This is a genomic window from Marivivens donghaensis, from assembly GCF_011806565.1.
GTDB lineage: Bacteria > Pseudomonadota > Alphaproteobacteria > Rhodobacterales > Rhodobacteraceae > Marivivens > Marivivens donghaensis_A.
Map to the genome: position 1 here is coordinate 222,061 of NZ_JAATOP010000004.1, position 54,420 is coordinate 276,480.

A 54,420-nucleotide genomic window follows, 5' to 3' on the forward strand; every position below is an offset into this window, starting at 1 on the left:
AAAATTTGGGTCAATGCGACGGAAGTCGTAGGCACCCCCGTTCTAAGGGCACCTTGGGAGTTGAGGCCCGGGGTTCAGACAACCTCGAAAGGGAACAAAATGAAGAACAAGATCGTATTCGCATCCGTCGTTGCCGCTCTGCTTGGAACTGCTGCTTTCGCTGCTGGCCCGAACGGTATGCGTGGTCACGCGCCGATGGACTTTGCGACCCTCGATGTGAACGGCGATGGTTCGGTGACACTCGAAGAGCTAGAATCGATCCCCGGCACCAAGTTCGCCGAAGCCGACACCGATGGAGACGGTGTGCTGTCGCAAGCTGAACTCGAAGCCATGGTTTCGGCGCAGATGGCCGAAATGGCCACCAACCGCGCCGCCATGATGCTGGAGCGCATGGACACTGACGGCGACGGCGCCCTGTCGGCTGACGAAATGCAGCCCGCAGATGGTCGCGGTCCGGCTGCCATGTTCGACCGTGTCGACGCGGATGGCGACGGCGTTCTGACCGAAGAAGAATTCGCAGCGGCTGCCGAGCGTATGGGCGGTCACGGCGGTGAGCGCGGCAAGGGCCACGGCCCGCGCGGCGGTGATCACGCTGAGCGCGGCGAAGGTCATGGCCCCCGCGGTCAGGCCGACACTGACACTGAAACCACTGAGTAACACCAATAGACAATCGGCGGTGCTTGCGCCGCCGATTGCGCCGGAGCGTGAAGACGTTTAGCTCTGACGGACGATGGATATGGCCTTTGACCACTTTGCCGGTGCGCCCGATGAGGCACTTCTGGTCGCCTTTGCAAACGGCGATCAGGCCGCTGCCCGTTTGCTGGCGACACGGCTCGCGCCGCGCGCGATCGGCCAGGCGTTCCGTTTGCTCCACGACAGGGCCGAAGCCGAAGACGTCGTTCAGGAAGCGATGCTGCGCCTTTGGCGGGTCGCACCCGAATGGCGGCAGGGCGAAGCGCAGGTGTCGACGTGGCTCTACCGCGTTGTCGGCAACCTTTGCATCGACCGCCTGCGCAAACGCAAACGCTCGGTGGGCATAGACGAGATAGCGGAACCGGCTGACGATACGCCGTCGGTTTCGGACCGGATGCAGGACAATGCTCGGCTTCAGGCGCTCTCTGACGCGCTGGCCGAGATGCCGGACAGGCAGGCGCAGGCCGTGTCGCTCAGGCATCTGGAAGGTCTCGGCAATCCCGAGATTGCCGAGATTATGGAAATCAGCGTCGAGGCTGTAGAAAGCCTTACGGCGCGAGGAAAACGGACGCTCGCCAAGATACTGGCGGGCCGTAAGGCGGAACTGGGGTTTGGCAATGACTGACAAACACGACCACTTAGATGATTTCGAACTGGACGCCCTTTTTGCGAGTGCGCGAAAGGCCGACCCCGAACCGTCGCCGGATTTCATGGCGCGGCTCTTCGGCGACATCGACATGGTGTCTGCCGAAGTCCCACCTGCCGACGCGGTGCGTGGAGGTCTTTTCGCGTCGATCTGGGATGCCGTTGGCGGCTGGATCGGGGCGAGCGGGCTGGCTGCCGCAACTGCGGCGGGGGTCTGGGTCGGTGTTGTTTCTCCGTCCTCGCTTGATAATGTGACGAACGCGTTTTTTGGCGATAGCGTGTCTGTCTCGCTCTTTGCGAGCGAGGATGTCTTGGGAGTCGATGGCTGAAAATGACCGAGAAACCTAAATCCCGTATGCGTCTGGGACTGCGTATCCTGCTGATCGCATCGCTCGCGCTGAACATGATGATTATCGGTCTGGTTGTCGGCGGGATCGCGAAGGGCAAGCCCCCGCGTTCGTTCAGTGGCGGCTACGGTTTCAGCCTTGGCGCTGTCGGTGCCGCGCTGGATGAAGACGACCGCCGCGCGCTGCGCGATGACCTGCGCGGCCGTGAAGACCTGCGTCCCCCGCGCCGCGAAGACCTCAACGCTATGCGCGATGCCTTCACTGCCGCCATTATTTCCGAACCCTTTGATCGTTCGGTGCTTGAGGCGCTCTTTACCGAGCAGCGTGACCGCCAGTTCGAGGTCATGCAAGCAGGGCAGGAGGCGATGCTTGATCGTTTGGACCAGATGTCCGCCGACGAGCGCAAAGCCTTCGTCGAGCGCTTGAACCGCCGCGACTGGGGGCGTGGTGGCCCCGATCGGGACGATCACTAAACTTACGCGGCCGTGACGAGGGTGACCTTGTTGCGGCCCATTGATTTGGAACGATAGAGCGCGTCATCGGCACGCGACATCACGGTGGTAAAGTCCTTGTCCGCTGTTGTTCCCATCGCCACCCCGATCGACATGGTAACCCGTGCTTCACGTCCGCAAGGCAGCATGATCGGGGTGTCCTCGATATGATTGCGGACCCGCTCTGCAGTGCGCTGGGCGTTGTGGATGGATGTTTCCGGCATAGCGACGAGGAATTCTTCGCCCCCGATCCGCGCCACGAGGTCGAACGCGCGGACGTTGCTGCGGATACAGTCGGCCACAGTGCGCAGAACCTCATCCCCGCCGACATGCCCGAAGGTGTCATTCACCGTTTTGAAATGGTCAATGTCCAGCATCATCAGCGCAAAGTCCTGATCTTTCTGGTTCGCCCGTTCGGTCAGAGCGGTGAGGTAAGGCTGCGCATAGCGACGATTATAGAGGCCGGTGAGTTCGTCGGTGACAGCCGCCTCAAGCCCGGTGCGCACGGTATCGCGTAGCTTCTTCATGCGCGCGACGCGCTTCAGGAGCGCCTTGGTCCTGATCGCCAGCTCCGCCATCAGCGAATCTCGCATCGCGACATCATCGGCACCTAGATCAAGCACCATAGCGGCGAGGTTGCTGGCATCGTGCGGCAAAATAACGAGCTGCGCAGCGTGGCGGCTTTCGGGGCGGCTTCGAAGGTCGGCAATCAGTTGGAAAAGCTGTCCGTCGTTGCTCATCCCGTCGGCGTGGCGGCTGTCGATGATGAAAAGATCGGGACGCTCGGTGTCTGAGCCTGCCTGATGCACCTGCTCGGGTGACAGCAGTTTCACCTGCGTTCCCAAGGCTTGCGACATCGCGCGGGACAGTCCTATCGTCGTCGGAGACGCAACGCCGACGACCGCGACCTTGTTCGGCAGGATCAGGGGCTCGGACACCTCGGCGAAACCGAACGCCTGACTGGTTTCATTGCGCAGGCGCAGCTCCGCGTCGGCTTCGCTGGCTCTGAGCAGACTGCGGATGCGCGCATGAAGGAGCATGTCGGAGAGCGGGCGAGGGAGGACTTCGTCGACGCCGAGTTCCAGCGCCTTCAGTCGCAATTCAGGGGAGGAAATATTGCCGATGCCGATGATCGGCACCTTCACGTTGCCATCTCGGCCAATCCGCGAATTGCAGAGCGCCTTCAGACCGTTACAGTCGCTCACATCGGCCAGCACGAGGTCAATCGGCACCTCATCCATGACGCGCCGCGCCTCGTTGATCGACGCGCAGGGATAAACGCTGTAGTGGGCACAGCAGAGTTTGACCTTGAGAACGATGCGGTTCGTCGCCACGCTGTCGAGAATGAGAATCCGACCTGACATAAAGGTCTCCTAAGGTGCGTTTGAAGCACTCTCGGGCAAAAGAGTTAAGAAACAGTTTCCCGCAGACGGAGAATGGGAATGAAACGTGAACAGGGCGAAACGATTGCCTTGCAGGCGCTGGCTTGGCTGGCGAGCAACGAAGAGCTGATGCCGATCTTTATGGGATCGACCGGCGTGTCGGTCGATGACGTTAAAAATCAGGCGGGTCAGCCCGAATTTCTACTGTCGGTGCTGGAGTTCATCACGATGGACGACAAGTGGATCGTGGACTGCTGCGACGCGCTGAACGTGCCCTACACGACCTTAATGGAAGCCCGCGCCGCACTGCCCGGCGGCCAACACATGCACTGGACCTAAACTATGCCGATCCACGGAATCATCTTCGACAAAGACGGAACGCTCTACGATTTCAACGCAACGTGGGGCGCTTGGACCAAAAGCCTACTGGAGCAGGAGGCCGAGGATGCGGCGCACGGCGCGACGCTTGCTGATGTGCTCGGCTTCGATCTGGAGAACGAGACGTTCCGCAAGGACAGCATCGTCATCGCGTCGACAGCGGACGAGGTTTCGCAGGTCCTATTACCGCTCATTCCCGAAGAAAAGCGCGACAACTTTATGGACCGCCTGAATGCGCTGGCCGCGGTCGCGCCGCAGGTGGAGTCCGTGCCTTTGTCGGACTTCTTGAGCGAACTCAAAGGCATGGGGCTCAAGGTCGGGGTCGCGACGAATGACGGCGAAAGCTCTGCGCTTGCTCATCTGGGCCGGTCGGGCGTCGCGTCTGGTTTCGATTTCATTGCGGGCTATGACAGCGGGTTCGGCGGCAAGCCCGAGACAGGACAACTGCTTGCCTTCTGCGATCAGGTCGGTGTCGCGCCGGAACATTGCGTGATGGTGGGCGACAGCACGCATGACCTTGAAGCGGGGCGCAAGGCGGGGATGAAGGTCGTGGCGGTATTGACGGGCATCGCAGAAGAGCCCGAGCTGGCGCCTCACGCCGATGCAGTTCTGCCGTCGATTGGCGATCTGGCGGAGTGGGTGCGTGCTCAGCCCTGACCGATCAGGCGCAGGGTGAGGTCAGCAGCGCGTCGCGAGCGGCTGTTGATTTCCTCATCTTTGAGCAACGGTACCGAGCCAATGACGCGGCGGATTTGCAGGTCGCCGATCAGAAGGTCGTAGTAAATCTCTGCCGCTTCTTCGGGCGTGCCGTCTTCGATGAAACGGCCGAAAATCTGGGTGAGGAGGGGGATGATCGACGCGCGGCCCGCGTCGGCCAACGTGCGCCCCAGCATCCCCGTATCATGCACGTCACCGGCTGCCGCGCGGTTCAGAACCACGGCGCGTTGGCCGGTGAGGGTGTTCAGAAGCTCAGGTCCGAAAGCCAGCAGAATGTCCGGTAGCGAGGCGTCATCAGTCAGCGCGGATTGCAGCTGTTCGAGCGAAGTTTCGGCGTTCCGCTCGACCATCGACAGGAACAGGCCCTGCTTGTTCCCGTACCATTTATAGAGCGTCTCGTTTGACGCTTTGGCCCGTTTCGCCACTTCAAGCATCGAGGTCGCCTTGTATCCCTTGAGCGCCAGCAAGCCATAGGCTGCCGTCTCGATCTGGATACGTCGTTCGGCCTGTTTTTCTTGGTGCATCATGTGCTCCTGCCCGCATTGCTCGAAGTGTAACGAGGTATACGGTTCACCATCAAGAAAACGGCGGGCAGGTCATACGAATGCCCCGTGACTAGCCTTTCAGACAGGCGGAAAGGGCATTCGCCGTGTCCAGAATTATGGCAGTTGCCTGATGTCCGTCAGCGGGCAGCGCCGCGCCGAGCGGATCTACCACGGCAAAGCTGACATCCTGTCCTTCGCCCACCAGTTCGGCCCACCCGAGGTTGGTCTGGGTGTCGGTCAGAATGCACGTCACGCCTTCCTCCGCCACGCGGTCCTTAAGGGCGGCAAGGTGCGCAGCGCCGGGGTTCGAGGCATCGGACAACGCAATCATGCCGGTCGAGGGCATGTCGAAAGCGGCCTCGAAATACTGGAACCCGTCGTGGGACACGACGTATTTGCCGTCCTTCAAGTCTGCCAGCAATGCGGCGGCTTCTGCGTTGGCGGCATCGACCTCGGTCACAAAGGCGGCGGCGTTGTCGCGATAGGTCTCTGCGTTGTCCGGATCGGTCGCGGAAAGGGTGTCGGCGACGATGCCGGCCCAAGCAATCAGGGTGTCCGGCGACAGCCACGCGTGCGGGTCGAGGTCGCCGTGATCATGGTGGTCGTGGCCTTCTTCCTCGTCATGGAAATCGCGCATTGGAAGCGGTTCCCACCCTTCCGCGTGCAGGAATTCGACGCTTGTTGCATCGGCTGCCAGCGACTCGACGGGCGCTTCGAGGAACGGCGTTAGCCCTTCGCCGACCCAGAACACGATGTCCGCGTTGGTCAGCATCCGCGCCTCGGACGGGCGCATGGCATAGTCGTGCGGGCTGGCACCGGGCGGGAGCAGAACGCCGACCTCCGCACTGGTGCCCGCAACGGCCTCGACCAGCGAACGCACGGGCGCGATATCGGTCACAATCGTCAGCGGATCAGCACTGGCAGTGGTGGCGAGCAGGGCGAAAACAGCGGACATACGAATCATCTTGGGCCTCTTGTGTTGCGGACAAGCGGTGGGTATAAAGGCAGTGTTATAGTATAACAAGTGCGCAAATGACAGAACAGATCAGCGGCTTCGTTCCGCACGACCATCACCATTGCATCACCTCGGCGCTGGATACGGCTGCCGACCAATGCCGCGAGCGCGGTGTTCAATTCACCCCCGTCCGCAAGCGTGTGCTGGAGATTTTACTCGAAGCGCATACAGCGATGGGTGCGTACGATGTGCTCGCGCGTCTGGACGCCGAAGGGCTGGGCTCCAAGCCGCCCGTGGCCTATCGTGCGCTGTCTTTTCTGGTGGAGCAGGGCTTTGCCCACCGGATCGAAAAGCTGAACGCCTTTGTCGCTTGCTCGCACCCCGCCGCCACGCACAGTCCCGCTTTCATGATCTGCCGCTCGTGCAACACAGTGGCCGAGGCCGACATGCCCGAGACGTTCGGCGCGCCTGCGGAGCAGGCGGGCTTTACTATCGAAAAGACCGTGATCGAGGCCGAGGGCATCTGCCAGAACTGCAAGGACTCCGAATGAGCCTGATTTCCGCTCGCGGTCTGACGGTGCGCCACGGCGCGCAAACCGTTCTGCAAAACGTAGATTTCGATATCGACAGCGGTGAGATCGTCACCATCGTTGGCCCCAACGGGTCAGGTAAGTCGACGCTACTCCGTGCACTGATCAATGCGGCGAAACCCTCCGCAGGGTCGGTCAAACACAAGCACGGGCTGCGAATCGGCTATGTGCCGCAAAAGCTCCACGTCGATGCAACGCTGCCGATGACCGTGCGCCGTTTCCTCGACCTGCCGCGCCGTGTGAGCGATGTGGAAGCAGAGGCCGCGCTGGAGCGCACCGGCGTGCCGGAGCTGATCAAACGTCAGCTCGACGGTCTGTCGGGCGGGCAGTTGCAACGTGTCCTGCTGGCCCGCGCTCTGCTGGGTGCGCCCGATATTCTGTTGCTCGACGAAGCCACGCAGGGCCTCGACCAACCTGGCGAGGCGGCGTTCTACCGACTGATCGAGGACGTCCGGAACCAGATGGGCTGCGCTATTTTGATGGTCAGCCACGAGTTGCACGTCGTCATGAGCGCCTCCGACCGCGTCATTTGCCTGAACGGTCACGTCTGCTGCGAAGGCACGCCCGAGGTCGTCTCTGCCGCGCCTGCGTATCGCCAGTTGTTCGGCACGGGGACGGGCGGCGCGCTGGCGCTCTACCGTCACGACCACGACCATTCGCACGACTGCGCGCATGATCACGACCACCACGAAGGGCACCACCACTGATGCTGGACGATTTTCTCATCCGCGCCATTCTGGCGGGCGTCGGTGCCTCGGTCGCGGCGAGCCTTCTGGGCTGTTTCGTCGTCTGGCGCCGCATGGCGTACTTCGGGGACGCGACCGCGCACGCGGCGATCCTCGGCGTGGCGCTGTCGCTCGCGTTCGGCTTCTCCACCCTGATCGGCGTGAGCGCTGTGGCGCTGCTGATGGCATTGTCGATCTTTGCGCTGACCAACCGCCAGATCGCGGTCGACACGATCCTTGGCGTTCTGGCGCATGGAGCGTTGGCGACCGGCCTTGTGGCGATTTCCTTGGTGCCGAGCGCACGCATCAACCTTGAAAGCTACCTGTTCGGGGACGTGCTGATCGTCGGCAAAACCGACCTCGCCGTCATCTGGATCGGCGCTGCACTAGTGGCTCTTGTTATATGGAGGCAGTGGTCGCGAATGCTGACCGCGACGCTCTCGCCAGAACTGGCCTATGCTGCGGGCATCGATCCGAAGCGCCAACAAATCATCCTGACGCTACTCCTTGCTGCCGTGGTCGCCGTGGCCATCAAGGTGATCGGAGCGCTACTCATCACCGCGCTGCTGATCGTTCCCGCCGCGACCGCCCGCAACCTGTCGCGCACGCCCGAAGCGATGGCTTTTGCCTCTATCGGCTTCGGTGCGGCCAGTGCGGTCGGCGGGATCGGCCTGTCGTTTCAAGCCGACACGCCCGCCGGTCCATCTATCGTCGTGGTCTCGGTCGTGTTCTTTGCGGCGGCGCTGTTCGTGCGCCGCCTGCGGGGGCTTTAAGCGGCCTGCGACGTGACCTGTTGGGCCAGCAGGTTCTCGGCAATCTGAACCGCGTTGAGCGCCGCGCCCTTCAGCAGTTGGTCGCCCGAAATGAACATCGCGATGGTCTGGCCCGTGGGGTCGATCAGATCGGTGCGGATGCGGCCGACAAGGACATCTTCAATGCCGCTTGCCTCGCAAGGCATCGGAAAGTGGTTGTTCTCGATGTCATCGACGACCCGCACACCCGGCGCATTCGACAGCTTGTCACGCACGGATTCCGGCGACACGAAGCCGTCGAAACGGACCGACAGCGCGATGGAGTGCGCGCGCAGCACAGGCACGCGAACGCAGGTGATGCCGACAGGAAGACGGGGCAGGCCGAGGATGCGGCGCGTCTCGGCAATCACCTTGGTTTCTTCGCCATTGTAGCCCGTTTCGGGGTCGATCTCGGCGTTGTGGCTGAAGAGGTTGAAGGCCATCGGGTGCGGCATGATCTGCTGCTCGAACGGCTCTTCGTTGACGGCGGCGGCGGTCGCTTGTCGCAGCTCGTCCATCGCGGCAGCACCTGCGCCGGATGCGCTCTGATAGGTGACCATGTTCAGGCGCGTGATCGCCCAGCAGCGTTGCAGCGGTGCGAGCGCGGTCGTGGCGATTGCGGCGACACAGTTGGGGTTGGCGATTATGCCGGCGTGAGGCGCGATGGTGCCGCCGTTGGCTTCGGGCACGATCAGCGGAACGTTCGGGTCCATGCGGAACGCGGACGAGTTGTCGACCACGACTGCACCCGCAGCGACAGCCAGAGGAGCGTACTTGCGAGACACCGAAGCACCTGCGGAGAAGAACACGATGTTGCAGCCATCGAAGCTGCGCTCGGTCAGTTCCTGAACCAGCACATCGCTGCCACGGAAGGGCAGGTGCTGACCGGCAGAGCGGGCCGAGGCGAGCAGACGCAGTTCGCCCACCGGAACATCGCGGCTTTCAAGGCAGTTGATAATTTCGATACCCACAGCGCCGGTTGCGCCGACAACGGCGATCACTGGCAAGGGTGGAATGGATTGCTGTACGTTCATGGGTCTCTCCGGCAGGCTGGCGGGAGGAGGACGGGGAACGCTGTGATTATCTTGCTTTCAACCCCGTCCGGCTCCGGCGGGGTTGGTTTCGCTTAGATCGTGACATCCGACCACGCGAAACGCACCCCCGCCGAAGCGGTGGTCATTTTGGTGGTCATGGTTTTGTTCATCAGGATCGTCATGGCGTTTGGTTAGCCGAAGAGCGGCGCGCAATGCAAATATTATTTTCGCATTGCGCGCGGCTGCGCTCAGACCTCGGTCCAGATGGTGACGGGGCCATCGTTGATCAGGGACACCTGCATGTCGGCGCCGAAGCGGCCGCAGGCGGCCTGGATGCCGAGTTTAGCAACCTCGTCCTTGAACATCTCGTAAAGGCGCTCGCCCTCGGCGGGGCGGGCGGCAGTGGAAAATCCGGGGCGGTTGCCGCGCGAGGTATCTGCGGACAGGGTGAACTGGCTGACGATGAGGGCGCTGCCGCCCACGTCGACGAGCGACTTGTTCATCTTGCCTGCTTCATCCTGAAAGATACGCATTTTCGAGAGCTTAGCAGCCAGTTTGGCGGGAAGCTCGTCGGTGTCGCCTTCCATGGCGCAGACCAGAACGAGCATGCCATGGCCGATCTCGCCGACCACTGCGCCGTCGATTGTTACGGATGCTTCGGAAACGCGCTGGACAAGTGCTCTCACAGTTCGTTGCTCCACGGCGGGTTCGCACCCGCGCGGCTGACGGTGATCGCGGCAGAGCGGTTGCCGAGGCTCAATGCGGCCTTGATCGTGTCTTCATCCAGCGACGCGATGTCGTCCTTCGACAGCTTGCCAGCCGACTGGAGCGAGGCCAGAACACCTGCGTTGAACGTGTCACCGGCGCCGACGGTATCAATGACTTCGACCTTGTTGGCAGGCACGAAGACGACGTTATCGGCGGTGATTCCGTAGGAGCCGTTCGCGCCTTCGGTGATGCAAACCAGCTTCGGACCCTTGGCGATGATCTTGCGGGCGTTCTCAATCAGGTCGCCTTCGCCGACGAGCCAGTTCAGGTCCTCGTCGGACAGCTTGATGATGTCGCAAGCTGCGGTCATGCGCTCGATACGGGCGCGGTAGGCCGCTTCGTCGCGAATGAATCCGGGGCGGATGTTGGGGTCCATCATGATGACGCGCTTGGGGGCTTCGCGCAGGCAAAGCGCCTCGTAAGTCGCACCGCAGGGCTCGACGGGCAGGGAGATGCCGCCGAAGAACATCGCATCAGCGGTGACTTCGTTCGGCAGGTCCTCGATGGCGAGCAGACGTCCAGCGGTGCCTTCGTCATAGAACGCGTAGGTCGCTTGACCGTTGACCAGTTTGACGAACGCGACTGTCGACGGACGATCAGCCAGAACGACGTTCGAGATGTCGACCTTGGACGCCTTCAGCGTGTCGGTCAGAACCTCGCCCATCATGTCTTGGGCAATGCCTGAAAAGAAGCCGACCTGCGCGCCGAGACGGCCAAGCGCAATCGCGGTGTTGAAGACGGCGCCGCCTGCGTAGGGGGCGTAACATGCCTCGCCTTCGGTCGAAGTGCGGGGCAGCATGTCGATAAGGGCTTCACCACAGCACAGGATCATTTTGGCCTCTTTCTGGTAGCGATAACGGTTTCGCCGTGGGTGCCGTGAAACGACCTGCCAGTCAAGCGTTACTGCATGTATTCGGCGTAGTAGGCGACTCCACCGACGGCCAGTGCGACAACGAGCACCGCAAAGGCGATCTTGATCGCCGAATAGGGCCGCTCGCCTTTTACCTTGCCGGTCTGTCCGTTGACGACAAAGCGGTAAGATTTGCCTTTGTAGCGATAGGCCGCGAGCCAGATCGGCAGCAGGACGTGCTTGAAGGTGATGTCGCTGTGCACCGTATCCATCGAGCTAATGCGCTGGTGGTCGCCGCCGATGTCGCGTTCGATATCGCGGCGGATCTGGTGTTCCATGACCTTCTTGGCGTTCTGGAAACCCTCATCCAGTTGGATCTGGTAGCCCTCGGCGTTGAAGCCGGCGAGGAAGTTCGGGTCGTAGGGCTTGAGCGACTTCAACTCCCACGGCTCCAGCGCGTCGGTGTGTTTGCGCGGCAGGGAGTTCGACGCAAGGATCAGAACGTCATCGAAGAAGCGCTTTACGCGGCCCGAGGCATGGCTCCAGCGGGTGTGGCGTTGCTGGTAGGTTTCGGTCTTGCCGTTCACCGTGCGTGTTTCTGTGGTGTAGTAGTCATCGCCGCGCTGGCCCGTGTATTTGGTGCGTGTGTCGGCATCGTAGGTCCAGAACGGCACATAGACGCCGTTCATCTTGCGGCCCTTGCGGGCGTATTCGGTCAGACCGCTCGGCGCGAACCAGAGACGGCCCATCCATTTGTTCATAGCGGCGTGCGCTTGCGGCTCGTCCAGTAAGAACGGCAGCAGGCCTTGCGGTTTGATCTGACGATGCAAGCCTGTGTCGGTCACAACGGGGGTGGCGCAGAACGGGCAGGTGGTTGCGTGATCCTTTTCGTGAATTTCGATCTGCGCACCGCAATTGGGGCAGGGGCTGATCCGCACCTCCTCGATCTCGTGAGGCAGGAGCTGTTCGCTCATGGCCGCATTGAAATCGAGCTCTCGGATCGGTTCGGCGTATTTCTCGAGGCCCTTTTCGACGACCTCGGTATGACCGCAGAAATCGCAGATCAGACGGTTCTGGCCCGGATCGAAACGCATGTCTGCGCCGCAGCTCGGGCAAGGGAAGCGGTGTTGTTCTTCGACCATCTGATCGCTCCGTTATGCGCGGACGTTCGGCTCGTTTCAGACTGCGGGCGGCGGAGGCGGAGGGGGCGGTGCCACAGTGAACAGCTGAGCGAGTTCCGCGATGTCGCCTGCTTTGGTCCAGCCGGACATGCCCGCCGACCACACGAGCGTTTCGCGGGTCAACTGTCCACCGCCAGCCATACGGCCAAGGTCGGCGCGGCTGAACGGGCCGGTGGTCGCGCCGTTTTCCGCGATGTGCCAGACGGTTTCAACCGGCGGAGGCGGCGGAGCGGCGGGGGCGGCGGCTTGCGGCTGCTGCTGGCCGCCCATCGGACCCCACGGTCCCATGTTCATGCCCATCGCCATACCCATGCCGGCGCCCATACCCTGACCCATCGCGTTACCTGCGGCGGAGTTCGGGTTGTTCATGGCCTCGGCGGCGCGCCACTTCATATGGTCGTCGAGGTTACCAGCGATGCCGCGCGATGTGCGGGCGTCGAGCGCTTTTTCCACGTCCTCGGGGAGGCTGATGTTTTCAATATAGAATTCGGGGATCGACAGGCCGTATTGCGCAATCGTCGGCGCGATGGCGTTCGCGACCAGATCGCCGACATCCTTGGTGTTAGCGGCCATGTCCAGTACGGGAATTTCGCTCGACGCGATGGCGCGGCTGAATTCCTGAACGATCACGTTGCGGATCTGGAAGCTGATCTCGTCCGAGGTAAACTCGCCGTCCGTGCCAACGATTTCGCGCAGGAACAGGCCCGGATCGGCGACTTTGATGGCATAGGTGCCGAAGGCGCGGATGCGGACGGGGCCGAACTCCGGATCGCGCATCATGATGGGGTTTTTGGTGCCCCACTTCTGGTCGCCGAAGCGGGTGGTGTTGACGAAGTAGATCTCGCTCTTGAACGGCGACTTGAACCCGTGGTCCCAGTGCTGGAGCGAAGTCATCACCGGCATGTTGTTCGTCTCTAGCTGGTAGAGACCCGGCTGGAAGATATCGGCAAGCTGCCCTTCGTGCACGAAAATCGCGGCCTGACCTTCGCGGACCGTGAGCTTGGCACCGTACTTGATTTCGTGGCCGTAGCGCTCGAAGCGGTAGACCATCGTGTCGCGGGTGTCGTCGGTCCACTCGATGACGTCAATAAATTGACCGGACAGAAAATCCAGAATGCCCATACCAAAGGCTCCTCTTGCTCAGGTCGCGTTACCAGTAAGCTCACTCGCTATCCGGCGGACGATCGGGCCTGCCTCGTCGGCGGTCATGCCGACCCTCAAGCGTGAATCGTACAGTATCCGAAGTAGCATTTCATCGTATCCTGTTAGTAACGCGAACTCTTCATCGTCGTTAAAAATAGACGGACGGGCACGCGGACTATCATTCGTGAGCCCCATACCCTGCGCAAGTTCTTCGTGAACACAAGCCTGCTTCATCAGCGTCGGGTGTTCGGCGCGGATGATGGCGAGGGCCTTGTTGTAAGTGACGCCGTCCGGTTTGAACGTGCTGATCACGAGGCAAAGCTGTTCGCGGGGCAGGTTCAGCGCATAGTCGAGCGAGGAATGTTCGATGCCGGGTATCAGTTCGCGGATGCGCGCGGCGGCACCTTTGCGGTCGTCCTCGTCAAGGAACAGCACGTGGAAATTCGGGCGGCTGTTCGTCATGGTGATCGGCACGCCCGACAGGCTCGACAGGCGGCGGGTGTAGTCGTTCACCATCGCGTAGTCGGTGAACTGGTCTTCGCTAGCGACATTCGCGCCGAATTCGACCGCCATGCGGATCGGGTTTTCCCAGCGGCGTAGCGCGGTTGCGGTCGCTTGGGCCCGCAGGGTGGTGCCGTCGCTGGTGTATTCGTCGTGCAGAGCCACGTCGATGAACCCGGTCGCCAACTGCGTATCGGTGAACGGCGTATCCACGCTGCCGCCGTCCGTGCGCATCAGATGCTGGTTCACCAGATCGTTTTGCAGACGGCGGTAGTAGGTCGCAAGCTGGGTGCTGGCGGTCGATGCAGGGCGGGTGCTGATCGATACCGTTTGCGGCTGGGTGGTGGCGACCTCCGGACTCCGTGCCACGGCGGCACGCGGTACGGCCACGCTGTCGGGGGACAGGTTCGTACAGCTCGATAGCAGTGTGGTGACAAGTACTGCCGCGAGTCCGGTGGTTCTATTCATCAGGCGCCCGTCGAAGTTCCTTCGTTTGCCCTGCTACCATCGGCTTTCGACTTCGCGGATGCTAGTGCCGATTTCAGTTCGAGTTCCATCTTTTGCAAATCTGCCTCAGCGGCGGCACGTTTCCGCTTGCCTTCGTCGGCAATGCTGAGGCTCTCGTCGATGGTCGCGATGAGCGTGGCATTGGCGAGTTTGACAGCTTCGATGTCGAAGACGCCGCGCTCCATTTCGGTGCGGATAGTGGCGTTCGCCTGTTGGAGGTTCTTGGCGTTCGAGGTCAGCAATTCGTTCGTCAGATCGGTCGCCTCGCGCACGGCGCTGGCGGCTTCGGCGGATCGCTGGATGGTCACGGCCTGCGCCAGTTGGGTTTCCCACAGCGGCACAGTGTTGACGAGCGTCGAGTTGATCTTGGTCACGAGAGACTTGTCGTTCTCTTGCACCAGACGGATCGACGGCAGCGACTGCATTGTCACCTGACGGGTCAGTTTCAGGTCGTGCACACGGCGTTCGAGGTCATCGCGGGCGGCACGCAGATCGCGAAGCTCCTGCGCAACCATGACACCGTTTTCTTCTGATGCGGCCTGCACTTCGGCATCCTTTGTAGGGATAATGGTGCTGTCGAGCTCGGCCAGCTTTGCCTCGCCCGCCGCGATGTAGAGCGCCAGTTCGTCGTAGAATTCCAGCGTCTTGATATAGAGCTGGTCGAGGCTCTCGATGTCCTTGATCAGCTCGTGCTCGTGGCGGAGCAGGTCGCTGGTGATACGGTCGATCTGGCCCTGCACTTCCTCGTATTTGGCGACGAACTTGGCCATCGGCTTGGCCTTGCCCATCAGACGCTCCCAGAAGGACGGCTTGCGGTTGGGGTCCAGTTCGCTGACGGAAAATCCGCGGATGGTGGACACGATTTCGCGCAGGGAATTGCCCGCGGGGCCGACCTCTTGGTTCTTGACGCCGCTCAGCATGGCTTGCGAAATCTGCTGAAGCTCGGCCTGCGCGCGGCTGCCGAACCGCACAATGGAGTTGGTGTCCGTGATGTCGATTTCGGCCATGCGGCGCGAGATTTCGTCGGTCGTCGGCTGGTCCGCCTGATCGAGCGATACGGTGACGGCATTGGGCTCAGGCAGGACGGCGGCTGTCACTTTTTGCACTTCGGCCAAGGTGGCTTCGGCCTTTGCGCGGACGTTCTCGGACATCGTATTCTCCTGTTAATCGGGCCTGACGCCCTCGCGTTGTAAACGGTCACGCAAAACCTTGATCTCGATATCCATATCGAGGCGGTTGTTCTCGCGCAGTTTGCCGGTCATGGCAGAAAAATTGGTTTGCAGGTCCGAGAGTAGCGCCTCGTATTCGGCGCGTGAATTCCCGTCATGGCTTTTGCTATAATGCTCCGCGAATTTCAGCGACGCATCGCGTGCACCCATCAGATAAACGCCAAGGTACTTGCGGGCGCCAGTCAGATCGCGCGGATCGCTTTGCACGGTGTCTATCATCCGCTGCGCTTCAAACTGGAACGCAGCCACCCGCCCGTCGAGGCGGCGGTCGTTCAGCGTTTCGATCGTCCTGCGCATATCGGCGAGGTAAACCTCGGCCTCATCAACGACACGGTTCACGCGGCTGGCTTGAAAATCATCCACGCCTTCGGTGCGCTTGTCCTTCAACGGATCAACGCCGAACGCGGCGAGGTGCAGGGCAGTCCCTGCAATGCCAAAGATCGCCGCAGCCACAGAAGGGGAGCCATGGCTGAGCGCGGCCCCTGCAATGCCGAGGCCTGTCAGAACTCCGGCGAGGATCTTGCGAGGAAGGGCGGGGCGCTTGGCAATAGAGCGGGCGTTATAGGCCGCTTCGGCGCGCAGGCCGTCTCGCAGCAGCCACGCGCCGAGCGCCAGCACCGCCGCAGAAGGCAGCCCGAATGCCAGCGCAGTTGCACCGCCTTTGACCGAAAAGAACGCGAGCAAGCCCGCAGGCACGAACATCACATTGGAGCGTGCGCCGGCAGGATCGACCTTGCGGTTTTCAAACGGGCTGACATTGTCGCGGGACTGCGGATCGGGGCTGTATTTGCCGCCATAGCGCTGCGCCATCACATGCCTCCGACGAAACCGACAACGGTGCCGAAGAGCAGAAAAATAAGCAGGCCGTAAGCAATATGGCGAACGGGATCAGGCATCCGGTCCCTCGTTATAAAGTGTCAGATCGCATTTAAGCGCTCGGCACTCCCAAACAAGGTAAAGGCATGGAAATGCTGCCCCTGCGCGCCCACCGCTGGGTTCAGGATGGGCCGCACGGGGGCGTCTGGCAAGCCTTAGCGCGGCTTTTTCGGCGTGAACTTGCGCGGGCCCTTTGCGGGGCCTGCGTCATCGCGCGACCCGAAGGGCTTGCGGCCCGGTGCCTTGCTGCCGAAGGTTTTGCCACCTGCGGGGCGACCGTCGGTTGGTTTGCTGCCGAAGGTCTTGCCGCCTGCGGGGCGCCCGTCAGTCGGTTTGCTGCTGAAAGTCTTGCCGCCAGCGGGCTTACTGCCAGACTTCGCCGCCGATTTGCCGCCGACGGTCCGGCCGCCAGCGATCCGGCCCTTGGGGTGGGCGTCTTCGTTGCGGCGGGTGCGGACGGGCTTTTTCTTCGGCTCTTCGAGCGGCTGCATGTCACCGTCGAGGCCAAGCTGGTCGCGCAGGACGCGGCGCTTGATCTCTTCGACTTCGCCAGCCTTGAGGTTGCCGATTTGGAACGGACCGTAGGAGACGCGGATCAGGCGGTTCACGACCGCGCCGATGGCTTCCATCGCGCGGCGGATTTCGCGGTTCTTGCCTTCGCGGATCGAAATGGTGAGCCACGCATTCGCGCCCTGCTGGCGGTCGAACTGCACCTGCATTGGCTGGTACTTGACGCCTTCGACGTCGATACCAGCACGCAAACGGTCGAGGTCCAGCTTGCTCGCCTCGCCCTTGACGCGGACGCGGTAGCGGCGGAGCCAACCTGTCGACGGCAGTTCCAGACGGCGCTTCAACTCGCCATCGTTGGTCAGCAGCAGCAGACCCTCGGAATTGAGGTCGAGGCGGCCAATGCTCATCACGCGCGGCATGTCTTCGGGAAGGGCAGAGAAGACCGTCGGGCGGTCTTTCTCGTCGCGTTCGGTGGTCACGAGACCGGAGGGCTTGTGATACAGCCAAAGGCGCGCGGGTTCCGCAGCAGCCATCGGCGCGTCATCAATCATCACGCGGTCTTTGTCGGTCACGTTGAGAGCGGGGCTCTCGATGACCTTGCCATTCACCTTCACGCGGCCTTCCGCAATCATGCGTTCGGCTTCGCGGCGCGAGGCGACGCCTACGCGGGACAGAACTTTGGCGATGCGGTCGCCTTCCGGGGTCTCGTTGCTCATGTCGCCCATTAGACCACTCCGGCGTCGCAGTTCAATGTCCCGCGCAGGTTTTGCGCAATTTACCTCACCGTCAGGCCAAGCTGGGCAGCCAGAGCACAATCGACGGGAAGGCGACGAGCAGGGCGATGGTAATGCCGTCCGCGACGAAGAACGGGGTCACGCCGCGGAACACGTCCTGCACGGTCAGGTCATCGCGCACACCGGCCACCACGAAGCAGTTCAGTCCGATGGGCGGTGTGATCAGGCAGAACTCCGCCATTTTCACCACGAGGATGCCGAACCAGATCGCGCACATCGGGCCCGACATGCCGAAGGTGCTGTCTGCTGCCGACACCATCTCTCCGCCGTTGAGCGCCATGACAGCGGGATAAACGACGGGGAGGGTCAGGAGCATCATGCCGATGGCGTCCATGAACATGCCGAGCACAGCATAGGCCAACAGGATGCACACAAGGATCAGCATCGGCGACATCTCCAGCGAGGTCAGCCAGTCCGAAAACGCACCCGGCAGGTCGGCGAAGCCGAGGAAGCGGACGTAGATCAGCACGCCCCAGATGATAGTGAAGATCATCACCGCGAGCTTTGCGGTTTCCAGCAGCGCGCCTTTGAACTCGCCCCAACGCATTCCGTTGTAGAGCGCCATGAGGAACACCACGAACGCACCGATCGCGCCGCCTTCGGTCGGGGTGCCCCAAGCCTCTCCGCCGAACGGGTTGTAGACGAAGAGCACGATGGTCAGAACGACGATCAGGATTGGTGCGGCGGGGGGCAGGGCGGCAAAGCGCTCTTTCCACGTAAAACCGCCAACCGACGGGCCGAAACCTTTGATCGTCATGGCCATGCCGATGATCAGCAGCGCGTAGACGATGGCCGAAAAGACACCGGGGATGAAGCCTGCCAGCAGCAGCTTGCCCACGTCCTGTTCCACGATGATCGCGTAGATCACGAGGATCGCGGAGGGCGGGATCAGCGATGCAAGCGTGCCGCCTGCCGCCACGACACCTGCCGCGAAGCGTTTGTTGTAGCCGACCTCCAGCATTTCGGGGATCGCGATGCGGGCGAAAACAGCGGAGGTCGCGATGGACGCGCCCGACACTGCCGCGAAGCCTGCGGTCGCAAAGACGGTCGCAACCGCCATGCCGCCCGGCACCCACGCGATCCAGCGCTTTGCGGCGGTAAACAGCGCCTTGGTCAGTCCCGCGTAATAGGCGAGGTAGCCGATGAGGATGAACGTCGGGATGAGGCTCAGCGCTTGGCTCGCGACCTTCGAATGAGGCACCTGACCGCCGGTTTTCACGGCGACCTCCAAGGCCCACATGAATTGCGCGGGGTCATAGCCCTTCTTCGCCCAGAAAATCCAGATCAGGCCGGTCAGACCTGCGAGGCCCGCCGCGAATGCAACGCGCATCCCGAGGATGACCATGACCAAAAGTCCGGCAGAGACCACGAGACCGATTTCAATACTTTCCATGTCCGGTCTCCTTAGTCGTGACCAGAGACCTGTTCGGCCTCTTGTGCAGCTTGGGTTGCGACGTCGACCGGCAGAGGCACGGCCACCGGCTCGGTTTCGCCCGTGATGATCGCTTTGGTGTAGGATGCGAGTTGCAGCACGAGCCGCACGCACAGCACCGAAAATGCGACCGGCGCGAGCAGTTTGGCGGGCCAGATCGGCAGGCCGATGTCCATCGTGCTGTCACGGCTCCACAGCGGCATCGACATGTCAAAGCTGCGCTGGAAGTGCGCGTAGGAGCCCCAGACCAGCAGGACCATGAGGACAAGGATCGCAAACGTGGTGATCCATTCCGCAATGAACAGCGGGCGGCCCGATAGCCTGCCGACCAGCATATCCATGCGGATATGGCCGCCATCGCGCTGCGTGAACGAGATGCCCATGAACGCGATCAGCGGCATCGCCTGCTGGATCCAGTCCACATATCCGGGCAGGGGGTCGTTGAAGAAATTACGCGACGAGACCGAAAACACCGCCAGCAGCATCAGGCCGAACACGGTCAGGCCACTAACGAGCGCGAGCAGTTTTTCGAGTTTGTAGAAGTTCCGGTCCAGACGGCTGAGTATGCTGTCGTCTTCCAGAACCGAGGCAGATCCGGCCATGGCGCGGTCCTTTCCATAGGCTGAACCCCGCGCTGCGAATGGCGGCACGGGGAAAGCTGCGTTCGTGAGTGGGTTACTGCCCTTCGGCTACCATTCCCGAAACGAGGTCGTAGAGTTCCTGCGCAGGCAGACCGCGTGCGTTGTTCTCTTCGATCCATGCGTCGGCAGCCGGTCCGGCAGCAGCTTCGCGGAACGCCGCGATCTCGTCATCGGAGAATGAAACCTGTTCGACGCCCTTTTCTTCGAGCAGCGGCCACCACTTGGCCATGGTCTCGTTCTCGTAATACTCGATGTAGTAATCGAGTGCCTCTTCGACCGAGCCATCCAGCGCCGCACGCTCGTCGTCGGTCAGTGCCTCATAGGCGTCGATGTTCACGACCACAGGGCAGTTCACCGCGCCAGGGTTGAGGTTGCTGGTCCACCAAGTCGCGTTCTCGATCGTGCCGAAGGACATGTGGGCGTGCGGCGCAAAGGAGGCCGCGCGGATCACGCCGCTGTCCATGGCCTGACGCACTTCGGTGGCCGACATGGAAGTCGGAACAGCGCCGACAGCGCCCAGAGCCGCACCGATACCGCCCGTGGCACGAACGGTCAGGCCGTCAAAGTTGTCGATGCTCGACGGGACATCGCCGACGCCAGCAAGGTTGTACTGCGGCAGGGGCGACGGCATCAGCAGCTTGGCGTTCCAACGTGCGAGGTCGGCAGCAACCGCCGGATGTTCGTAGACGGCCATCGAAATATCGCGCTCTTGCTCGAGCGACGAGATACCGAGGAACGGCAGTTCCATCACGGTGATCGACGGGTTCTTGTCGGGGTGGTAGCCCGCGCAGAACTGCGCCATCTCGAACGCGCCGATTTCGATGCCGTCGAGGTTTTCGGTGTTCTTCGACAGACCGCCGTAGGAGATGTTCAGGGTGAACTCGCCGCCGGTTTTTTCCGAAACGAGTTCGGCCAGCTTCTCGACGTGTTCGGTGAACGCACGGCGCTTACCCCAGAGCGAGACGTTCCATTCGGTGGCCATGCCTTCGGACGCGAAAGCAACGGCGAGCGCCGCGATGGCACCGCGGGTCAGAAATTTGGTCATGATCTCCTCCCAGAGATTTTTGTTTCCTCGGGAGTAGTCTGCTCTTTTTTTCGTGATCGCCCTATGAGGGATTTCGCCCATTGATCGGACGCTGCCCTGCGGATTTCCGCAGGCTACAAAAGCGCGTCTTTGTTCAGCCCCAGCTTCACGATTTTCTCGTTGAGGGTGCGCCTCCCGATACCGAGAGCTTCGGCCGCCGCGTCCATGCGGCCCTTGTGGGCTTTGATGGCTTTTCCGATCAGCTCGCGTTCGAATGCGGCGACGGCTTCGCGCAGGGTTTCGGGCACGTCATCCAGTTGATCGGTGCGCAGCGCCTCGGCGATCGAACCGCCCCCGCGCCGCGCCAGAAGGATGCGCCGTTCGCAGACGTTGCGCAATTCGCGCACATTGCCCGGCCAGTCGTGCGCGAGCAGGGCGGCGGTGTCCTCGTTCGACAGCGCTTGGCGGTCGATCTCGTAGACGCTCGCGAATTCATCGAGGAAATGCGCGGCCAGTAACATGACGTCGTCACGGCGGTTCCGCAGGGCGGGGATGTTCAGCACAACCGTGTTCAGACGGAACAGAAGATCCTGCCGTAGCCGCCCGTCGCTGACCGCCTGATCCACGTCCTCGTTCGTGGCAGACAGGAACCGCAGATTGACGGGCACAGGTTCGGTGCCGCCGATGGGAAGCACCTGTTTGTCCTCGATAATCCGCAAAAGCTTGGCCTGCACGGCCAGCGGAGCGGAGCAAATTTCATCAAGGAAAAGCGTCCCGCCCGACGCCGCCAGCAAACGCCCGTCGCTTTCGCCGTGCTTGCCGAACATCTCGACTTCGAACGTGTCGGGCGACAGTGCCGCGCAGTTCAGCGCAAGGAATGGCGCAGCGGGATCAGGGCCGAGGTCATGCAGCGCGCGGGCCACGAGCTCCTTCCCCGTGCCCGTTTCACCCTGCACCATGATCGGCGTGTCGAGCGTGGCAAAGTCAATGATATCGGTGCGCAGGTTCCGCACGGCCTCCGTCTGTCCGAGGAGCAGGCGATCAAGGCCGGACAGCTGGATCAGCCGTTCTTGCAGGCGCTCGTTGGTCTTCTGCATCCGGTTCTGCTCTGCCGCGTGGCGCAGGATTGTCAGCAGGCGGCGCGGCTCGTAGGGCTTTTCGACAAAGCTATACGCGCCGCTCTGCATCGCATTAACCGCCATCGGGATGTCGCCGTGGGCAGAGATCAGAACCACAGGCGGCGAGGTGGATTTGTCGAGCGAAGCCAAGAGCTCGGTCCCTGTCATCCCCGGCATTCGCACGTCCGACAGGATGACATCGGGCATGAAGTCTGCCGCGAGGTCTTGGGTCTTTTCGGCGCGGGCCAAGGCGCTGACCTCCCAGCCTGCGGCCTCTAGCAGTTCGACCAGCGACAGGCGCATGGCTTTGTCGTCGTCCACCACGATGATGCGGAAGGGCTGGCCGGAGATCATGCGTCACCTCGTTCGTTCGCATTCGGGGCTGGGAAGGTCACACGGAAGAGCGCGCCGCCGTCTTCGATATTCGACGCCTGCATGGTGCCTTCGTGATCCTTGACGATGCTGGACGAAATCGCGAGGCCGAGGCCCATGCCGCGTCCGCTTTCGCGGGTGGTCACAAACGGCTCCTGAAGGTCGGCGAGGGTCGCGTCACCAAGGCCGTGCCCATTGTCCTGCACCTCGAACCAAGGTGACGGATCGCTGCCGATGCGAATGCTGACGCTCGGCTGTTCGGTATCCTCAACTGCATCGATGGCGTTGCGCAGCACGTTAGTCATGACCTGTTCGACGCGCAGTTTGCTGCCGCGGATCATGACGGGACCATCGGGGCGGTCGAAGGTGATTACCGTGCCCGTCGTTTCGATATTCGGTGCGACCAAGGCAAGCGACGCATCCATCGCGGTCACAAGGTCGAACTCCGCGAAATCATCGGCGTCGGAGCGGGCGAAGAATTTGAGTTGCCGCGTGATGCCTTCCATCCGGTCGATCAGACTGCCGATGCTGCCCGTGAGGCGGCTCGGCCCGCTTGGCCCGAGCTCTGCCGCAGCGACATGATTGCGCATCGCGGCGATGGGCTGGCCAAGCTCGTGCGTCACCGACGCGGCGAGGCGACCCAGCGCGGCCAGACGACTGGCGCGCTCCAGTTCGTTCTGCGTGCGGCTCAGGCGGCGCTCTGCCGTTCTGCGATCCACGATCTCCTGTGCAAGGCGTTCGTTTGCGAGGCGGAGCTTGGCTTCCTCTTCCTCGGATCGCCTCAGCGCCGTGCCGATACGCCGCGTGCGCTGGATCTGGAAGGCAATGAGGATCGAGCCGAGGATGATCACCACAGCCGCGGCCGTCAGCCACGCGAGGGCAGAGGAGCGTTCATCCGCCATGAAATAATGGATCTGCCAATTGTGCGGCGCGGCACTGGCGCTGAGATGTAGCCAATCGCGCCCCGAAAGTTTTGCCGTGTTGCCCGAGAGTGACCAGCCCAGCGGCTCCAGCGGCTGATTGGGAAACTGGCGGGAAAACAGGATCACATTCCGCTGCGAAGCGCTGAGCGGTTCGCTCGTGCGGTAGAGGTAGTCGCGGTCGGACGCGAGCAGGATCACACCGTCCTCATTGGCCATGAAAACCGTCTCGCCCGAGCTTCGCCAGCTTTCCTCAAGCGCGCCGAAGTTGATCTTGATCACGACCACGCCAAGCACGCGGCCCCCTGTGGCGAGGACCGGATCGGCAATGAAATACCCCGGTTGTCCGGTCGTCGCGCCGATGGCGTAAAACCGGCCCTGTTTGCCGTCGAGCGCGTCCTGAAAGTAGGGGCGGAAGGAGTAATCCTCACCGATAAAGCTCGACGGTAGGGCGTGGTTCGAGGCGGCGATGGTTAGGCCCTGCGGGTTGATCAGGTAGATCGCATCGAGGCCGGATTGATTTGCGAAGTCCTCGAACCGGCTGTCGACGATGGTCGTGTTGCCGTTGAGAAGGCTGCTGACGACAAACGGGTCCTTGGCAAGGATGTGCGTCAGGTGGGAAAACCGGTCAAGTTCGGCATTCACCGACGCGCGATAGAGCGACAGGCGGCCGCGAGCTTTCTCCAGTTCCTGACCTTGGAAATACTGATGCGCCACGAGGGCTGCCCCCAGCGAGACGAGCCCGATGAAGACCAGTGACAGAATGACCGAAAGGTAGCGCATGGGCGGAGTTGTGGGCCGAAAGGGGCTTTGGGGGCAAGGTTTATCGGGCTGATAGGTCGCGGGAGGGGCGCTGCCCCTCTGGCCTGCGGCCATTCACCCCGAGGTATTTTCGTCAGAATGAAGCGGGTGACGGAGCGCTTCTGCAAGGAAGTCGTAAACGAAGCGCAGGCGGCGGTTCTGGTAGATCTCGCGGTGGGCGACGAGCCAGATGGGGTAGGCGATGGGTCGCATGGCGGGGAGGGCTTCGGTGACTTTGGGCTCGGCATTGCCGATCTGTTCGTCGATGAAGCCGATGCCCAAGCCCTGTTTCACATGTTCCCACATGACAAGGAAGTTGTCGGTGACGATGGGAAAGTTCGCCTCGTTCAGATCGAAGCCGAAATCGGCGAGGGAGCGTGCGATCATGGCCGGATCATCGGGAGCGATGAAGCTCGCGCGGGAGAGGTCGGCCTGGGTCTCGGGATTGCCGATCGAGCGCAGGTAATCGGGCCTTGCATAGAGGCGGGCGCAGGTGTCGCGGAGTTTGCGGGCAACGAGGTTCGGCTCTTCGGGGCGGAAGTTGCGCAGGGCGATGTCGGCTTCGCGGCGGAGGAGGTCCGAGGCGGAGTTCGAGACGACAAGACGGATGGTGATGCGGGGCTCGGCCGCGCGGAGTTGTGCCACGATCTGCGGCATGATCAGGGCACCGTAGACGTCGGAGCAGGCAATGAGAACCTCTCCCTCCATCGCTTCGCTCTGGCTTACGGCGGACAGCGAAAGGCGGCTGGCGGCTTCGCCCATCTGGCGGGCGGCGTCCATGAGTTCATGTCCCGCAGGCGTCAGGCGAAGGCCGCGGCCGATGCGTTCAAAGAGCATCACGCCGAGTTCCTGCTCGAGCGCGTCTACCTGTCTGCCTAGGGTGGGCTGGGTCAGGCCGAGGGCGCGTGCGGCGGCGGAAAGCGAGCCTTCCTCTGCGGTCACGAGGAAAGCGCGGGCGCGGTTCCAGTCGAAGTTGATCGATCTCCAATCCATGCAAATTCGTATACCACTCAGGCAAAAACAGTCAATTTTATTGAGATATCGTTGCGGGTAGAACATCCGCAGAGCCGAGGATGATCGGCACATCAACCAGCGAACCGATGCTTTGAGCGAGCCGCTTTCGCGGCTCGCTACGGAGGAGGTTTGCCTGAAAGCGGAGGCCGAGATGGCTGTTTTTTCTGATCCTTTGTCCAAGCCCTATGCGCGGCTGACGGGCATATTCTACCTTTTGATCGCGGTGTTTGGCGGCTTTGCGATCCTCTGGGTTCCGTCGCAGTTGCAGGTCGCGGGCGATGCGGGTGCCACGATGGTGAACCTTGTGGAGCGGCGCGGGCTGTTCTTTGCGGGGGTGGGCGGTGAGGTCGCCATTCTGGTGGCCGAGGTCATGTGCACAGCGATGCTGTATTTCATTTTCAAACCGGTGAACGCCACACTGTCTTTCGCGGCGGCACTCGCACGGCTGAGCATGGTCGGCGTGATGGCGGGGATGCTGTTTTTCAGCGTCGCGGCGCTGGGCGTGGCCGAGGGGAGCTTGCTCCCGAGTTTGGCCAATGAGGTCCGGGCCGAGGTGGCGACTGCGCTCCTTTATGTGCACGACGCAGGTGTCTGGGTCTGGCAGGTTTTCTTCACGCTGCACCTGATGGTGCTGGGTTGGCTAGTTGCACAGTCGCAGCGGTTTCCGCGTCTGCTCGGCTACCTGATGATTGCGGGCTCAGCGGGGTACCTGTGTGACAGCCTAAGCGCGTTTGTCTGGCCTGATGCGGGCGGGCTGGCACTGGTGACAGGTGTGCTGCTTGCGCTGGTGAGTCTTGCCGAGGTCGGGTTTGCACTTTGGCTTGTCATCCGCGGTCAGCGGACAGTGTGAGGAACGTGGCTATGAAACGTGTTTGTATTATTGGAATTTCGGGAAAGCTCGGCCGCTACATGGCGCGGGAGGCGCTGGATCGCGGGTATGAAGTGCGCGGGGTTTGTCGGCCCGAAAGTGTGGGCAAGCTGGCCGATCTGGCGGGCCGCATCACGCTGTTTCCCGCCCGCACGGACGATGCGGAAGTTGTCGCGGAAGCGGTGAAGAGCTGTGACGGGGTGCTGACGGTGCTCGTGCCTTGGGGCGTCAAAGACTATGCCTCGGGCACCGCGCGGGCGGTGCTGGAGAACGCGGAGCCGGATGCGCGGCTGGTGTTTTCCTGCGGTTGGCACATCAGTCGCGACGGGCAGGACGTCTATTCGTTCAAACTGAAGATGATCGTCGCGGTGTTCGGCAGGGTGGCGAAGTGGCTGCGGGCTGCGGACCTCGACGATCAGGTGCGGGCGACGGATATGATCTTTGCGTCGGACCGTGATTGGACGGTTGTGCGCGGGTCAAATCTGGAGGAAGGACCGAGCGAGGGGCTGCCTGTCTGGGCGGAGCACGTAGGCGATCCGCTGCTGGCTGCGAATATCACGCGGCGTGTGGATTTCGCGAAGTTCATGGTTCACGCGCTGACCGACGATGCGCTGACAAGGCAGGCACCTGCCATCGTGAGCGGCGTTCGGAAAGTGTGAGGGACGGGGAGGGGCTCTGCCCCTCTGGCCTGCGGCCATTCACCCCGAGGTATTTTTGTCAGCGTGAAGCTGAGGTTAGACCGCGACGACAGACGGTTTCGGACGGGCAGTCGGTTCCGAGTTCGCGTCGATGAAATTGAGGACGAGCGGGCGGATGTTGTTCCGCCAGCTGCCGCCTGCAAAGATGCCGTAGTGACCGGCGCCGGGCTCGACGTGCCATGCTTTCTTCTCTTCCGGTAGGCCGGTGAGGAGGTCGAGCGCGGCTTTGCACTGGCCAGGCGCCGAGATGTCGTCTTTCTCGCCTTCGACGGTTTTCACCGCGACGGTGGTGATCTTGCCGATGTCGATGGTGTGGCCATCTACGGTGAATTCGTTCTGAGCGATCTCGCGGCCTTTGAAGACGCGCTCGACCGTCGAGAGGTAGAATTCGGCGGTCATGTCCATGACAGCAAGGTATTCGTCATAGAAGACGTTGTGCTTGTCATGGTCGCTGGCTTCGCCTTTGGCGACGCGGAAGATCTGGTCCTGAAACGCTTTGGCGTGGGTAGCTGCGTTCATCGAGATAAACGACGTCAGCTGCAGCAGGCCCGGATAGACCTTGCGGCCGACGCCGCGGTATTTCATGCCGACGCGTTGGATCATGGTTTGTTCGAGCTGGCCCATGGTGACCGAGCGGCCAAAGTCGGTGACTTCGGTGTGGTTCGCTTCGGGGTCGATGGGGCCGCCGATCAGCGTCAGTGAGCGCGGCTGCGCTGCCGGATCAAGCTCTGCCAGATAGGCGGTGGCGGCGAGCGTCAGAGGTGCGGGTTGGCACACTGCGATGACGTGCAGGTCGCTGCCGAGTTTTTTCATGAAGTCGACGAGGTAGAGGGTGTAATCCTCGACGTCGAATTTGCCTTCGCTTACGGGAATGTCGCGGGCGTTGTGCCAGTCTGTAATGTAGACTTCACAATCGGGCAGCAGACTGATCACCGTCTTGCGCAGCAGCGTGGCATAGTGGCCCGACATCGGGGCGACGAGCAGAACGCGGCGCTTTTTCGGTTTGCGGTTATGGACTTTGAAGTGGATGAGATCACCGAACGGGCGGCTAAGGATCGTTTCGACCGTGACGAGGTGGTCGCGGTGGTCGTCGTTGCTCGCGATCGAGGGGATGCCCCAGTCAGGCTTGGCAACCATGCGTTCGAACGAACGTTCGGTCACTTCGCCCCATGCGCCGAGCCATTCGACAAGCGGATTTGCGGTCATCGCCATCGCAGGGTAGGCGGCAAATGCGCGCGCAGATGCACCAAGCCATTGATTTGTGTTTCGCACGCTTTCCATAAAGTCGTAGGTGTACATATACTTCATGTTGACGTCTCCATGTCGCACGGGGGCTCAAGCGCAGCATTCACTTATGACGGAAGTCACATGCTGCATGTGCAAAGGTAAGGTGAGGAGTTGCCCGTGACAACTGATGATTTGACCGAAGACAGTGTTGGCAAGGCGGAACTCGCGAAGCTCGAAGCGAATATGGCGCGAATTGAAGAGCTTACGGCCCGCATCGGAAAAGCGTTTGCGACTAAAAGACACGTTCCGCAGTCTTTACAGGGACCGGGGCAGGAGCTGTATTTCAAGGCCGCTGTGAACTATTGGGCCGACGCGGTGAAGGATCCGGCCAAGGTTTTCGAACAGCAGGTGTCCTACTGGGGCAAGGCGCTGCATCACTATATCGAAGCGCAGCAGGCGTTCGCCAAAGGCACGTTCGAAGCGCCGCTGGACAGCCTTCCGGATGACCGCCGCTTCTCGAACCCGCTGTGGAAATCGCACCCCTATTTCAACTTCATCAAGCAGCAGTACCAGATTCAGGCACAGGCGATTACCACCGCCGTGGACGAAATTGACGGGCTGGACGAGGTCGAGCGTCAGCGCCTTCGCTATTTCAGCGCGCAGATCGTGGACATGATGTGTCCGACGAATTTCCTGCCGACCAACCCCGACGCGCTGCAAAAGGCGCTGGAGACGGAAGGGCAGAGCCTCGTTGACGGGCTCGAGAACCTTGTGCGCGATCTGGAAGCCAACAACGGCGAGTTGGTCGTGTCGCTGGCCGATGGCACCGCGTTCCAAGTGGGCGAGAATATCGGCGCGTCCGAAGGCAAAGTCGTTTTTCAGAACCATCTGTTTGAACTGATCCAGTACAGCCCGACGACCGAGCAGGTTCACACCACGCCGCTGCTGATCTTTCCGCCGTGGATTAATCGTTTCTATATCCTCGACCTCAAGCCCAAGAACTCGCTGGTCAAATGGATCGTCGATCAGGGCTTCACGCTGTTTGTGGTGTCGTGGAAGAACCCCGATGCCAGCTACCGCGACACCGGCATGTCCGACTATGTGCAGGACGGCTACCTCACTGCGATCGATCAGGTAAAGGACATCTGCGACGTCAAGAAGGTCAACACGATCGGCTACTGTATCGCAGGCACCACGCTGTCGCTGACGCTGGCGTTGATGAAGCAGGAGAAGGACAAGTCGGTCAATTCGGCGACGTTCTTTACCACGCTGACCGACTTCGAGGATCAGGGCGAATTCGGCGTGTTCCTCACGGACGACTTCGTAGACGGCATCGAGGAAGAGTCGATGTCGAAAGGCGTGCTCGAAAGCTTCTACATGTCGCGGACCTTCAGCTATCTGCGGTCGCGCGATCTGATCTACGGCCCTGCGATCAAGTCCTATATGATGGGCGAAGCGCCGCCCGCGTTCGACCTGCTGTTCTGGAACGGTGACGGCACGAACCTGCCCGCCAAGATGGCGGTCGAGTACCTCCGCGGGCTCTGCCAGAAAAACCAGTTTGCCCGCGACGGGTTCGAGGTCGCCGACCATCTGGTGAAGCTCGCCGAGGTCGACGTGCCGCTCTGCGCCATCGCTTGCGACACCGACCATATCGCCGCTTGGAAGGCGTCCTATCAGGGCGTCCAGAAGATGGGGTCGAAGGACAAGACATTCATCCTTTCCGAAAGCGGCCACATCGCTGGCATCGTGAATCCCCCCTCCAAAGGCAAATACGGACACTGGACGAACGACGACCTGTCCCTGTCGCCCGAGGACTGGAAAGCCGGTGCGGAGAAGCACTCCGGCACGTGGTGGCCCCGTTGGGGAGAGTGGCTGGCATCCAAGTCCGGCAAGCTGATCGACGCCCGCCACCCCGGCGATTCGGGCCGTAAATTGCTGGGCGATGCTCCCGGCACTTACGTGAGGGAACATCCCGAGCTTTAGAACGTATGCTCTAAGTCATTGTAATGACTGCGGTGCAGAAAATTAATTGCTGCACCGCAGAAAAATCCTTGAAATGCTGCGGTGCAGCAACCATACTCTTAGACAAGATGATCAACGCGGCGACCACCGCAGAACACCAAGTTAAAGGGTAGAGACATGACCAACGATTTTACCGCCTACTTCAAAGACATGATGGGTGCTTTCCCGATGGACACCAAGTCGATGGAAGCTGCTATCAAGAGCCAGACCGCTCTTGCTGAAAAGATGTCGGCTGTCGCTATCGAAGCTGCTCACAAGTCGACCGAACTGTCGGCCAAGTGGACCCACGAGACCCTGACCAAGATGGCTGACGTCACCGCGGTTAAGGAAGATCCGTCGGACTACGCAAAGTCGATGACCGACTTCGCTTCGGCTTCGGCTGAATCGGCTGCCGAGCACATGGCTGAATTCGCCGAAATCGCCAAGAAAGTTCAGACCGAAACTCTCGAACTGATGATGGCTGCTGGCAAGTCGGTGTCGGAAGACATGACCAACGCTGCACAAAAAGCTCAGGCTGAAATGACTGCTGCTGCCAAGAAGGCCAGCACTCAGGCTGCTGCTACCACCAAGAAGGCAGCCGCAACTGCCTAATCGGGTCTCCCGACCTTTCCTCCTCCCTTGTGGTCGGGCCCAAGAAGGCGAGCTGTTCACAGCTCGCCTTTTTCTTTTGCTTTCCTTTTAAAGAATTCCCCCCTACGCTTTCTGCATTGCCGCACACGTTGGGAGGGTTCCGTGGTCGACACAGAAAAGCCGCTGCTTATCAAGCGTTACGCAAGCCGTCGTTTGTACAACACCGAAACCAGCGACTACGTTACGCTCGAAGATATCGCGACGTTCATCCGTGACGGACGCGAGGTGCAGATTGTCGACCTCAAGTCCGGCGATGATCTGACCCGTCAGTATCTTCTTCAAATCATTGCAGAACACGAAAGCCGCGGTGAAAGCGTGCTGCCTGTAGATGTGCTGACCGATCTGGTCCGCAGCTACACCAGCTCCGCCTCGACCATCGTGCCGCAGTTCCTTGCCGCGTCGTTCGAGATGCTCCGCGAGAGCCAGTCGAAGATGATGGAAAACATGTCGATGACGAACCCGATGACCAAGGTTCCGGGCTTCGAGGCGCTGCAAGCGCAGCAAGCGGCTTTCTTCAAAGCGATGACCGGCGGAATGATGAACGGCTCTTCCGGTCCCGAGATGGAAACGGGCGAAGCGCCGTCCGATCTCGACCAGATCAAGAAACAGCTCGCCGAACTTCAGGCCCAGCTTTTGAAGATGGGCAAATAAGCCTTTCGGGCGCCGCATCGGGACGAAACCATGGTTGCTTCAGCCGGTCGTATCACCCTTTGGGGCGTCGAAGTCTTCGTCGCAACTGCGGACGAAGCCTCCATTTCGGCAGCAGCGCGGCGGCTCGGGTCGTCGGCTGCGACCGTCAGCCAGCAGCTCAGCAACCTTGAGACTGCGATCGGCGCTACTCTTCTGAACCGCAACGAACGGCCCATCACGCTCACCCAAGCGGGGGAGATGTTCCTTCGGCGTGCGCACACGATCCTGAACGAGGCCGATCAGGCCAAGCAGGAACTCGCGACCGCAGAATACGGCCTGATGCGCCTGCGGGTCGGGATGATTGAGGACTTTGAAACCGATGTCACGCCGCGCCTTCTGGCCGACATGGCGCAAAGCTGGAGCAACTGCCAGTTCCTGCTGGAAACGGGTCCGTCGCACCGTCTGCACGATATGCTCGAACAGCGCGCGCTGGACGTGATCGTTGCCGCCGACGTCGGCCTGCCGTCCGAGGGGATGGAGCAGCACCTGCTGATGGAAGAGCCGTTTGTCATCGCCGCGCCTAAAGGGACGCTGCACTCGGGAGATGCGCTGGCCGACCTCAAGGGCCTGCCGATGATCCGCTACACGACGCGGCACCACATGGGGCAGGTGATCGCCACGCATCTGGCCCGTCACAATATCAACGAAACGCACCGTTTCGAACTGGATAGTTATCACGCGACGATGGCGATGGTGGCGAGCGGGGCAGGGTGGACGATCCTGACGCCGCTGGCGCTGCTTCGTGCGCGTCGGTTCAGCGATCAGATCGACGTTGGGCCGCTGCCTCTCGCTCCGCTCTCCCGTCAGATTACGCTGCTGGCGCGCCGTGGCCAGCTTAATGAAAAGCCCGCCGAAATTGCCGGCAGGCTTCGCACTTTGTTGTCCGAACTGGTCGAAGGGCCGGCAATTGCCGCTCACCCTTGGCTCAAAGGCCAGCTCACGGTTTCTCAGGTGCCGTAGGCTGCTTCGACGGAGGTCACTTCGTCGGCTGCGTCGATCAACGTCTGGGCCACGAGGTCGCATTCGTCCAGCGTCAGGCGGGCCGGAAGGCGCACGTCGCAGGCTTTCATCAGCATATTGCGGGTCATCGGCAGATCGCTCTGACCATCAAGGAACTGCCAGTTCCAGAACGCACGAGCGTTGTCGCGGCTCGATCCGAAGACCTGCACCTTTATGCCGCGCGCGGCGGAGGCATCGGCGAACGCCTTGATCGTCGCATCATCCATGCCGACCAGATTGAACTGGATCGAGTCCGGTGCACGCACCTCACCCGGCAGCTTGTCGGGCACCTTCATCCACGGCGACTGGTTCAGGCGGCGCGCAACGTGGTCGTGGTTGCGGCGGCCATCGGCGACGCGGCGCGGGATCTCGGGGATTTGGGCACGTACAAGCGCGGCGGACAGGTTGTTGAGGCGGGTATTGTAGAGCGGAAGCTGGTTCTGCCAGCGCTCGAACGCCTCTTTCAGCCCCATGTTTTTCTTCCAGTTATGCTCATAAGCGCCGGACATGATGACGGCGCGGGCAATCAGATCGGGATCGTCGGTGACCATGATGCCGCCTTCGCCCGCGTTCAGCAGCTTGTAGCTTTGGAAACTGAAGCAGCCGATCTTGCCGATAGTGCCGATGTTCTTGCCGTTCCACGTGGTGCCGAGCGAGTGGGCGGCATCCTCGATCACAGGGATCCCGGCAGCGTCACAAGCCGCCATGATCGCGTCCATGTCCGAGGTGTGACCGCGCATGTGGCTGATGATGACCGCCTGAACGGTCGGCAGCTTGGCGTGAAAATCATCGAGGTCGATGCGGTAGTTGTCGGCGCACTCGCACAGCACAGGCACGCAATCGGCGTGAACAATCGACGAGGGCACGGCGGCAAAGGTGAAGGCGGGGATCATCACGCGGCTGTCGCGGGGCAGGCCGAGCGCCTTCAGCGACAGGAACAACGCGGCAGAGCAGGACGCGACCGCGAGGGCGTATTTGGCACCGAGGAACTCCGCGAACTCCTGCTCCAGCAGCTGCACGGGCGAACCTTCGTTGGTGTAACGGAAAAGGTCGCCGCTCGACAGAATGCGCTGCACTTCTTCGAGCGCGGCTGCGGGGATGGGTTCTGCGTCGTAAACGTTCGGCGGAAGTGTCATATTCAGAATTCCCGAAAACTCATTTCGGAAAAGCTAACACAGCGTTGGTAACATTTCTACGAAGGTTTGAATATGTTCGCGGTTAACGGCCGATCCGGTCGCGCAGATCGAACGTAAACATGGCGAGCGCAAGTAGCGGACCCTGCCCGAACGGGCCGAGCGGCAGCGGTGCAACGGGCAGCGTGGTGAGCGTGTCGAAGCGTTCTGCCTGACCCGCGACGGCCTCGGCCATGACCTTACCAGCGAGGCCCGCGAGCGCGACGCCGTGACCCGAATACCCTCCGATCGACAGGATGTTCGGCGCGAGACGGTTCGCAAAGGGCAGGCGGGACCGCGTGATGCCCAAGGTGCCGCCCCACGTATAATCGAACCGCTTTGCGGCCAGCTGCGGGAACATGTCGGTCATCCGCTTGTGCAGCGCCTGATCCATGTTCTTGGGGAATTTGCGGGAGAAATTGGCGCGGCCCCCGAAGAGTAGGCGTTTGTCATCGGACAGGCGGAAATAGTTCACCACCCACGAGGAATCGAACACGGCAAAATCGCGGGCGAGCACATCGAGCGCCTCTTCGCCGAGCGGCTCGGTCGCGCCGATGAAGCTGTTCACGGGCAGGGTGCGGGCATCGGACGGCGTGTTCAGGCCGCGGATATAGCCGTTACCTGCGAGGATCACGTGGTCAGCCGTCAGCTGGCCATTCGGCGTGTGGATCACAGCGCGCGGTCCGGTGTCGATGCGCAGTGCCTCTGTCCGTTCGAAGATCGTCGCACCGGCCTTTTCAGCCTCGCGGGCGAGCGCCAGCACATAGTGCAGCGGATGCACATGACCCGCGTTCATGTCGAGCGTACCGCTTCGGTAATTTTCGGTCCGGACGATGGCGCGTACGTCACCGGTCGACAGGACGGAGACGCCATGGGTCGGGTAATGCTTGTCGAGGTGGGCGACGTCCTCTTGGAAATCGGTCAGATCGCCGGAGCTATCACCGTGAACAATGCCGGGTTTGAAGCCAGCCTCGGGCGCATGTGCGGCGCAGAAATCGCGGACCATGAACGCCGCTTCCTGGCTCATTGCCCAGAGAGCTTTGGCATTGTCGAAGCCGACGCGCTTTTCTAGCCAGCGTTGGCCCTGATTGAAGTCGCTGCCGACCTGTCCTCCATTGCGTCCCGAAGCGCCCCAGCCCGCGCGGTGCGCCTCGATCACGGTCACACCGAAACCCCGCCGTGCCAGCTCTAGCGCGGCCCAGAGGCCAGTGAAGCCTGCGCCGACGATAGCGACATCGGTCTTGCGCATACCCTTGAGCGACGGGCGCTCGGGCGCAAGTGCTGCAGTCGCCGTGTAGTAGGACGACGGGAACGTCGCGACGGGGTCGTTTGCGTAGAGCGGGTTGGTCATTCGCTCGCTTCCGGTTTGACGACAAACTGCTGAGCCTTCACCTGCTGCGCGTCATCCGTTTTCGGATCGGGGCGATGGGCGACCACGCCATCAAGCGAGGCCGCGCCTTTCATCGATTTGAAGCCCGCTGCCTTGCGCGCCTGACCGCCGTGGCTCTTCATCCCATTGGACAGACCAACGGGTTTCACGATCTTGGTCGGGCGGCGCGGCGGCATTGGCATCAGACGTTCAGAAGCAGATGTTCGCGTTCCCACGGGCTGATGACCTGAAGGAATTCTTCGTACTCGGAGCGCTTCACGATCGAATAGACGCGCGCGAATTCCGGCCCCAAGATGTCGTGCAGCTTGGTCGCCTCGTCAAAGATGTCGAGCGCCGCGCCGATATCGCGCGGGATGTCCTCGTCGCCTTCGTAGGCGTCGCCCTTGAACGACGGACCTGCGCGCTTTTCTTCCATGAGGCCGAGGTAGCCGCACGCCAGCGATGCCGCGATGCCGAGGTAGGGGTTGCAATCCATACCCGCGAGGCGGTTTTCAACGCGGCGCGCAGCAGGACCCGACAGCGGGACGCGGATACCGGTCGTGCGGTTATCACGGCCCCAAGCGAGGTTGATCGGCGCGGCGTGGTCGCGCACGTAGCGGCGGTAGCTATTCACGTAAGGCGCAAGGACCGCGATGGCCGAGGGCAGGTGCGTCTGCAGGCCGCCGATGAAGTGGAAGAACGCGTCAGTTTCGCCGCCCGCAGGGCCGGAGAAAATGTTCTGGCCGGTATCGATGTCGAGCACCGAGTGGTGGATGTGCATCGCGCTTCCCGGCTCATCGGCAATCGGCTTGGCCATGAAGGTGGCAAAGCAGTTGTGGCGCAGGGCGGCTTCGCGGATCAGGCGCTTGAAGAAGAACACTTCGTCCGCCAGCTTTACCGGATCGCCGTGGCGGAGGTTAATCTCCAGCTGGCCAGCACCGCCTTCCTGCGTGATGCCGTCGATCTCGAAGCCTTGGGCTTCAGCAAAGTCGTAGATGTCATCTATCACGGGGCCGAATTCGTCGACAGCCGTCATCGAGTATGCCTGACGCGCCGCAGCCGGACGGCCCGAGCGGCCCATCATCGGTTCGATATTCTTGGCGGGATCAAGGTTGCGGGCCACGAGGAAGAATTCCATCTCGGGCGCGACAACGGGCTCCCAGCCCTGCTTGCGATAGAGGTCCACAACGCGCGACAGCACGTTGCGCGGCGCGTAGGGGATCGGCTTGCCTTTGCGGTCGTAAGCGTCGTGGATCACCTGAAGCGTCCAGTCACCCGTCCAAGGCGCAGCGGTCGCGGTGGACATATCGGGGCGCAGGATCATGTCCCGCTCGATAAAACCTTCGTCGCCGGCCGCATCGCCCCATTCACCGGTGATGGTCTGGTAGAAAATGCTGTCGGGCAGGTGGAAGTATTCCTGCTTGCCGAACTTGCTGGCAGGCACGGCCTTACCGCGGGCAATGCCCGGCATGTCGGCGATGATGCACTCGACTTCGTCTAGGCGGCGATCGTTAAGGAATTCGCGGGCTGCTTCGGGGAGGTTTTCGGTCCAGTCGCTCATGATGCGTGGTTCCTTTCTTTGAAGAAGGCGCCGATCCTGCGGGCCATCAAATCCTTATGGACGGGTTCGCCAACCTGCGCGACCGCCTCGTCCAATAGTTGGTCCGGCACAACGCCGCGTCCACGTGTTTCGGCGAGCTGTTTGACAAAGCTGCCTTCGAACTCGGGGTGGGCTTGGACCGTGAAAATGTCATTGCCGTAAACAAGCGCGGCGTATTCGCAAAAATCGGAGGTGCCGCAAACCTGCGCGGTGTCCGGAAGGACCGAAACCTGGTCCTGATGCCATGCGTTCATGGTGATTTCTTCGTCACCGAACTTGTAGGTCTGTCGACCGACCGACCAGCCGTGCGGGTGCTTGACCACGGTGCCGCCCATTGCCTGCGCGATGATCTGGTGGCCGAAGCAGATGCCGACCATTGGCACCTTAGCCGCATAGGTATCGCGGATGAACTGTTCGAGCGGCTTGATGAACGGCAGGTCTTCGTAAGCGCCGTGGCGCGAGCCGGTCAGGATAAAGCCGTCGGCGGCGTGGGGACCCTCGGGAAAATCGAGGTCCACCACGTTCCAAGTCTCGTATTCGAAACCTTCGTTCGCCAGCAGCTTTTGGAAAAAGGTGTCGTAGTCTCCGGTTTCAGCGATGAGCGCATCCGGTGCGTGGCCGGTCTGCAGAATGCCGATTTTCATGTGTCACCAATGGGCGGCCCGATGGAGGTCAGACCGTATCAAGATAGAGTTCGAGTTTTTCCTCGTCCGACAATTCGTCGAGGTAGAGCAGTTCCTGCCGCTTAGTCATAACAAGGTTATCGATCAAGAGACGCGGGAAAATACGTTCAGCGAGGAAACTATGCTCGAAACGGTCGATCGCCAGTTCCCACGTGTCGGGAATCTGCGCCATCTCCTGTTCGTAGGCATTGCCGCTGATCGGCGGGGGCGGGGTCATCTGGTCTTCGATCCCGGTGAGGGCCGAACCCAGCACAGCCGCGAGGAACAGATACGGGTTCACATCGCCGCCCGCGACGCGGTGTTCGATACGGCGCGCGGCAAGGCTGCCACCCGGAACGCGGATCGACGCGGTGCGGTTTTCATAGGCCCAGCAGATGCCGGTCGGCGCATGGCTTTCGGGCACGAGGCGTTCGTAGCTGTTGTCGTGCGGTGCAAAGCACAGCGCAAGGTCGGGAATACCGCGCAGACAGCCGGCGATGGCCTGACGCAGTTCCTCGGTGCCTTCGAACGAGCCGTCGGCAAAGATATTCTTCCCGTCCTCATCAAGGACCGAGAAGTGGACGTGCAGACCGTTGCCCGCGTAATCCTCGTAGGGCTTTGCCATGAATGACGCAGCCATGTCGTGCTTACGTGCAAGACCGCGTACCAGCATCTTGAAGAGGTAGGCGTCGTCCGCAGCCTTCAGTGCGTCTTCGACATGGACGAGGTTCATCTCGAACTGGCCGAGGCCAACCTCGGACGTTGCCGCCTCGGTCTCGATATCCATCGCCTCGCAGGCGTCGTAGAGATCGTTGAAGAAATTATCGAAGGCGTCCAGCGCGCGGAGCGACAGGATCTCTGCACCAGGGCGGCGTTTGCCGGAACGGGGACTTTTCGGCTGTTGGATTTCCTTGCCGGAGTCGTCAATGAGGTAGAACTCCATCTCGAATGCGACGACAGGGGTCCAGCCGCGCGCCTTGAAGCGGTCGACAACGCGGGCCAGCGCGTGACGCGGGTCGCCGTCGAAGGGCGTGCCTTCTTCGGTGTACATCCACATCGGCAGCAGGGCCGAGGGGGTCGCCAGCCAAGGCATCGGTACATAGCCGCGCTCTGTCGGGCGGAGAACGCCGTCGGGGTCACCGACTTCGAACACCAGCGGGCTGTCTTCCACGTCTTCACCCCAGATATCGAGGTTCAGAACGGAGAGCGGGAAGCGCATCCCATCTTTTTCGATTTTACGGGCAAATCGGACCGGAACGCGCTTACCGCGCGCCTGTCCGTTTAGATCCGCAGCGCCCGCACGAATGCTGCGAACATGCGAATTCTCATCAAGCCAAGTCATACCTTCCACCCCAAGCGGGCTGCGGCCCCAGTGGAAAGTGCTGATACTGCACACCTGACGAATGCGGGTTCCGCATGAACACCGCCGACGTGGTCCGAACCTGGGCCTTTGATCCTATATGATCACTCTGTCGATCGGGTGTTTTCGCACCGTCGAAAAATTTGATCATAAATTGATCTTATTACCGTATCAGATTAAACCGCAAGCGAATTTTCTGGCGACTTTCCTGCGGCATGTGCTTGTTCAGCCGCCTGTTTACCAGGCCGAAGATGCCGATCACGGTGAGCGTCAGCAGCACGAAGAAGCCCGCAAGGATCGGGTAGGGGACGAACGGGTTGAACGTCTTGTCCGCAAAGTAGTTCGCGTAATAGAGCGCGTCTCCGTTCTGGCGCATTGCGGGAAAGCCCGAGAAGAACACCAGCGTTGTCGCGTGGAACAGGAAGATCGCTTCGTTCGTGTAGGCGGGCCATGCAAGGCGCAGCATCGTCGGGAAGGTGATGCGGCGGAAACGGGTCCAGCCGCGCATCCCGTAGGCGTCTGCCGCTTCGATATCGCCCTTCGGGATCGAGCGGAGCGCGCCGTAGAAAATTTCGGCCGAGTAGGCGGCCGTGTTCAGGAACAGCACCACGAGCGCGCCGAGCCATGCCGAGCTGAACGGCGAAAAGAACGGTGAGACGCCCTTGAGAGCCAGAAACGCGAAGTAGGCAAAGAAGAACTGGATGAACAGCGGCGAGCCGCGGAAGAACAGGATGAACGTATTCGCCAGCTTTCGCAGGATGACGTTGTCGCCTGCCTTGGCGACGGCGGTCGCCACAGCGAGGAAGAAGCCGAGCACTAGTGCGATCGCACCGAAGTAGATGTTCCACAGCATGCCCGAGCCGATCAGCACGACCTGCTTGCAGACGGTGAAGTCGTCGCGGGGCAGGAGGCGTTCGCCGATGCCGATACTGCGCAGACCGTAGTCTTGAATGATGTCCCAGCAGCTCATTACGCGGCCTTTCTCTGGGCTTCGCCTGCGGCGGTGGCCTGTCCGTGGCTCAAGCGTGCGGAAATGCGCGCGAACACAATTTCGGAGACCTTAGTGAAGCAGAGGTAGAAGATCAGCAGCGCGAGGAAGTACCATACGCGCCAGTCCCCATGCGGGTAGTCGGTAAAGCGCGGGGTCTTTTGGCCGCCAAGCTCGCGGGCCCAATAAACGATGTCCTCGACGCCGAGCAGGAACAGCAGCGGTGTTGCTTTGATCAGCACCATCCAGAGGTTCGACAGACCGGGGAGGGCATAGACCCACATCTGCGGCACGAGGATACGCCAGAACGACTGGCGCGGGGTCATGCCGTAGGCTTCGGCGGTTTCCATCTGGCCGCGCGGCACGGAACGCATCGCGCCGTAGATGACGTTGGCCGCAAAGGCCCCGAACACGATGGAGAACGTCAGCACAGCTAGCATGAAGCCATAGCTTTCATGCACCCACTGCGGCGCGTTGTTGAGAGGAAGCTTCGCCTGCGGACAGACGAGGAAGTCATTGCCCTGACGGATCGGCCGGTCCCAATCGGGACACTTCACCTGATGCCGGAGATACTCGAACAGCTGGTCGAGAGCGATGACGAAAAACAGGAAGAACGCGATGTCGGGGACGCCGCGGACAACAGCGATGTAGGTTTTGCCGAACCAGCGTGCGGGCGCGAATTTGCTGCGCGCAGCAGACGCGCCGCCGAAGCCGAACAGAAGGGCCATCGGAGCGGTGATTGCCAGCAGCAGAAGAACGGTGCCGAACGCCCAGTACATCGACATATGCTTGCCGGTCGTGAGGTAGCACCAGAGCCAGCTTAAACCGGCGAGAGTATCGGGATCAGAACACATCGCGTTATCAAATAGAGGTGGGGGCAGCTAAGTGCCGCCCCCGATCCGTGATTAGTAGGTGGTGGTCTCTTCGCCGAACCACTTGATCAGCAGTTCGTTGAGCGAACCATCTTCTTTCATCGAAGTGATCGCTGCGTCGAACTTATCCTTCAGCTCGGTGTCCGACTGGCGCAGACCCATGCCGATGCCGCCGCCGAGCGGAACATCTTCGCCAACGAACATCAGGTCGGCGTTTTCTTCGACGAACGGTGCAAGGAAGTCCTTGTCAGCGAACACGGCGTCAGCTTCGCCGCTCATGACAGCTGCGAGGGTTTCGTCGCCGGTTGCGTATTCCAGCAGGGTCGCGCCGGTTTCAGCAACGTGAGCTGCCTGAATGGTCGAAGCCTGTGCTGCAACGACGCCGCCTTCGAGGTCAGCGCTGTCCGACATAGCGACGTATGCCGAAGCGGTCGGCGGGTAGTAGTCCTGAGTGAACGAGATGACTTCAGCACGCTCGGCAGTGATCGACATGCCGGCCATGATGTTGTCGTAGTTGCCCGAGACGAGGTTCGGAATGATCGAATCCCAGTCGTTGGTGACCCATTCACAGGTCAGTTCTGCACGTGCGCAGAGCTCGTCGCCCAGTTCACGCTCGAAACCGTCGACTTCACCAGCGTCGTTGATGAAGTTGTAGGGTGCGTAAGCACCTTCGGTGCCCATGCGGACAACGTCTTGTGCGAAAGCAGCGGTCGAACCCAGAGCGACCAGTGCGGTGGTGAGAACAAGCTTTTTCATTTCTCTCTCCTTGTTGGGCCTTGCGGCCTTTGAGATGTCCGTTTGGCCGGACATCCGATTGAATTTATGTTTCCAGACTGACCATTCGCCTGTCTTGCGCAAGTGGTATCTCGCGTCACACAGGGGCGGAATGCGAAAGAAACTGCTGAAGGCGTTCCGACTTAGGCGATCCGAAGAGCTGCGCCGGTGCGCCTTCTTCTTCGATCCGGCCTTTGTGGAGGAATACGACGTGGTCGCTGACGTCATGGGCCATGCGCATGTCGTGGGTCACGATGATCATCGTGCGGCCTTCCTGTGCCAGACCTTTGATGACGCGGACGACTTCCTGTTCCAGTTCGGGATCGAGCGCGGAGGTCGGTTCATCGAACAGAAGCGCTTTCGGCTCCATGCATAGACCGCGAGCGATTGCTGTGCGCTGCTGCTGGCCGCCCGAAAGCTGCGCGGGGTAGGCGTCGCATTTGTCGCCAATCCCCACTTTATCGAGGTACTTGCGTGCGCTCGCCTCCACTTCGGCCTTGTCACGGCCGAGTACGGTGACGGGGGCTTCCATAACGTTCTGGAGGATCGTCATATGCGACCACAGGTTGAACTGCTGGAACACCATCGACAGGTTCGTGCGGATGCGCAAAAGCTGTTTGGTATCGGCAGGACGGCGATGCAGACCTTCGCCCTTCCAGGACACAGGTTCGCCGTTGAAGATCACCTCACCCTGCTGGCTGTCTTCCAGAAGGTTGCAGCACCGCAGAAGCGTGGACTTACCGGACCCTGACGAACCGATCAGCGAAATGACCTGTCCTGCCTCGGCGCGGATATCCACGCCTTTCAGCACTTCAAGGTCACCATAGGATTTGTGCAGATTGCGTATCTCGATGACTGGCGGTGTCGTCACGTTGTTGTCTGTCCCTGTTGCACGCCGCAGTAGCACCGGATTCCCGGCTCCACGCAACATTCCCTGATGCGGCAGGTTAGGACGAATACAGCAGTCTGTGCAATGAATTCGCTCGAAAACGTGCAGTTGCCCAACCGGCAGGCAGTTTTACTGCCTTGTTAGGCTGAGGCGGATACGGTTGCTGTCCTGATCGGTCAAGCCCAGAAGCGGCGCAACCATACGCATAAGGGTATCTTCCTCCGGATCACGGTCTCCATCGGTCAAAACGACTTCCCACATCGCGCGAATGACACCTTCGCGTTTTTCGAGCGCAACCGACTCCTTGATGGCGCGGGTAAAGCGGACGGTGTCCGGTGCCTCTGCTTCGATCTCCTCACACTCGCGGCGCATCTTGGTCGCGTCGAACGGCGAGAGGTCGAATTGTTTTGCCAGAATGCGGTCAATCCGGTCAATCTCTTCGGGCGCATATTCACCGTCAGCGCGTGCAACGCGAACGAGAAGCGCCCCGATCGCCAGACGGGCATCGGTTTCGGTCAGAGGCGGTCGGGTCGGGGCGGTCAACTGCCGCAGAAGGTTGCTCAGCATAAGTTAGGTATAGGTCCGCTCAGGCCCTCCGAAAAGACCCGGTCACGACAAAGCGTTGTAAAGCGCCGTCAATCGGGCCATTTCGTCGCTCAGACCATAGGGCGCGTTCACCACGAACATGCCCGAGCCGACCATGCGGTGACCCTCGCGGGCAGGGGGGAAGCGGACCTCGTGCTTGATGCCATCCGTGATTGCCTGCTCCAGAGCACGGATCATCGGACGATGCAGACCATCGGTCAGGATCGGATACCAGAGCATGATGACACCGACATTCCACTTACGATGCACAGTCTGGATCAGACGCGCCATTGCGTCGTAATCGGTCTTCATCTCGTAAGACGGATCGATCAGCAGCACCCCACGCCGCGGATTGGGCGGACACAACGCATTGGCCATTTCAGCACCGTCGCGCTTCTCGATCACCGACAGGTTGCCGAGAACCTCTTGCAGCGCTTCGTTCTCACGCGGATGCAACTCGGCCAGACGCAAGCTGTCCTCGGCGCGCAGCATCTCCGACGCAATCAGCGGCGATCCCGGATAGGCGTTCGTCCCGTATTTCGCGCGAACCTCGGCCAGCGCTTGCGCGTAAGGATGATCCGCATCGAACCAGCCCAGCTTCTCGGCAATATCGATGCCCGCCTTCGCCTCGCCGGTCTTCACCGCTTCCGCCGAATCCAGTTTGTACAAACCGCGGCCCGCATGGGTCTCCATATAGCTCAGCGGTTTGTCCTTCTTGGTCATATAGGCAAGGACCCAAGACAGCAGCGCGTGCTTCTGGACGTCCGCCATATTACCGGCGTGATAGATGTGCTGATAGGAGAGCATGGCTGCCTTTGTGCCTCAAATATCCCGGGGGTGAACGGCCAAAGGCCGGAGGGGGCAGAGCCCCCCTAAAACGCGCGGCGCCCAAAGGCGCCGCAAACTCTTAGACCAGTCGCGAGTTCTCGACCGCAGCGCGGACGAAGTCCGCGAACAGCGGGTGCGGCTCGAACGGCTTGGACTTCAGTTCGGGGTGGAACTGGACGCCGATGAACCACGGGTGGTCCTGCCATTCGACGATCTCCGGCAGACGGCCGTCCGGCGACATACCCGAGAAGCACAGGCCTGCGTTCTCCAGCTTCTCGCGGTACTTTACGTCGACCTCGTAGCGGTGACGGTGACGCTCTGCGATACGGGTGCTGCCGTAAACTTCGGCAACACGCGAGCCTTCCTTGAGCGAAGCGTTGTACGCGCCCAGACGCATGGTGCCGCCCTTGTCGTCGGTTTCCTTGCGGGTGACGGTCTGGTTGCCCTGAATCCACTCTTTGAGGTGATAGACGACCGGCTCGAAACGCTTTGCGCCTGCTTCGTGGTCGAATTCTTCCGAGCCTGCTTTTTCGATGCCGGCAGCGTTACGCGCGGCTTCGATGACAGCCATCTGCATACCGAGGCAGATGCCGAGGTAGGGGATCTTGCGCTCGCGGGCGAACTGGGCCGCCTTGATCTTGCCCTCGGTGCCGCGCTCGCCAAAGCCGCCCGGAACGAGGATCGCGTTGTACTGGCCAAGGCGCTCGCCAACGTCGTCCTTGTCGAAGTCTTCGGCGTCGACCCACTCGACGTGGACCTTCACACGATTGGCCATGCCGCCGTGGGTGAGGGCTTCCTTGATCGACTTGTAGGCGTCTTCGAGCTGGACGTACTTGCCCACGATCGCAACGCGCACTTCGCCGTCGGTGTTGTGGATGCGGTCCTGAACATCGAGCCAGCGCGCGAGGTTCGGGCGCGGCGCCGGCGAGATACCGAAGGCGTCGAGGACGGCCTGGTCGAGACCCTGACCGTGATAGGCTAGCGGTGCCTCGTAGATAGACTTGAGGTCGTAGGCAGGAATAACGGCGTCGGGACGCACGTTACAGAACAGAGCGATCTTGTCGCGCTCTTTCTCGGGAATCGGGTGCTCGGAGCGGCAGACCAGAACGTCAGGTGCCAGACCGATCGACTGGAGTTCCTTGACCGAGTGCTGGGTCGGCTTGGTTTTCAGTTCGCCCGACGCTGCCAGATAGGGCAGGAGGGTGAGGTGCATCAGTATGCACTCGCCGCGCGGGCGTTCGTGGGTGAACTGGCGGATGGCTTCGAAGAACGGCAGACCTTCGATGTCGCCGACGGTACCGCCGATTTCGCAGAGCATGAAGTCGACTTCGTCTTCACCCTGGCGAAGGAAATCTTTGATCTCGTTGGTGACGTGCGGAATCACCTGAATGGTTTTGCCGAGGTAAGCACCGCGGCGCTCTTTCTCCAGCACGTTCGAATAGATGCGGCCCGACGAGATCGAGTCGGTGTTACGCGCAGCTACGCCGGTGAAGCGTTCGTAGTGTCCAAGGTCAAGGTCGGTCTCCGCACCGTCGTCGGTGACGAATACTTCGCCGTGCTCGAAGGGCGACATGGTGCCCGGATCGACGTTCAGATACGGATCGAGTTTGCGAAGACGGACGCTGAAACCGCGTGCCTGAAGCAGGGCGCCGAGAGCGGCAGAAGCAAGGCCCTTACCAAGGGACGAGACCACACCGCCAGTAATGAAAATGTAACGCGCCATCGGACAGGCAACCCCCGTGTTGTCAGTTCATATATCGAAAAGAGAGAAGGGCCGGATTACGCAGCCAGCCCTATCAACCACGGGATTTAAGTATAACCGGATTCGCCCCGCAAACGCAACCGGACACGCAACATCGTGTTGGGCCAAATGGCCTCAATACCTATACGTAGTGATTACTAGGTAGAGACTTAGTTCGACGCCGGTGCCGGCGGCAGATCAGGGTCGGTTTCTTCGGCAGGTGCCGCATCGTTTGCAGCATCCGACGGAAGAACCGGCGGCAGCAGATCGCTACCCAGACCCGGAAGAGCCGTGCCGTCTTCGCTCTGCTCGGCAGCGGGCAGGCTGTCCAGAGTGGACGACGAACCGAGCTGTTGGCGTGCGATGATGGTCAGCGCCAGAGACGAGATGATGAACGCGATTGCGAGGCCCCAAGTGACCTTGCCGAGCGCAGTTGCTGCTCCGCGAGCGGACATCACGCCGCCACCGCCGCCGCCGCCCATACCAAGGCCGCCGCCTTCGGAGCGCTGCATGAGGACAACGCCGATGAGGCTCAGTGCGATGATCAGATGTACGACGAGTACGACGCTTTCCATGGGGCTCTATCTCTGCCTTCTGTGAACGCGAGGTATCTAGAGGGACAAAGCGCGGGTCGCAACCCCTCATCGGGCCGCAGACCGGACTTTCTCTGGATTGGCGGTCTTGTGTGGTGGAAAAGAACGAATAGAAGAAGCCTATGGTTAAATCTTTCGACATTCGCCCCGCCGTTGCCGCCGACGCGCCCGCTATTGCGGACGTGCAGGTTGCCTCTTGGAATACGACCTATCGCGGGCTGCTGCCTGATGCGCTGATCGACCGTATCACGGTGCCCGACCGCACCCAGCAGTGGACGCGCATCATCAACACCCTTGATGAAAACGGCACAGGCAAGGTCTTTGTCTGCGAAGCGGATGAAAAGGTCGTCGGCTTTGCCAGCGTAGGCGCGCAGCGCGAGCCGCACTTGAAAGAGAAGGGCTACGATGCCGAACTGACCTCGGCTTACCTTAATCAGGAGAACCAGCGCCAAGGCATTGGCAACGCGCTGGTGAGCGCCTGTTTCGAGGAAGGTGCGCGGCTGGGTTATACAGGTATCACCGCTTGGGTTCTGTCCACGAACGCTCCCGCGCGGGCGTTCTACGAGAAATTCGGCGGCGAGATCGTCGACGAGCGCGAATCCGATGATCGTCACGAAGGTGTGTCAGAGACCGCCTATGGCTGGCCGGATCTCGCCGCTTTGGTTGCAAAGTCGGTGTCCTGAGCCGCCTCTGCGACGTTTCGTTTCGATTTCATGACAGAATGCGGTTCCCTGCCCACAAAAGCACCGTTATACGGACGCGGGTTTTGAGCCGCTAATCGAGGAGACTCAGGTATGGCCAACGTAGTCGTCGTCGGTGCCCAATGGGGTGACGAAGGTAAAGGCAAGATTGTGGACTGGTTGTCGGAACGCGCCGATGTGATCGCGCGATTCCAGGGTGGCCACAACGCCGGCCATACGCTGGTGATCGACGGAAAGGTCTACAAGCTGCACGTTCTGCCTTCGGGCGTCGTTCGCGGCGGTAAGCTGTCCGTCATCGGCAACGGTGTCGTTCTCGATCCGTGGCACCTTGTGAAAGAGATCGCTTCGGTCCGCGAGCAGGGCGTCGATATCTCCAAGGAAACGCTGATGATCGCGGAAAACACTCCGCTGATCCTGCCGATCCACGGTGAGCTTGACCGCGCTCGCGAAGAAGCCGCTTCGGCCGGCACCAAGATTGGCACCACGGGCCGCGGCATTGGACCGGCTTACGAAGACAAAGTGGGCCGCCGTTCGGTTCGCGTGGCCGACCTCGCTGACGAAGCGACGCTGGCTGCCCGCGTCGACCGCGCGCTGCTGCACCACAACGCACTGCGCAAAGGTCTGGGCATGGAGCCTGTCGACCGCGACGCGCTGATCGCGCAACTCAAAGAGATCGCACCGTCGGTTCTGGAATTCGCGGCTCCAGTCTGGAAGGTCCTGAACGAGAAGCGCAAAGCTGGTAAGCGTATCCTGTTCGAAGGTGCGCAGGGCGCGCTGCTCGACATTGACTTCGGTACCTATCCGTTCGTCACCTCGTCGAACGTGATCGCAGGTCAGGCCGCAACCGGCGTCGGCATCGGTCCGGGTTCGATCGACTACGTCCTCGGCATCGTCAAAGCCTATACCACCCGCGTCGGTGAGGGCCCGTTCCCGACCGAACTGCACGACGAAGACGGTCAGCGTCTCGGCGAGCGCGGCCACGAGTTCGGCACCACCACCGGCCGTAAGCGCCGCTGTGGCTGGTTCGACGCCGCTCTAGTACGTCAGACCTGCGCGACCTCGGGCATCACCGGTATCTCGTTGACCAAGCTGGACGTTCTGGACGGCTTCGAGACGCTGAAAATCTGCGTGGGCTACGAACTCGACGGCAAGCAGCTCGACTATCTGCCGACCGCTGCGGACGAGCAGGCACGCTGCACCCCGATCTACGAAGAAATGCCCGGCTGGTCGGAATCGACCGAAGGCGCACGTTCGTGGAACGACCTGCCGGCAAACGCCATCAAGTACGTCAAGCGCGTCGAAGAACTGATCGAGTGCCCCGTTGCGCTTCTTTCGACTTCGCCGGAACGTGAAGACACCATCCTCGTCACCGACCCGTTCGCTGACTGATGGACTACAAGCGTCGCAAACGGCTGGCGCTCCTGATCCTGCTGGTCGGGATGCCGGCCTATGTGATCTTTGCGGTGACGGTCATGTCCAACATCGACCGTTTCCCGAAGTGGGTGGAGCTGCCGACGTATATCATCCTCGGCCTCGCGTGGGCCCTGCCGTTCCGCTGGGTGTTCCTCGGCATCGGCAAAGAGGATCCGGACAAAGAATAAGAAAACGTCGCGGCCTGTCAGGTCCGCGGCGTTTTTCTTTAGAACAGTTCGATCTTCAGATCGGCTTCGCTGGAGTCGCAGCTATGGTTCGAAGCGTTCCCGCCTTCGAGGTGAACCCTGCGCTGCGAGTACATGACGTATTTGTCCGATAGCTGCCGGATCAGATCGTCCACGCCTTCGCGAATGTCGGCAGAGAGGTCACGGTCGCGGATGAACTTGTTCATGGCGCGGAGCATCTCGTCGATGGTCTCGGCCTGCTGGCGGATGACGTCGCCGTTCTGCGCACAAGACAGCGCTTCGCGGATCGAGTCTTCGATGTTGTTGGCCGTCGCGCGCTTTTCTTCCTGCTACATCGAATTCAGTTCAATGAGCTGTTCGAAGTTCGTCGTCACTTCGCCCACGCTGCTGCGCGCTTTCTTGAGCGTGTCGGTCTGCGTATCCAGTCGATCCGGAACGCCGCTGCGGAAGCGGAAGTCACCCTTGCTCTCCGACTGGCTCGTATAGACGCTGAGTTCGGTGAGCACTTCGTCCACGATGGGGCCAAGCCGTTCGGTGATCTCTGCGGTCTCGTTGGCAAGGCGGCGAACCTCGCCCGAGATCACGGCAAATTCTCTGCCGACCGAACCCGCGCGGGCCGAAGCGATGGTTGCGTTGATCGCGATGATCTTGATCTCGCGGCTGAAGCTTTCGACGCTTTGCAGCTCGTAGCGCATACTGTCGATCGACTTGGCAATCGTCGCCATGGTCTGACGTGAGGCCGTGATCTCCTCGCGGACACGTTATCCGACCGCAATCGCATCGGCCAGATCGGCCTCCAGCGCGCGCTGATCCTCGCGGTAGGTCTGCGCCATGGTGTCAAGGTTGCCCAAGTGCGCGACGGCGGCGTCGGTTTTTTCACGTTCCTCGATGATCTTGTCTTCGATGTCGTGCAGATACCGCATGAAGCTCATCGAGCATTCGTTGGTTTCGTGCGCGCCGTTCTTTCCTGGCATGTGGAAGTCGGTAATCACCATCTTCGGCTGCACGCCCGTGCGCAGCTTCGCCACGGCATCTTCGCGCTATTGGCCGTCAGCGTGGTATGGCCGAACCGCTTGAGCAGCGCGTCCATGCTCATCAGAACTGTGGGCTATCATCAACGATGAGGATCAGTGCCATTCCTTAACCTTTTATACCTGCTTGACCGAGTGAGGCTTGTTGAAGACAGAGCGCCAGTCGCCAGTATCTTCCGCCCCTATGACGGGCATTCCCGATGCCACCACGATTTGAACGACAGCGGTGTGTGCGGACGTACAGTCAGTTACGTCGAGCACCGCGCCTGTGTTAGCGACCATCCACGGATGGAGTTGGTCGATATCCGTTATGTCCACGTGCCCTTCGAACACCGCCGCTTCGGGTGTCAATGATATTGGCATTCGATCATCTCCCGTAGGTTCAGGGCGAGCAGGATGGAGCCGTCGCCCAAAAGCGCCGTGCCCGCGTACATCTGGTGGCCGCTCAGAACGCCGGTCATCGGTTTGACGATGGCGTCCAAGCCCGGATGGAATTTGTCGACCACGAGGCCGGATTCATGACCGTCCACATCAACCACCATGACGCTGAGGGTCTGTGGCTCTTCGATGTCGGGACACTCGAACAGATCGCGCAGACGCACCAGCGGAATGAGGCGGTCACGAAGGACGACCATCTCGGCGTTGCGGTGGCGGCGGATCTTGGCGGGGTCGATCTTCTGGCTTTCGACCACGCTGTCGACTGGTACGCTGTAGAGTCCATCGCCCACCTCCACCATCATCAGGCGCTGCACGGACATCGAAAGCGGGAGGGAGAGCGTCACGGTGGTGCCGAAGCCCTGTTCGCTGTCTATGCCGATCTGGCCGCCCATGCGGCGCACCATGCTGCCGACCGAGTCCATACCCACGCCGCGGCCCGACAGGTCGGAGACCTCTTCCTTTGTCGACAGGCCAGGGAGGAACACCAGTTGCAGCGCCTCGCTGCGGGACATGTTGGCGGCCTTTTCCTGATCGAGCAGTCCGCGCTCGACCGCTTTGGTCAGCACGCGGTCCACATCGATGCCCTTACCGTCGTCGGAGATTTCGAGAACGACGTTCTCTTCCTTGTGGTAGGCGCGGATGCGGATCGTGCCCTGACGCGGCTTTCCAGCCTGTTCGCGGGCTTTCGGGTCTTCGATACCGTGGTCGATCGAGTTGCGGATGAGGTGAACGACGGGTTCGGACAGCTCGTCCACAATCGCCTTGTCGGCCTCGGTGTCTTCGCCATCAACAAGGTACTGGATGTCCTTGCCCAGCTTGCGCGACAGGTCGCGGACAAGGCGGTTGAAGCGACTAAGGATATTGCCGACGGGTACCATGCGGATTTGCATGATTGCCGCCTGAAGCTCTTCGGCAATGCGGTTGATCGTGTTGTGCTGGGATTTGATCTCGCGCACCAAATCGCCTGCGTTGTCGGCAGCTTCTGCCTTTTGGGCAAGGAAAGGCATCGCGTTCTTGGCCACGATCAACTCGCCTGCGAGGTTCATTAGCGGATCGACCCGTTCGGCATCAACGCGCAAATGGCTGCTGGCGCGGGGGGAGGGCGTGCTGACGGCGGGGCTAGCAATCTCGGCGGACACGTCCTCTTGCGCAGGCTGCGGCTCGGGCGCAGCGGCGATGGGTTCGCCGAGCGGGGCAAATGGCTCGTCGTCTTCGGTGTCCTCGACCGCGACCGCGCCGCCAGCCATCTCGACCTCGATGTCGTGGATCCAGTGCTCCAGCGTCTCGCGCAGCGACGCGGTGTCATGGACAGGCTTGGTGCGAACGACAACGAGTTCCAGCGCGTTGGTCAGACGCTCCAGCACCTGATCGATGCTTTCGAGGCACTTGTGCTCCGAAATGTCGTGCTGTTCGGAGGCAAGGAGCTCTTTCTGCGAGGCCAGCAGCTTCGTCGCCAGTTCCTTGAGCGCGGCATCGGGTTCGGGCGCGGCCTCTTCGGCGGGCGGAGCGTCGGTCAAGCCGATGGTCTGGATGCTGATCTCGCTCGCGACATAGGAGAAGTGCTCTTCGACCTCAGCTTGGCTGGCGTCTGACACGGCAAGGAAACCGATCTGCACGATGAAGGGATCGAGGGCTTCGAGATCAGGCCAGCTTTCGGGTTCCTGTATCTGCATCCACATCAGGCCCGGCGTTTTCAGCACGGTCTGAAGTGGGTCGTCGCCGGTGAAAAACGCATTGGGCGAGGGCAGGTAGGTCACGAAGGTCAGCCCCTTGTCCGCACCAGGCAGGGGCGGGACGTCTTCGGGCCATGCGTCAAACGCGGGGGAGGCTTCGGCCGTCTCCTCTGCCTCCACCTCGTCCGCCGAGCCGTCCTCAAGCTGAAGACGCAGACGGCGGCTGAGTTCGGCGCTCGTGTCCTCGGCGCCAGCGGGCAGGCTATCGGTCGCGTCGATCTGGTCCAGCCACTCGACAAGGCGGTCGAGCATTTCGAGCAGCAGGTCCGCGATGTCCGAATTGAACCGCACGTCGCCAGCACGCACGGCATCCAGAAGGTCTTCGCCCGCGTGAACCGTACTGGTCAGCGGCTTGAATTCGAACAGACCCGATGCGCCCTTGATGGTGTGGACGGCGCGGAACAGCTCGTCGATCTGGTCTTTGTTGGAGCTGTCGTTTTCAAGGTCGAGAAGGCAGCGCGACGCGGTCTCGATCAGGTCGCGGCACTCGGAAACAAATTGTGCGAGAAGCGAATTCATGGCAGCTCCTTCGGCTCGAGCAGCTTCAGCAGGGTCGCGATATCGTCCGGTGCCGCGGGCTTGATCAGGTAGTGGTTCGCACCGGCTGCAAAGGCTTTGTCCTGATCGACAAGCTGCGCTTCGGTAGAGATCATGACAGCCGGAATATGGCCGAGCGTTTCGGATTGGCGGGCGGTCTTGATAAACGTGTAGCCGTCCATCACCGGCATGTTCACATCGACGAACATCACGTCGACATGGGTCTCCAGCGCCTTTTCCAGCGCCTCCACCCCGTTTTCGGCTTCGACGGTTTCCCAGCCCTGCTGTTCCACCAGTGCGCGGTGATACATCCGGACAGTTGTCGCATCATCGACGATGAGTGCTTTGAAGGGGCGTGTCGTCATGAGCTTGGCCTCTGATAGACGATCGACTCGGGGAACCGTCTCACCTGGAAGAGGGAAGTCATTCGGCTGATGCTCTCGGAGTGGCCGAGGAACAGGAAACCTCCCGGATTGAGCGCGTCGAAGAGCGCGTTGATGGCGAGTTGTCGTGACTTATCATCGAAGTAGATGAGCAGGTTCCGGCAGAAAATGACGTCGTAGCTGCGCAGCTTCCGGCAGTCGTCGCGGTTGGAGAGGTTCATGCGGAACAGGTGCACGGCCTCGCGGATGTCTTCGGAAATCTGGTACCGTCCGCCGCTGAGCGTGGTGAAGTTGCGCTTGAGCACATCGGGCGGCAGATACTGGACGCTGCGGCGGCTATAGATGCCTTCCTGCGCGCGTTCGAGCACATCGGTGTCGATGTCGGCGCCTTCAAGCTCCACGTCATAGGTCGCGAGCCCTGGCCAGTTTTCCATAAGCTGGAGGGCGATCGAATACGTCTCCTCGCCCGTCGAGCTGGGCAGGGACAGGATGCGCAGCAGGCGGTCCGTATTGCGATCGGAACGGGCCAGTTCGCTCATCACGTGGGAGGTGAGAGTTTTGAACTGGTGTTCCTTGCGATAGAAGTAGGTTTCGTTCACCGTCATGATGTTGACGATGTTCTGGAATTCTTTCTGGCTGGACTCGAAGCGAAGCGAGATGAAGTAGTCGCGGAACGATTTCGCTCCGGTCTCTTCGATCCGCTTCAGCAGGCGCTTGTCGACGAAATACCGTTTGCTTTCATCGAATTCGATGCCGGTCTTCTTGTAGAAGTACTCGCAGAAAACATCGAAGTCATGTTTGCTCAGTGTCAGGACACTCATATGGGCCCCTCTGAGTAAATGGCCTTGATGCGGTCGATGGCGTGGCTCGTGGCGAACTGCAGATAGGCATCGCCGCTGAAGCGTTCGATGACGGCTTCGAGAACGGGGACTTCGTTGACGCTGCCGATCTCGCTCAGACGGTCCATGGCGACACCGACGACGTTCGGGTTCTCTTCGCTTTCGAGCAGAACGCCGCGCCATTCGGGCGCGTCCGAAATGGTCAGCAGGCGGATGATATCGACCGCCATGATGCGCACATCGGCATCGGAATCTATCAGCAGTTTCTTGACCTTCTGGGCCGACCGCTCGGGCATCTGCTGGAGTGCATAGACTGCCTCATTGCGGTGCTCGGCTTCGTCGCAGCGCAGTTTGGCGATGAAAGTATCGACGACTTTCGGGGAGTCGAGCGAGATAAGTGAATTGATGATCGCCTCGCGGACAGCAGGGGTGTCTTCCTCCTCCAAACGGTCGACGAGCGCGGACAGAGCAGCCTTGCGTCCGTAGAGCGCCACGGCAGCTTCGCGTCGGCGGTTCGCGTCGGGGCTGGACAGTTCTTTCTTGGCCTCGACGGTGGAGAGGTCGTCGACTTCGGCGTCTTTATTGCGCTGGGATTTGACTAGTATTTCGACCTCTGTATCGGCGCGACCATTCCAAGCCACCGCTTCATCTGTTCAGGTATGTCCTCGGCATCGAGTACGACGGTGGCGCCGTCCTTTTCGATGAGCTTGCTTGGCATCCCGAAGACAGCAGAACTGTCCTCCGACTGTGCAATCGTCACGCCACCACGCTGGTGGATCTGCGCCATTTCAGTCGATCCGTCGTCGCCCATGCCGGTGAGCATCACGCCGATCAGGTTCTTGGCATCAATCTTGTCGAGCGCCGTCATCACCATTCGCGACACACTGGGGTGCCAAGGGAATTGCGGAGCGGAGGGGACTGGCTCGGCCATGATCCTGTTGAACTTGCGGTTCACGACCACGTCGCGGCCACCTGCGGCGAGGTAGACCTTTCCCGCGGCGAGCGGCATCGGCTCGGTCACTTCGATCACGTCCATCGGACAAGAGGCATCAAGGCGCTGGGCGAACGTGGTGGTGAATTTCGGCGGCATATGCTGCGCGATCAGGATCGGCATCGGGAATGGGCCGCGGATCTGTTCGAGGATGCTTTGCACAATTCCCGGCCCTCCGGTCGAGCTGCCGATCAGCAACAGTTCGGCACGCGCACGGGCAAGGTTCAGGCGGCGGCTCTGCGCGGGCGTTTCCTGCTGGGCATTGCGATTGGCCTCGACGCCGCGCGCCTCGCGGGTGCGACGGGACGCAGACGCGTCGAAGGCAGAGCGGATCTTGCGGTGGAGATCATCGACCACGGAGCTGAGGTCGACCGACACCGTGCCGTCGGGCTTGGCCACGAAGTCCACGGCGCCGAGTTCCAGCGCCTCGAACGTCGCCGCGGTGCCTTTGTCAGTCAGCGAGGACAGCATGATGACAGGCGTTTTCCTACGCTCCATGATGTGCGCAAGGCAGGTTAGCCCGTCCATCTTGGGCATGTTGATGTCCATCGTGATGACATCGGGCTGGAACTGTTCGAGCATTCTCTAATGCGTCTTCGCCATCGCG

60 protein-coding genes are annotated in these 54,420 nt (G+C 61.1%); 18 read left to right on the forward strand and 42 right to left on the reverse strand.

The features are described from left to right. The first annotated feature begins 99 nt into the window (after positions 1-99). The 4 genes from HCZ30_RS08010 to HCZ30_RS08025 all read left to right on the forward strand — a co-directional run bounded on the left by HCZ30_RS08010 (position 100) and on the right by HCZ30_RS08025 (position 2,158). Positions 100-657 (forward strand): EF-hand domain-containing protein, encoded by a 558-nt coding sequence (locus tag HCZ30_RS08010; protein ID WP_167637759.1) that lies wholly within the window; start codon positions 100-102, stop codon positions 655-657. 73 nt (positions 658-730) lie between these two features. Continuing rightward, positions 731-1,318: an RNA polymerase sigma factor gene (locus tag HCZ30_RS08015; protein WP_167637760.1), complete on the forward strand. Its 588-nt coding sequence runs from the start codon at positions 731-733 to the stop codon at positions 1,316-1,318. After that, on the forward strand, positions 1,311-1,667 hold the full coding sequence (locus HCZ30_RS08020) for a hypothetical protein (RefSeq protein ID WP_167637761.1): 357 nt from the start codon (positions 1,311-1,313) through the stop codon (positions 1,665-1,667). The genes HCZ30_RS08015 and HCZ30_RS08020 overlap by 8 nt, the downstream gene beginning before the upstream one ends. A gap of 2 nt (positions 1,668-1,669) precedes the next feature. Then, positions 1,670-2,158 (forward strand): periplasmic heavy metal sensor, encoded by a 489-nt coding sequence (locus HCZ30_RS08025; RefSeq protein ID WP_167637762.1) that lies wholly within the window; start codon positions 1,670-1,672, stop codon positions 2,156-2,158. Positions 2,159-2,160: 2 nt separating this feature from the next. Here the strand turns inward: HCZ30_RS08025 and HCZ30_RS08030 are convergent, their stop codons facing one another. Beyond that, on the reverse strand, positions 2,161-3,540 hold the full coding sequence (locus HCZ30_RS08030; RefSeq protein ID WP_167637763.1) for a diguanylate cyclase: 1,380 nt from the start codon (positions 3,538-3,540) through the stop codon (positions 2,161-2,163). Positions 3,541-3,618: 78 nt separating this feature from the next. Between HCZ30_RS08030 and HCZ30_RS08035 the strand changes: the two genes are divergently transcribed. Further along, a complete protein-coding gene (locus tag HCZ30_RS08035; RefSeq protein WP_432442759.1) occupies positions 3,619-3,897 on the forward strand; it encodes a DUF3572 domain-containing protein in 279 nt (92 codons plus the stop codon). A gap of 3 nt (positions 3,898-3,900) precedes the next feature. Beyond that, complete coding sequence (locus tag HCZ30_RS08040; protein ID WP_167637765.1) at positions 3,901-4,593, forward strand: HAD family hydrolase; 693 nt, start codon at positions 3,901-3,903, stop codon at positions 4,591-4,593. Here the strand turns inward: HCZ30_RS08040 and HCZ30_RS08045 are convergent. Both HCZ30_RS08045 and HCZ30_RS08050 read right to left on the reverse strand, forming a co-directional pair. After that, positions 4,584-5,177, reverse strand: a complete 594-nt coding sequence (locus HCZ30_RS08045) for a TetR/AcrR family transcriptional regulator (protein ID WP_167637766.1) — start codon at positions 5,175-5,177, stop codon at positions 4,584-4,586. The genes HCZ30_RS08040 and HCZ30_RS08045 overlap by 10 nt on opposite strands. Before the next feature lie 91 nt (positions 5,178-5,268). After that, the gene (locus tag HCZ30_RS08050; protein WP_167637767.1) at positions 5,269-6,162 is read right to left on the reverse strand and encodes a zinc ABC transporter substrate-binding protein; all 894 of its coding nucleotides are present in this window, start codon (positions 6,160-6,162) and stop codon (positions 5,269-5,271) included. Positions 6,163-6,230: 68 nt separating this feature from the next. Here HCZ30_RS08050 and HCZ30_RS08055 point away from each other — a divergent pair, with 68 nt between their 5' ends. Genes HCZ30_RS08055 through HCZ30_RS08065 form a run of 3 tightly spaced genes read left to right on the forward strand, consistent with a single transcriptional unit; the run spans position 6,231 to position 8,241 of the window. Further along, on the forward strand, positions 6,231-6,704 hold the full coding sequence (locus HCZ30_RS08055) for a Fur family transcriptional regulator (protein ID WP_167637768.1): 474 nt from the start codon (positions 6,231-6,233) through the stop codon (positions 6,702-6,704). Further along, the gene (locus HCZ30_RS08060) at positions 6,701-7,450 is read left to right on the forward strand and encodes a metal ABC transporter ATP-binding protein (protein WP_167637769.1); all 750 of its coding nucleotides are present in this window, start codon (positions 6,701-6,703) and stop codon (positions 7,448-7,450) included. The genes HCZ30_RS08055 and HCZ30_RS08060 overlap by 4 nt, the downstream gene beginning before the upstream one ends. Beyond that, complete coding sequence (locus HCZ30_RS08065) at positions 7,450-8,241, forward strand: metal ABC transporter permease (RefSeq protein WP_167637770.1); 792 nt, start codon at positions 7,450-7,452, stop codon at positions 8,239-8,241. The genes HCZ30_RS08060 and HCZ30_RS08065 overlap by 1 nt, the downstream gene beginning before the upstream one ends. On the opposite strand, the gene HCZ30_RS08070 is transcribed toward HCZ30_RS08065, so the two are convergent. The 15 genes from HCZ30_RS08070 to HCZ30_RS08140 form a co-directional block, all read right to left on the reverse strand. Then, on the reverse strand, positions 8,238-9,293 hold the full coding sequence (locus tag HCZ30_RS08070) for an aspartate-semialdehyde dehydrogenase (protein ID WP_167637771.1): 1,056 nt from the start codon (positions 9,291-9,293) through the stop codon (positions 8,238-8,240). The two genes, HCZ30_RS08065 and HCZ30_RS08070, sit on opposite strands and share 4 nt — an antisense overlap. Before the next feature lie 248 nt (positions 9,294-9,541). Continuing rightward, positions 9,542-9,979: a D-aminoacyl-tRNA deacylase gene (dtd, locus tag HCZ30_RS08075; RefSeq protein WP_167637772.1), complete on the reverse strand. Its 438-nt coding sequence runs from the start codon at positions 9,977-9,979 to the stop codon at positions 9,542-9,544. Further along, entirely contained in the window at positions 9,976-10,893 is a 918-nt protein-coding gene (locus HCZ30_RS08080; protein WP_167637773.1) for a carbohydrate kinase family protein, read from the reverse strand. Before HCZ30_RS08080 ends, dtd begins: the two co-directional genes overlap by 4 nt. Before the next feature lie 68 nt (positions 10,894-10,961). Beyond that, a complete protein-coding gene (locus tag HCZ30_RS08085; protein WP_167637774.1) occupies positions 10,962-12,053 on the reverse strand; it encodes a zinc ribbon domain-containing protein in 1,092 nt (363 codons plus the stop codon). Positions 12,054-12,089: 36 nt separating this feature from the next. Then, on the reverse strand, positions 12,090-13,214 hold the full coding sequence (locus tag HCZ30_RS08090; RefSeq protein WP_167637775.1) for an SPFH domain-containing protein: 1,125 nt from the start codon (positions 13,212-13,214) through the stop codon (positions 12,090-12,092). Between the two features lie 18 nt (positions 13,215-13,232). Further along, positions 13,233-14,204, reverse strand: coding sequence for a DUF2927 domain-containing protein (locus tag HCZ30_RS08095; RefSeq protein WP_167637776.1), 972 nt, complete (start codon positions 14,202-14,204; stop codon positions 13,233-13,235). Beyond that, a complete protein-coding gene (locus tag HCZ30_RS08100) occupies positions 14,204-15,394 on the reverse strand; it encodes a toxic anion resistance protein (RefSeq protein WP_167637777.1) in 1,191 nt (396 codons plus the stop codon). The genes HCZ30_RS08095 and HCZ30_RS08100 overlap by 1 nt, the downstream gene beginning before the upstream one ends. Before the next feature lie 12 nt (positions 15,395-15,406). Continuing rightward, on the reverse strand, positions 15,407-16,282 hold the full coding sequence (locus tag HCZ30_RS08105) for a 5-bromo-4-chloroindolyl phosphate hydrolysis family protein (protein WP_167637778.1): 876 nt from the start codon (positions 16,280-16,282) through the stop codon (positions 15,407-15,409). A gap of 221 nt (positions 16,283-16,503) precedes the next feature. After that, positions 16,504-17,583, reverse strand: coding sequence for a pseudouridine synthase (locus tag HCZ30_RS08110; RefSeq protein ID WP_432442760.1), 1,080 nt, complete (start codon positions 17,581-17,583; stop codon positions 16,504-16,506). Positions 17,584-17,644: 61 nt separating this feature from the next. Beyond that, the gene (locus HCZ30_RS08115) at positions 17,645-19,045 is read right to left on the reverse strand and encodes a TRAP transporter large permease (protein WP_167637779.1); all 1,401 of its coding nucleotides are present in this window, start codon (positions 19,043-19,045) and stop codon (positions 17,645-17,647) included. A gap of 11 nt (positions 19,046-19,056) precedes the next feature. Beyond that, positions 19,057-19,686, reverse strand: coding sequence for a TRAP transporter small permease subunit (locus HCZ30_RS08120; RefSeq protein ID WP_167637780.1), 630 nt, complete (start codon positions 19,684-19,686; stop codon positions 19,057-19,059). A 73-nt stretch (positions 19,687-19,759) separates the two neighbouring features. Next, positions 19,760-20,770 (reverse strand): C4-dicarboxylate TRAP transporter substrate-binding protein, encoded by a 1,011-nt coding sequence (locus HCZ30_RS08125; protein WP_167637781.1) that lies wholly within the window; start codon positions 20,768-20,770, stop codon positions 19,760-19,762. Between the two features lie 113 nt (positions 20,771-20,883). Further along, positions 20,884-22,221 carry a sigma-54-dependent transcriptional regulator gene (locus tag HCZ30_RS08130; protein ID WP_167637782.1) on the reverse strand — a complete coding sequence of 446 codons (1,338 nt, stop codon included), beginning with the start codon at positions 22,219-22,221 and terminating at the stop codon, positions 20,884-20,886. After that, positions 22,218-23,942: a sensor histidine kinase gene (locus tag HCZ30_RS08135; RefSeq protein ID WP_167637783.1), complete on the reverse strand. Its 1,725-nt coding sequence runs from the start codon at positions 23,940-23,942 to the stop codon at positions 22,218-22,220. Before HCZ30_RS08135 ends, HCZ30_RS08130 begins: the two co-directional genes overlap by 4 nt. A 93-nt stretch (positions 23,943-24,035) precedes the next feature. Next, a complete protein-coding gene (locus HCZ30_RS08140) occupies positions 24,036-24,953 on the reverse strand; it encodes a LysR family transcriptional regulator (RefSeq protein WP_167637784.1) in 918 nt (305 codons plus the stop codon). Between the two features lie 172 nt (positions 24,954-25,125). Between HCZ30_RS08140 and HCZ30_RS08145 the strand changes: the two genes are divergently transcribed. Then, the gene (locus tag HCZ30_RS08145; RefSeq protein WP_167637785.1) at positions 25,126-25,824 is read left to right on the forward strand and encodes a DUF4386 domain-containing protein; all 699 of its coding nucleotides are present in this window, start codon (positions 25,126-25,128) and stop codon (positions 25,822-25,824) included. 11 nt (positions 25,825-25,835) lie between these two features. After that, the gene (locus tag HCZ30_RS08150; RefSeq protein ID WP_167637786.1) at positions 25,836-26,501 is read left to right on the forward strand and encodes an NAD(P)-dependent oxidoreductase; all 666 of its coding nucleotides are present in this window, start codon (positions 25,836-25,838) and stop codon (positions 26,499-26,501) included. 75 nt (positions 26,502-26,576) lie between these two features. Here the strand turns inward: HCZ30_RS08150 and phaZ are convergent, their stop codons facing one another. Next, a complete protein-coding gene (gene phaZ / locus HCZ30_RS08155; RefSeq protein ID WP_167637787.1) occupies positions 26,577-27,848 on the reverse strand; it encodes a polyhydroxyalkanoate depolymerase in 1,272 nt (423 codons plus the stop codon). A gap of 96 nt (positions 27,849-27,944) precedes the next feature. Here phaZ and phaC point away from each other — a divergent pair, with 96 nt between their 5' ends. From phaC to HCZ30_RS08175, 4 genes are all read left to right on the forward strand, one after another. Next, positions 27,945-29,750, forward strand: a complete 1,806-nt coding sequence (gene phaC / locus HCZ30_RS08160; RefSeq protein WP_432442761.1) for a class I poly(R)-hydroxyalkanoic acid synthase — start codon at positions 27,945-27,947, stop codon at positions 29,748-29,750. Positions 29,751-29,906: 156 nt separating this feature from the next. Beyond that, a complete protein-coding gene (locus tag HCZ30_RS08165; RefSeq protein WP_167637788.1) occupies positions 29,907-30,380 on the forward strand; it encodes a phasin family protein in 474 nt (157 codons plus the stop codon). Between the two features lie 141 nt (positions 30,381-30,521). Beyond that, the gene (gene phaR, locus HCZ30_RS08170; protein WP_167637789.1) at positions 30,522-31,070 is read left to right on the forward strand and encodes a polyhydroxyalkanoate synthesis repressor PhaR; all 549 of its coding nucleotides are present in this window, start codon (positions 30,522-30,524) and stop codon (positions 31,068-31,070) included. Between the two features lie 30 nt (positions 31,071-31,100). Beyond that, positions 31,101-32,069: a LysR family transcriptional regulator gene (locus HCZ30_RS08175; RefSeq protein WP_167637790.1), complete on the forward strand. Its 969-nt coding sequence runs from the start codon at positions 31,101-31,103 to the stop codon at positions 32,067-32,069. Here the strand turns inward: HCZ30_RS08175 and HCZ30_RS08180 are convergent. The 14 genes from HCZ30_RS08180 to secG all read right to left on the reverse strand — a co-directional run bounded on the left by HCZ30_RS08180 (position 32,057) and on the right by secG (position 45,523). Beyond that, positions 32,057-33,244 carry a DegT/DnrJ/EryC1/StrS family aminotransferase gene (locus tag HCZ30_RS08180; protein WP_167637791.1) on the reverse strand — a complete coding sequence of 396 codons (1,188 nt, stop codon included), beginning with the start codon at positions 33,242-33,244 and terminating at the stop codon, positions 32,057-32,059. The two genes, HCZ30_RS08175 and HCZ30_RS08180, sit on opposite strands and share 13 nt — an antisense overlap. Before the next feature lie 82 nt (positions 33,245-33,326). Then, entirely contained in the window at positions 33,327-34,631 is a 1,305-nt protein-coding gene (locus HCZ30_RS08185) for an NAD(P)/FAD-dependent oxidoreductase (RefSeq protein WP_167637792.1), read from the reverse strand. After that, on the reverse strand, positions 34,628-34,852 hold the full coding sequence (locus HCZ30_RS08190) for a hypothetical protein (RefSeq protein WP_167637793.1): 225 nt from the start codon (positions 34,850-34,852) through the stop codon (positions 34,628-34,630). The genes HCZ30_RS08185 and HCZ30_RS08190 overlap by 4 nt, the downstream gene beginning before the upstream one ends. Further along, positions 34,852-36,210, reverse strand: coding sequence for a glutamine synthetase family protein (locus HCZ30_RS08195; RefSeq protein WP_167637794.1), 1,359 nt, complete (start codon positions 36,208-36,210; stop codon positions 34,852-34,854). The genes HCZ30_RS08190 and HCZ30_RS08195 overlap by 1 nt, the downstream gene beginning before the upstream one ends. Next, a complete protein-coding gene (locus HCZ30_RS08200) occupies positions 36,207-36,893 on the reverse strand; it encodes a type 1 glutamine amidotransferase (protein WP_167637795.1) in 687 nt (228 codons plus the stop codon). Before HCZ30_RS08200 ends, HCZ30_RS08195 begins: the two co-directional genes overlap by 4 nt. Positions 36,894-36,921: 28 nt before the next feature. After that, on the reverse strand, positions 36,922-38,253 hold the full coding sequence (locus HCZ30_RS08205; protein ID WP_167637796.1) for a glutamine synthetase family protein: 1,332 nt from the start codon (positions 38,251-38,253) through the stop codon (positions 36,922-36,924). Between the two features lie 181 nt (positions 38,254-38,434). Beyond that, entirely contained in the window at positions 38,435-39,241 is an 807-nt protein-coding gene (locus HCZ30_RS08210) for an ABC transporter permease (RefSeq protein WP_167637797.1), read from the reverse strand. Then, positions 39,241-40,113 carry an ABC transporter permease gene (locus HCZ30_RS08215; protein WP_167637798.1) on the reverse strand — a complete coding sequence of 291 codons (873 nt, stop codon included), beginning with the start codon at positions 40,111-40,113 and terminating at the stop codon, positions 39,241-39,243. Before HCZ30_RS08215 ends, HCZ30_RS08210 begins: the two co-directional genes overlap by 1 nt. A 51-nt stretch (positions 40,114-40,164) precedes the next feature. After that, complete coding sequence (locus tag HCZ30_RS08220) at positions 40,165-40,887, reverse strand: transporter substrate-binding domain-containing protein (RefSeq protein WP_167637799.1); 723 nt, start codon at positions 40,885-40,887, stop codon at positions 40,165-40,167. Positions 40,888-41,002: 115 nt separating this feature from the next. Continuing rightward, positions 41,003-41,776: an ABC transporter ATP-binding protein gene (locus HCZ30_RS08225; RefSeq protein WP_348640359.1), complete on the reverse strand. Its 774-nt coding sequence runs from the start codon at positions 41,774-41,776 to the stop codon at positions 41,003-41,005. A 147-nt stretch (positions 41,777-41,923) separates the two neighbouring features. Then, positions 41,924-42,361, reverse strand: a complete 438-nt coding sequence (locus HCZ30_RS08230; protein WP_167637801.1) for a TerB family tellurite resistance protein — start codon at positions 42,359-42,361, stop codon at positions 41,924-41,926. Between the two features lie 42 nt (positions 42,362-42,403). Next, positions 42,404-43,186, reverse strand: coding sequence for a 23S rRNA (adenine(2030)-N(6))-methyltransferase RlmJ (rlmJ, locus tag HCZ30_RS08235; protein WP_167637802.1), 783 nt, complete (start codon positions 43,184-43,186; stop codon positions 42,404-42,406). A 100-nt stretch (positions 43,187-43,286) separates the two neighbouring features. Further along, on the reverse strand, positions 43,287-44,930 hold the full coding sequence (locus tag HCZ30_RS08240; RefSeq protein WP_167637803.1) for a CTP synthase: 1,644 nt from the start codon (positions 44,928-44,930) through the stop codon (positions 43,287-43,289). Positions 44,931-45,118: 188 nt separating this feature from the next. Next, positions 45,119-45,523, reverse strand: a complete 405-nt coding sequence (secG, locus tag HCZ30_RS08245; protein ID WP_167637804.1) for a preprotein translocase subunit SecG — start codon at positions 45,521-45,523, stop codon at positions 45,119-45,121. 140 nt (positions 45,524-45,663) lie between these two features. Between secG and HCZ30_RS08250 the strand changes: the two genes are divergently transcribed. From HCZ30_RS08250 to HCZ30_RS08260, 3 genes are all read left to right on the forward strand, one after another. Further along, positions 45,664-46,224 (forward strand): GNAT family N-acetyltransferase, encoded by a 561-nt coding sequence (locus tag HCZ30_RS08250; RefSeq protein WP_167637805.1) that lies wholly within the window; start codon positions 45,664-45,666, stop codon positions 46,222-46,224. 111 nt (positions 46,225-46,335) lie between these two features. Next, positions 46,336-47,631, forward strand: coding sequence for an adenylosuccinate synthase (locus tag HCZ30_RS08255; protein ID WP_167637806.1), 1,296 nt, complete (start codon positions 46,336-46,338; stop codon positions 47,629-47,631). Beyond that, positions 47,631-47,843: a DUF2842 domain-containing protein gene (locus HCZ30_RS08260; protein ID WP_167637807.1), complete on the forward strand. Its 213-nt coding sequence runs from the start codon at positions 47,631-47,633 to the stop codon at positions 47,841-47,843. Before HCZ30_RS08255 ends, HCZ30_RS08260 begins: the two co-directional genes overlap by 1 nt. A 38-nt stretch (positions 47,844-47,881) precedes the next feature. Here the strand turns inward: HCZ30_RS08260 and HCZ30_RS08265 are convergent, their stop codons facing one another. From HCZ30_RS08265 to cheB, 9 genes are all read right to left on the reverse strand, one after another. Next, on the reverse strand, positions 47,882-48,067 hold the full coding sequence (locus tag HCZ30_RS08265) for a hypothetical protein (RefSeq protein WP_167637808.1): 186 nt from the start codon (positions 48,065-48,067) through the stop codon (positions 47,882-47,884). Positions 48,068-48,190: 123 nt separating this feature from the next. After that, a complete protein-coding gene (locus HCZ30_RS08270) occupies positions 48,191-48,607 on the reverse strand; it encodes a methyl-accepting chemotaxis protein (protein WP_348640362.1) in 417 nt (138 codons plus the stop codon). Between the two features lie 15 nt (positions 48,608-48,622). Beyond that, the gene (locus HCZ30_RS08275; RefSeq protein WP_167637810.1) at positions 48,623-48,889 is read right to left on the reverse strand and encodes a hypothetical protein; all 267 of its coding nucleotides are present in this window, start codon (positions 48,887-48,889) and stop codon (positions 48,623-48,625) included. Positions 48,890-49,009: 120 nt separating this feature from the next. Beyond that, a complete protein-coding gene (locus HCZ30_RS08280; protein ID WP_167637811.1) occupies positions 49,010-49,255 on the reverse strand; it encodes a hypothetical protein in 246 nt (81 codons plus the stop codon). Then, positions 49,240-51,582 carry a chemotaxis protein CheA gene (locus tag HCZ30_RS08285; protein WP_167637812.1) on the reverse strand — a complete coding sequence of 781 codons (2,343 nt, stop codon included), beginning with the start codon at positions 51,580-51,582 and terminating at the stop codon, positions 49,240-49,242. The genes HCZ30_RS08280 and HCZ30_RS08285 overlap by 16 nt, the downstream gene beginning before the upstream one ends. Then, positions 51,579-51,965: a response regulator gene (locus tag HCZ30_RS08290; RefSeq protein ID WP_167637813.1), complete on the reverse strand. Its 387-nt coding sequence runs from the start codon at positions 51,963-51,965 to the stop codon at positions 51,579-51,581. Before HCZ30_RS08290 ends, HCZ30_RS08285 begins: the two co-directional genes overlap by 4 nt. Further along, positions 51,962-52,804, reverse strand: coding sequence for a CheR family methyltransferase (locus HCZ30_RS08295; RefSeq protein WP_167637814.1), 843 nt, complete (start codon positions 52,802-52,804; stop codon positions 51,962-51,964). Before HCZ30_RS08295 ends, HCZ30_RS08290 begins: the two co-directional genes overlap by 4 nt. After that, positions 52,801-53,463 (reverse strand): HEAT repeat domain-containing protein, encoded by a 663-nt coding sequence (locus HCZ30_RS08300; RefSeq protein WP_167637815.1) that lies wholly within the window; start codon positions 53,461-53,463, stop codon positions 52,801-52,803. The genes HCZ30_RS08295 and HCZ30_RS08300 overlap by 4 nt, the downstream gene beginning before the upstream one ends. After that, positions 53,421-54,395 carry a chemotaxis-specific protein-glutamate methyltransferase CheB gene (cheB, locus tag HCZ30_RS08305; RefSeq protein WP_217703038.1) on the reverse strand — a complete coding sequence of 325 codons (975 nt, stop codon included), beginning with the start codon at positions 54,393-54,395 and terminating at the stop codon, positions 53,421-53,423. Before cheB ends, HCZ30_RS08300 begins: the two co-directional genes overlap by 43 nt. Positions 54,396-54,420 lie beyond the last annotated feature (25 nt).

Bases quoted from the DNA above. Each gene is read 5' to 3' on its own strand.
- HCZ30_RS08010 (WP_167637759.1), top strand. From the start codon at position 100: ATGAAGAACAAGATCGTATTCGCATCCGTCGTTGCCGCTCTGCTTGGA.
- HCZ30_RS08015 (WP_167637760.1), top strand. From the start codon at position 731: ATGGATATGGCCTTTGACCACTTTGCCGGTGCGCCCGATGAGGCACTT.
- HCZ30_RS08020 (WP_167637761.1), top strand. From the start codon at position 1,311: ATGACTGACAAACACGACCACTTAGATGATTTCGAACTGGACGCCCTT.
- HCZ30_RS08025 (WP_167637762.1), top strand. From the start codon at position 1,670: ATGACCGAGAAACCTAAATCCCGTATGCGTCTGGGACTGCGTATCCTG.
- HCZ30_RS08030 (WP_167637763.1), bottom strand. From the start codon at position 3,540: ATGTCAGGTCGGATTCTCATTCTCGACAGCGTGGCGACGAACCGCATC.
- HCZ30_RS08035 (WP_432442759.1), top strand. From the start codon at position 3,619: ATGAAACGTGAACAGGGCGAAACGATTGCCTTGCAGGCGCTGGCTTGG.
- HCZ30_RS08040 (WP_167637765.1), top strand. From the start codon at position 3,901: ATGCCGATCCACGGAATCATCTTCGACAAAGACGGAACGCTCTACGAT.
- HCZ30_RS08045 (WP_167637766.1), bottom strand. From the start codon at position 5,177: ATGCACCAAGAAAAACAGGCCGAACGACGTATCCAGATCGAGACGGCA.
- HCZ30_RS08050 (WP_167637767.1), bottom strand. From the start codon at position 6,162: ATGATTCGTATGTCCGCTGTTTTCGCCCTGCTCGCCACCACTGCCAGT.
- HCZ30_RS08055 (WP_167637768.1), top strand. From the start codon at position 6,231: ATGACAGAACAGATCAGCGGCTTCGTTCCGCACGACCATCACCATTGC.
- HCZ30_RS08060 (WP_167637769.1), top strand. From the start codon at position 6,701: ATGAGCCTGATTTCCGCTCGCGGTCTGACGGTGCGCCACGGCGCGCAA.
- HCZ30_RS08065 (WP_167637770.1), top strand. From the start codon at position 7,450: ATGCTGGACGATTTTCTCATCCGCGCCATTCTGGCGGGCGTCGGTGCC.
- HCZ30_RS08070 (WP_167637771.1), bottom strand. From the start codon at position 9,293: ATGAACGTACAGCAATCCATTCCACCCTTGCCAGTGATCGCCGTTGTC.
- HCZ30_RS08080 (WP_167637773.1), bottom strand. From the start codon at position 10,893: ATGATCCTGTGCTGTGGTGAAGCCCTTATCGACATGCTGCCCCGCACT.
- HCZ30_RS08085 (WP_167637774.1), bottom strand. From the start codon at position 12,053: ATGGTCGAAGAACAACACCGCTTCCCTTGCCCGAGCTGCGGCGCAGAC.
- HCZ30_RS08090 (WP_167637775.1), bottom strand. From the start codon at position 13,214: ATGGGCATTCTGGATTTTCTGTCCGGTCAATTTATTGACGTCATCGAG.
- HCZ30_RS08095 (WP_167637776.1), bottom strand. From the start codon at position 14,204: ATGAATAGAACCACCGGACTCGCGGCAGTACTTGTCACCACACTGCTA.
- HCZ30_RS08100 (WP_167637777.1), bottom strand. From the start codon at position 15,394: ATGTCCGAGAACGTCCGCGCAAAGGCCGAAGCCACCTTGGCCGAAGTG.
- HCZ30_RS08105 (WP_167637778.1), bottom strand. From the start codon at position 16,282: ATGGCGCAGCGCTATGGCGGCAAATACAGCCCCGATCCGCAGTCCCGC.
- HCZ30_RS08110 (WP_432442760.1), bottom strand. From the start codon at position 17,583: ATGGGCGACATGAGCAACGAGACCCCGGAAGGCGACCGCATCGCCAAA.
- HCZ30_RS08115 (WP_167637779.1), bottom strand. From the start codon at position 19,045: ATGGAAAGTATTGAAATCGGTCTCGTGGTCTCTGCCGGACTTTTGGTC.
- HCZ30_RS08120 (WP_167637780.1), bottom strand. From the start codon at position 19,686: ATGGCCGGATCTGCCTCGGTTCTGGAAGACGACAGCATACTCAGCCGT.
- HCZ30_RS08125 (WP_167637781.1), bottom strand. From the start codon at position 20,770: ATGACCAAATTTCTGACCCGCGGTGCCATCGCGGCGCTCGCCGTTGCT.
- HCZ30_RS08130 (WP_167637782.1), bottom strand. From the start codon at position 22,221: ATGATCTCCGGCCAGCCCTTCCGCATCATCGTGGTGGACGACGACAAA.
- HCZ30_RS08135 (WP_167637783.1), bottom strand. From the start codon at position 23,942: ATGCGCTACCTTTCGGTCATTCTGTCACTGGTCTTCATCGGGCTCGTC.
- HCZ30_RS08140 (WP_167637784.1), bottom strand. From the start codon at position 24,953: ATGGATTGGAGATCGATCAACTTCGACTGGAACCGCGCCCGCGCTTTC.
- HCZ30_RS08145 (WP_167637785.1), top strand. From the start codon at position 25,126: ATGGCTGTTTTTTCTGATCCTTTGTCCAAGCCCTATGCGCGGCTGACG.
- HCZ30_RS08150 (WP_167637786.1), top strand. From the start codon at position 25,836: ATGAAACGTGTTTGTATTATTGGAATTTCGGGAAAGCTCGGCCGCTAC.
- phaZ (WP_167637787.1), bottom strand. From the start codon at position 27,848: ATGAAGTATATGTACACCTACGACTTTATGGAAAGCGTGCGAAACACA.
- HCZ30_RS08165 (WP_167637788.1), top strand. From the start codon at position 29,907: ATGACCAACGATTTTACCGCCTACTTCAAAGACATGATGGGTGCTTTC.
- HCZ30_RS08175 (WP_167637790.1), top strand. From the start codon at position 31,101: ATGGTTGCTTCAGCCGGTCGTATCACCCTTTGGGGCGTCGAAGTCTTC.
- HCZ30_RS08180 (WP_167637791.1), bottom strand. From the start codon at position 33,244: ATGACACTTCCGCCGAACGTTTACGACGCAGAACCCATCCCCGCAGCC.
- HCZ30_RS08185 (WP_167637792.1), bottom strand. From the start codon at position 34,631: ATGACCAACCCGCTCTACGCAAACGACCCCGTCGCGACGTTCCCGTCG.
- HCZ30_RS08190 (WP_167637793.1), bottom strand. From the start codon at position 34,852: ATGCCAATGCCGCCGCGCCGCCCGACCAAGATCGTGAAACCCGTTGGT.
- HCZ30_RS08195 (WP_167637794.1), bottom strand. From the start codon at position 36,210: ATGAGCGACTGGACCGAAAACCTCCCCGAAGCAGCCCGCGAATTCCTT.
- HCZ30_RS08200 (WP_167637795.1), bottom strand. From the start codon at position 36,893: ATGAAAATCGGCATTCTGCAGACCGGCCACGCACCGGATGCGCTCATC.
- HCZ30_RS08205 (WP_167637796.1), bottom strand. From the start codon at position 38,253: ATGACTTGGCTTGATGAGAATTCGCATGTTCGCAGCATTCGTGCGGGC.
- HCZ30_RS08210 (WP_167637797.1), bottom strand. From the start codon at position 39,241: ATGAGCTGCTGGGACATCATTCAAGACTACGGTCTGCGCAGTATCGGC.
- HCZ30_RS08215 (WP_167637798.1), bottom strand. From the start codon at position 40,113: ATGTGTTCTGATCCCGATACTCTCGCCGGTTTAAGCTGGCTCTGGTGC.
- HCZ30_RS08220 (WP_167637799.1), bottom strand. From the start codon at position 40,887: ATGAAAAAGCTTGTTCTCACCACCGCACTGGTCGCTCTGGGTTCGACC.
- HCZ30_RS08230 (WP_167637801.1), bottom strand. From the start codon at position 42,361: ATGCTGAGCAACCTTCTGCGGCAGTTGACCGCCCCGACCCGACCGCCT.
- rlmJ (WP_167637802.1), bottom strand. From the start codon at position 43,186: ATGCTCTCCTATCAGCACATCTATCACGCCGGTAATATGGCGGACGTC.
- HCZ30_RS08240 (WP_167637803.1), bottom strand. From the start codon at position 44,930: ATGGCGCGTTACATTTTCATTACTGGCGGTGTGGTCTCGTCCCTTGGT.
- secG (WP_167637804.1), bottom strand. From the start codon at position 45,523: ATGGAAAGCGTCGTACTCGTCGTACATCTGATCATCGCACTGAGCCTC.
- HCZ30_RS08250 (WP_167637805.1), top strand. From the start codon at position 45,664: ATGGTTAAATCTTTCGACATTCGCCCCGCCGTTGCCGCCGACGCGCCC.
- HCZ30_RS08255 (WP_167637806.1), top strand. From the start codon at position 46,336: ATGGCCAACGTAGTCGTCGTCGGTGCCCAATGGGGTGACGAAGGTAAA.
- HCZ30_RS08260 (WP_167637807.1), top strand. From the start codon at position 47,631: ATGGACTACAAGCGTCGCAAACGGCTGGCGCTCCTGATCCTGCTGGTC.
- HCZ30_RS08265 (WP_167637808.1), bottom strand. From the start codon at position 48,067: ATGAACAAGTTCATCCGCGACCGTGACCTCTCTGCCGACATTCGCGAA.
- HCZ30_RS08280 (WP_167637811.1), bottom strand. From the start codon at position 49,255: ATGCCAATATCATTGACACCCGAAGCGGCGGTGTTCGAAGGGCACGTG.
- HCZ30_RS08285 (WP_167637812.1), bottom strand. From the start codon at position 51,582: ATGAATTCGCTTCTCGCACAATTTGTTTCCGAGTGCCGCGACCTGATC.
- HCZ30_RS08290 (WP_167637813.1), bottom strand. From the start codon at position 51,965: ATGACGACACGCCCCTTCAAAGCACTCATCGTCGATGATGCGACAACT.
- HCZ30_RS08295 (WP_167637814.1), bottom strand. From the start codon at position 52,804: ATGAGTGTCCTGACACTGAGCAAACATGACTTCGATGTTTTCTGCGAG.
- cheB (WP_217703038.1), bottom strand. From the start codon at position 54,395: ATGCTCGAACAGTTCCAGCCCGATGTCATCACGATGGACATCAACATG.